The organism is Streptomyces sp. NRRL WC-3618 (assembly GCF_001280005.1).
GTDB lineage: Bacteria > Actinomycetota > Actinomycetes > Streptomycetales > Streptomycetaceae > Streptomyces.
The window spans coordinates 1-56,550 of the sequence record NZ_LGDW01000281.1; the positions used below are offsets into that span (position 1 = coordinate 1).

Consider the following 56,550-nt stretch of genomic DNA (forward strand, 5'->3'; position numbering starts at 1 on the left):
CTGGATCGGCACCATGTGGAAGGGGTCCTTGTCGTTCGAGACCCCGATGCTGTGGGCCACCGGCTTCCTGGTCACCTTCACCTTCGGTGGGCTGACCGGTGTCATCCTGGCGTCGCCGCCGCTGGACTTCCATGTCTCGGACTCCTACTTCGTGGTGGCGCACTTCCACTACGTGGTGTTCGGCACGGTCGTGTTCGCGATGTTCTCCGGTTTCCACTTCTGGTGGCCGAAGATGACCGGCAAGATGCTCGACGAGCGCCTCGGCAAGATCACGTTCTGGACGCTGTTCATCGGCTTCCACGGCACGTTCCTCGTCCAGCACTGGCTGGGCGCCGAGGGCATGCCGCGCCGGTACGCCGACTACCTCGCGGCGGACGGCTTCACCGCGCTGAACACGATCTCGACGATCAGCTCGTTCCTGCTGGGCCTGTCCGTGCTCCCGTTCCTCTACAACGTGTGGAAGACCGCGAAGTACGGCAAGAAGGACCCGTGGGGCTACGGCCGCTCGCTCGAGTGGGCCACGTCCTGCCCGCCCCCGCGCCACAACTTCCTCACCCTGCCGCGGATCCGCAGCGAATCCCCGGCTTTCGACCTGCACCACCCTGAGATCGCAGCGCTGGACCAGCTGGAGAACGCCGGGCACGGCGAGAAGGCTCTCGCCGGCGGCAAGGAGGCGGGCAAGTGAAGGTCCAGGGCAAGATGTTCATCTGGCTCGCCGTCTTCGTCCTCGCCATGGCGATCGTCTACGGCGTGTGGTCGAAGGAGCCGGCGGGTACCACGGCGCTCTTCCTCGCTTTCGGCCTGTGCATCATGGTCGGCTACTACCTGGCCTTCACGGCCCGGCGGGTCGACGTGGGAGCCCAGGACAACAAGGAGGCGGACGTCGCGGACGACGCCGGCGAGGTCGGGTTCTTCAGCCCGCACAGCTGGCAGCCGCTCTCGCTGGGCATCGGTGGCGCGCTCCTGTTCCTGAGCGTCGCGATCGGCTGGTGGCTGGCGTACTTCGCGGCCCCGATCCTGCTCATCGGTCTGTGGGGCTGGGTCTTCGAGTACTACCGCGGTGAGAACCGCACGCAGTAACACGCGCCCAGTAACACGCACGGTGCTCAGGGGAGCCCGGACACTCCGTCAGGAGGGTCCGGGCTCCCTCTTTTGCCACACCCTCGTTCCCCCGCACGGATCACCCGCCGTGCCGAGCCCGACGCACGTTCTTAGCGTGAGGGCATGAGGCACTCACCGCGTAACCGTACGGTCGCCTGCTGCACCCTCCTGGTGGCCGCCCTGGGCACGTCCGCCACCGGCTGCGGGTCGGACGGCCATCCCCTCTCGGCGAAGCCGTACGACGCGGCTGAGCGGATCTCCTTCGGCGGCTCCATCGGCGACGGCAAGAAGGCCGACCCCGACAAGCCCCTGGAGGTCACCTCCGACGACTCCGACGACCGCATCACGGACGTCACCGCCGTCGACGCCGCCGGACGCTTCGTGGCGGGCGAACTCTCCGCCGACGGCAGCCGCTGGCACAGCACCTCCCCCCTGGCCGCAGGCGCCCGCTACACGGTCCGGGTGAGCACGGAGGACGAGGACGGCGCCCCCGGCCGCGGGACGCGCACCTTCGAGACCAGCAGGCCCACCGCCAAGAAGCGGCTGAATGTCACCTTCGGCCCGAAGACGGGCACGTACGGGGTGGGTCAGCCGGTGACGGCCGAACTCAGCGAACCCGTACGGGGAAAGGCACAGCGCGCGATAGTCGAGCGCGCCCTCAAGGTGGACTCGAACCCCACCTCGGAGGGCGCGTGGCACTGGGTGGACGACAAGGAACTCCACTACCGCCCCAAGGAGTACTGGCCCACCAAGGCCACCGTCCAGGTCCGCAGCAACCTGCCCGGCATCAAGATCGGCGACCGTCTCTGGGGTGGCACGGCCAAGCCGCTGAAGTTCACCATCGGCGACCGGGTCATCGCCGTCACCGACGCGTCGTCCCACGAGATGACCGTCTACAAGAACGACAAGGTGATCAACACCATCCCGGTCACCACGGGCAAGCCCGGCTTCGAGACCCGCAACGGGGTCAAGGTCGTCCTCGGCAAGGAGTACTTCGTCAGGATGCGCGGCACCAGCATCGGCATAGCCGAGGGCAGCGCCGACTCGTACGACCTGCCCGTCTACTACGCCACCCGGGTGACCTGGAGCGGCGAGTACGTCCACGCCGCCCCCTGGTCCGTGGGCTCCCAGGGCTCCGCCAACGTCAGCCACGGCTGCACCGGCATGAGCACCAGCAACGCCGAGTGGTTCTTCGACCACGTCCGCGAGGGCGACGTCGTCAAGGTCGTCAACTCCGATGGCCACACCATGGAAACCTTCGGCAACGGCTTCGGCGACTGGAACCTGGACTGGCAGAAGTGGCAGGGCGGCAGTGCCCTCATGGCCACTTCCCCAGAGGGATCAAATCCGGCCAAGCAGGTAAGACTGACCCCGCAGAGTATCTGACAAGGGATACGGATCCCCCCTAAGGGGCGCGGGGCTGTGACATTTGCGGCTCCGCCGCGGGGCGCGACAAGCCACGAAGCACCCGCGCCCGCCGAACAACCGCGCCCCCGACCCGCTAGGCGCTGAGTGCCCGCTTCGACCGCAACAAAGAAGCCAGCGCCGAAGCGAACTCCACCGGATCCACCGGCAAGGTGACCGCCGAGTCGGCCCGACTCCACGTCGCCAGCCACGCATCCTGCGGCCGCCCGATCAGCAACAGCACCGGCGGACACCGGAAGATCTCGTCCTTGATCTGCCGGCACATCCCCATGCCGCCCATGGGCACGGCCTCGCCGTCCAGCACACAGACGTCGATCCCGCCCTTGTCGAGTTCCTTCAGCACGGCCGCAGGCGTCGCGCACTCGAGGAACTCGACGGCGGGAACGTCGGGAGCTGGCCGCCGCCCCGTCGCCAACCGCACCTGCTCGCGGGTGTTGGAGTCGTCGCTGTAGACCAGCACCGTGGCGGTCGGCTGCATTGTTCCTCCGAGACATCAGCGTCGTACGGACAGACGGACCGGGTCCGTTGGGCCGGATGCTACTCCTTCGGACCCTCCGTCTGAACACCGTTCACACGGCCGTCCGATGGGCCATACGGGCTGGACACACCCCACGGACACTCCGAACGGCACCCCCCGGGGTGAGGGCGGGATAAGCGACCGACATAATGTCGGTCGTGGCGACAGCAACGACAGTAGAAACCGGGCACGCGCACCCGTCGGTCAACCGGCCGAACCTCACCAGCGTCGGAACCATCATCTGGCTGAGTTCCGAGCTGATGTTCTTCGCGGCCCTCTTCGCGATGTACTTCACCCTGCGATCGGTGACCGGTCCGGATCACTGGAAGGAAATGGCGTCAAGCCTGAACTTCCCGTTCTCCGCGGCCAACACCACGATCCTGGTGCTCTCCTCCCTCACCTGTCAGCTCGGCGTGTTCGCCGCCGAGCGCGGTGACGTGAAGAAGCTCCGGATGTGGTTCATCGTCACCTTCGTGATGGGTGCGATCTTCATCGGCGGTCAGGTCTTCGAGTACACCGAGCTGGTCAAGAAGGATGGGCTCTCGCTCTCCTCCGACCCGTATGGCTCGGTGTTCTACCTGACCACCGGCTTCCACGGGATGCACGTGACGGGCGGTCTGATCGCGTTCCTGTTCGTCCTCGGCAGGACGTACGCGGCGCGAAGGTTCACCCATGAGCAGGCGACCGCCGCAATCGTCGTGTCCTACTACTGGCACTTCGTCGACGTCGTCTGGATCGGGCTCTTCGCCACGATCTACATGATCAAGTAGCCGGGCCCGCCCGATCCTCACATCGGGTCCGCCCGATACCTCCAGAAGACTCGACGCTGAAGATCCTGACACCGGGGTAATCCGTGAAAAAGCTCTCCGCACGACGACGCCATCCGCTGGCGGCGGTCGTCGTCCTACTCATCGCGCTGGCGGCCGTCGGGGGGCTGTACGGCACGCTCGAACCCTCGAGCAAGGCAGTGGCCGATGAGACCGCCCAGTCCCTCACCATCACCGAGGGCCAGCGGCTGTACTCCGTGGGCTGCGCCAGCTGCCACGGCACCGGCGGTAAGGGGTCCTCCGACGGTCCGAGCCTCGTGGGCGTGGGCGCCGCGGCGGTCGACTTCCAGGTGGCGACCGGGCGTATGCCGGCCGCGACCTCGCAGGGCGCGCAGATCCCGAAGAAGAAGAACATCTACTCGCAGGCCCAGATCGACCAGCTCGCGACGTACATCGCGTCGCTCGGCGCCGGTCCGTCCGTGCCGACCGACGAGCAGTACGGCCCCGACGGTGCGGACATCGCCAAGGGTGGCGAACTCTTCCGCACCAACTGCGCCCAGTGCCACAACTTCACCGGCAAGGGCGGCGCGCTCACGCACGGCAAGTTCGCGCCCGACCTTGAGGGCGTCGACCCGAAGCACATCTACGAGGCCATGCAGACCGGCCCGCAGAACATGCCGTCCTTCCCCGACACGACGCTGTCGGAGAAGAACAAGAAGGACATCATCGCGTACCTCGACGCGGTCAACGGCGAAGACACCGTGGAGCCCGGCGGCCTCGGTCTGGGCGGTCTCGGACCGGTCAGCGAAGGCCTGTTCGCCTGGATCTTCGGGCTCGGAGCGCTCATCGCGGTCGCCGTCTGGGTCGCCGCTCGGACCGCAAAGGCCAAGAAGTCATGAGTAGCCAAGACACTCCAGAAGAGAAGCTGCCCGCTGTGCAGGAAACCGAGCACGGTGCCGTCGGCGTCGCGGACGAGAAGCACCCGTTCGCGGACCCGGGGCTGCCGCCTCACGAACACCGTGTCCAGGACATCGACGAAGAGGCCGCCAAGCGGTCCGAGCGTGCGGTCGCCCTCCTGTTCACGCTGTCGATGGTGGCCACCGTCGCCTTCATCGTCTCGTACGTGGCGATCCCGGCCGACAAGTCGATCTACGTCTTCCCGATCGGACACATCAGCGCGCTGAACTTCGCGCTGGGGCTGTCCCTCGGCGTGGCGCTCTTCCTGATCGGCGCGGGCGCGGTCCACTGGGCCCGTACCCTGATGTCCGACGAGGAACTCGTCGACGAGCGGCACGCGATCTCCGCGCCGCCCGAGGTCAAGGCGAAGGTCCTGGCCGACTTCAAGCAGGGCGCCAAGGAATCCGCGATCGGCCGGCGCAAGCTGGTCCGCAACACGATGTTCGGCGCGCTGGCCCTGTTCCCGCTCTCCGGCGTCATGCTGCTGCGCGACCTCGGCCCGCTGCCCGGCACGAAGCTCCGCCACACCATGTGGTCCAAGGGCAAGCAGCTCGTGAACATGAACACGAACGAGCCGCTGCGTCCCTCGGACATCGCGGTCGGTTCGCTCACCTTCGCCAAGCCCGAGGGCCTGGAGGAGCACGACGAGGATTTCCAGACGCAGATCGCCAAGGCCGCCCTGATGATCGTCCGCATCCAGCCGGACAACATCAAGGACAAGCGCGAGCTCGACTGGTCCTACCAGGGCATCGTGGCGTACTCGAAGATCTGCACCCACGTCGGTTGCCCGATCTCCCTGTACGAGCAGCAGACGCACCACGTGCTCTGCCCCTGCCACCAGTCCACCTTCGACCTCTCCGACGGCGCCCGGGTGATCTTCGGCCCCGCCGGTCACGCCCTGCCGCAGCTGCGCATCGGCGTGAACGACGAGGGCTACCTTGAGGCGCTCGGCGACTTCTCCGAGCCCGTCGGTCCTGCCTTCTGGGAGCGCGGATGAGCACTACGCCAAACACAGACGCGCGTTCGTCGCGCGAGAAGGCACCCGCCGGTGAGCGGGTCGCCGACTGGGCTGACGGCCGCCTGGGGATCTACTCCCTGGCCAAGGCCAACATGCGCAAGATCTTCCCCGACCACTGGTCGTTCATGCTCGGCGAAGTCTGCATGTACAGCTTCATCATCATCATCCTCACGGGTGTGTATCTGACGCTGTTCTTCCACCCGTCGATGAACGAGGTGGAGTACCACGGCAGCTACATCCCGCTGCAGGGCCAGCTGATGTCCGAGGCGTTCAACTCGACCATGCACATCTCCTTCGATGTGCGCGGTGGTCTGCTGATCCGGCAGATCCACCACTGGGCGGCGCTGATCTTCCTCGCCGGCATGTTCGTGCACATGATGCGCGTGTTCTTCACGGGTGCGTTCCGCAAGCCCCGCGAGGTCAACTGGCTGTTCGGGTTCCTGCTGTTCGTCCTGGGCATGTTCACCGGGTTCACCGGCTACTCGCTCCCGGACGACCTGCTCTCCGGCACCGGTGTGCGCTTCATGGAAGGCGCGGTCCTGTCCGTGCCGGTCGTGGGCACGTACCTGTCGTTCTTCCTGTTCGGCGGCGAGTTCCCCGGCGGCGACTTCGTGGCCCGGTTCTACTCGATCCACGTACTGCTGCTGCCGGGCATCATGCTCGGCCTGATGGTGGCGCACCTGATCCTGGTCTTCTACCACAAGCACACGCAGTTCGCGGGCCCCGGAAAGACGAACAACAACGTCGTCGGCATGCCGCTGCTGCCGGTCTACATGGCCAAGGCCGGAGGCTTCTTCTTCCTCGTCTTCGGTGTCATCGCGGTCATCGCGGCCATCGCCTCGATCAACCCGATCTGGACCATGGGCCCCTACCGGCCGGACCAGGTGTCGACCGGTGCGCAGCCCGACTGGTACATGGGCTTCTCCGAAGGCCTGATCCGTGTCATGCCGGGCTGGGAGATCAACCTCTGGGGCCACACGCTCATCCTGGGCGTGTTCATCCCGCTGATCATCTTCCCGCTGGTCCTGGTCGCGATCGCGGTCTACCCGTTCATCGAGTCCTGGGTCACGGGCGACAAGAACGAGCACCACATCCTGGACCGCCCGCGCAACGCGCCGACCCGTACGGCCTTCGGCGTCGCGTGGATCACCTGGTACATGGTGCTGCTGATCGGTGGTGGAAACGACCTCTGGGCCACGCACTTCCACCTGTCGATCAACGCGATCACCTGGTTCGTACGTGTCGCGTTCTTCGTCGCCCCGGTCCTCGCGTTCGTCGCCACCAAGCGGATCTGCCTCGGCCTCCAGCGCCGGGACAAGGACAAGGTGCTGCACGGCCGCGAGTCCGGCATCATCAAGCGCCTGCCGCACGGTGAGTTCATCGAGGTGCACGAGCCGCTCAGCCAGGAGGCCCTGCACACCCTCACCGCGCACGAGCAGTACGTGCCGGCCGCGATCGGCGCGACGGTCGACGAGAACGGTGTCGAGCGCAAGGTGAAGGGCACGGAGAAGCTGCGCGCCAAGCTCAGCAAGTCCTACTACGGCGAGGACAGCCAGATCGCCAAGCCCACCGCCGAGGAGTACAAGGAGATCACGAGCGGCCACGGCCACCACTGATCACCCCGCTTCGCCACACACGGCAGAAGGGCCCCGTCCGTACATCGGACGGGGCCCTTCGTCATGGCCCCGGGCTGGATAGGGTGTGCCCATTCCCACCGACTGATCCAGGAGCGGCAAATGAGCGCTGTGAACCCCGCCGGAGGCGACACCGCGGCGGCCCGTTCCTGGCCACGCATGCTGAACGGCCTGCTCGACGGCCATGACCTGAGCGCGGCCGACACCGCCTGGGCGATGAACCTGATCATGCGCGGCGAGGCGACGGACGCGCAGATCGCCGGCTTCGTGGTGGCGCTGCGGGCCAAGGGCGAGACCGTCGAGGAGATCTCCGGGTTCGTCGACGCCATGTACGAGCACGCCAACGTGATCGAGGTGCCGGGGCCGACCGTCGACATCGTCGGCACCGGCGGCGACGGCGCCAACACGGTGAACATCTCCACCATGTCGGCGATCGTGATCGCCGGCACGGGCGCCAAGGTCGTCAAGCACGGCAACCGGGCGGCCTCCTCGGCCTCCGGGGCGTCGGACGTGCTGGGGCAGCTCGGGGTCAATCTGGAGCTGACGCCGAAGCGGGTGGCCGAGGTGGCGGAGGAGGCCGGGATCACCTTCTGCTTCGCCGCCAAGTTCCATCCGGCGATGCGTCATGTGGGCGCCGCGCGCGGCCAGTTGGGCATCCGGACCGTCTTCAACATCCTCGGGCCGCTGACCAACCCGGCCAGGGTCAGGGCGCAGGCGGTCGGCGTGGCGCACCCTCGGATGGCGCCCATCATCGCCGGTGTCTTCGCCGAGCGCGGCAACTCGTCCCTGGTGTTCCGGGGCGACGACGGCCTCGACGAACTGACGATCACCGCCACGTCCCGGGTGTGGGTCGTCCGGGACGGCAAGGTGACGGAGGAGGCCTTCGACCCGCGCGATGTCGGCATCGAACTGGTCCCGGTCCAGGCGCTGCGCGGCGGTGACGCCGCCTACAACGCGGCGGTCGCCCGGCGCCTGCTGGACGGCGAGACAGGGCCCGTACGGGACGCGGTGCTGCTCAACTCGGCGGCGGCGCTGGTGGCGCTGGACCCGGGACCGGGCTCACTGGCCGAGCAGATCGGCGCCGGGATGGCGAGAGCCGCCCAATCCATCGACTCCGGGGCGGCGAGGCGGACGCTGGAGCGGTGGGCGGCGGCCAGTAACGCCTAGCGTTTTTCTGGTGGTCGGCGTTCCGCGATCCGGACACGGGTTGCGGGACGCCGATCACCTCCGTTACGTTCTGTACCAGGTCATGAGTGACAGTCATGAGGCCCCGGCCGACTGTCCGGCAACCCTCCGTCCGTGGCGGGGTGCCCCGGGATGAAGACCAGGTCGTAGGCAGCAAGGCTTACGGCAAGCGCGGACCCCTCTCGACATCAGGGGTCCTGGTCGTTCGAGGGAGTCTTCCGTGAGCAAGCGAATGCGATAGGGCTGCCGAGCCCCGCCTCCGCGCACCCTTTTCACCTTTTTCCTGTGCTGAGCCATGCCTCTGAGTCACGTCTCTGAGCCATGTCCGCTCGCACAGCGATTCCTCTTGCCTCTCACGGGAGTTCGCCATGTCTGTCTCCACCGTTGCCGCCGACCAGGCTGTCCACTGCGACATTTCGGAGCCGCTGCCCGTTCTGGGCCGCGATGTCACCGTCCCGCTCGTCACCGGCGGCGAAGTCACCTACGCCGCGCTCGACTACGCCGCCAGCGCCCCCGCGCTTCAGCGGGTCTGGGACGACGTGGCCGCGTACGCGCCCTACTACGGCAGCGTGCACCGGGGTGCCGGCTACCTCTCCCAGCTGTCGACGGACCTCTTCGAGAACGCCCGCAGGACGGTCACCGAGTTCCTGGACTGCCGCGCCGACGACCAGCTGATCTTCACCCGGTCCACCACCGACTCCCTCAACCTGCTCGCCGCCGCCCTCCCCGACGGCTGCCAGGTCTTCGTCTTCGAGACCGAGCACCACGCCTCCCTGCTGCCCTGGCAGCACGCCCAGGTCACCTACCTCGACGCCCCGCGCACCCCGCAGCAGGCCGTCGCCACCCTGCGGGAGGCTCTCGCCGCCCGAGACCCCCAGGGCCCGGCCCTCGTCTGCGTCACCGGCGCCTCCAACGTCACCGGCGAGCTGTGGCCCGTACGGGAGCTGGCCGCCGCCGCCCACGCGCACGGTGCCCGGATCGTCCTGGACGCCGCCCAACTCGCCCCGCACCACCCCGTCTCCGTGCGGGACCTCGACGTCGACTGGGTCGCCTTCTCCGGCCACAAGCTGTACGCGCCCTTCGGCTCCGGCGTCCTGGCCGGCCGCGCCGACTGGCTGCGCGCCGCCGACCCGTACCTCGCCGGTGGGGGCGCCAGCCGCAAGGTCACGCGGCGCGCGGACGGGGGTGTGGACGTGGAGTGGCACGACAGCGCCGCCCGGCACGAGGCGGGCTCGCCGAACGTCATCGGTGCCTACTCGATCGCGGCCGCCTGCAAGGCCCTCACGGAGGCCGGGTTCGAGTCGCTGGTGGCCCGGGAGCGGTACCTGATCGACACCGTGCGGGCGGGGCTCGCGGAGGTGCCCGAGGTCAGGGTGCTCTCGCTGTTCGGCGACGACGCTCCGCGCGTCGGCGTCATCTCGTTCGTCGTCGAGGGCTGGAACAGCTCGCACTTCGCCGCGGCGTTGTCCGCGGAGTACGGGATCGGGGTGCGGGACGGGTTGTTCTGCGCGCATCCGCTGGTGCGGACGTTGCTGGGCAGTGACCCGCGGACTCAGGGGGAGTGTGGCGCCCCTGAGGCCGCGCCCGGAGAGAAGTCGCTCAACGCGATTCGGGTGAGTTTTGGGGCGGGGACGCCTGAGGAGCATGTGGAGCGGTTCGTGGGGGCGGTGAAGGAGCTCGTGCGGGAGGGGGCTCGGTGGGAGTACCGGGCCGAGGACGGGCGCTGCGTGCCGGCGGTTTGAATCGCCCCCGCCGCCCCTTCCCGTCCCGCCCCTGGGGGCGCTGCCCCCAGACCCCCGTCCGCGCCGAAAGCGCTCGTTCTCAAACGCCGGACGGGCTACAGCCTCAGCTGTCCAGGCCCAGTGCGAACGCCGCCTCCAAGTCGTGCTGGGAGTATGTTCGGAACGCCACGTGGGTGTCTGTTCCCTCTACGCCCGGGATCTTGCTGATGCTGCCGGGGATGATCTCCGCCAGGTCCTCGTGGGCCTTGACGCGGACCATCGCGATCAGGTCGTACGTACCGGTGACCGAGAAGACCTCGCTCACGCTGTCCAGTGCGGCGATCGACTCCGCGATCTCGGGGATCCGGTCCACGCTGGTCTTGATGAGCACGATCGCGGTGATCACGGCTGGTTCTCTCCCTCGGTGGCCGTCGCTGGGGCGGACCTCACTCTAGTGGTACGCCGATGACGCACCCACGCGTAGACGAAGCCCAGCCCGAAGCCCACCACGTGCGCCAGATACGCCACCCCGGGCCCGGAGGACGCCCGGCCCGCCGCCACCCACTGGAGGGAGGCCCAGAACGGCAGGGTCAGCCAGGCCGGGAAGCGCAGCGGGAGGAAGAACAGGAACGGGAAGATGCTTGTGACGCGGGCGCCGGGGAAGAGGTACAAAAACGCGCCCAGGATCGCAGAGATCGCGCCGGACGCCCCCACCAGCGTCTGCTGCGAGCCGGCGTTGGCGGCGGCGTACCCCAGCAGGGCCAGACAGCCGCAGCCCAGGTAGAAGAGGGCGAACTCCAGGTGGCCGAGGCGTTCCTCGGTCATCGCGCCGAAGACGTAGAGGAAGAGCATGTTGCCCAGCAGGTGGACCCAGCTGCCGTGCACGAACAGTGCCGTGGCGGGGGTGAGCGTGGCCCGCGGGGCGCCCGTGAAGAGGTCGGCGGGGACCACGCCCCAGCGGCGGAAGTAGGCGCGCTGGGCGGCGAGCAGGGCGTCGCCGGTGCCGTATCCGGGGTTGAGGCCCGAGGCGGGGCCGATGACGAAGAGCAGACAGCAGACGGCGATCAGCCCGTACGTCACCGGCGCCGACTGGGCGCGGACCGATCTGTGGACTGCCGTACGCCAATTCTCGAACTCGCCGATCATGGACACAGAGCATGACGTAACGGGACCGAACAGTGCAGACCGCCTCGCCGCTGTGGACGGACAGGCGGTGGGTACCCACCAGGCCTTAGGGTTACGAGCCACACGCTCCAGGGAAACTGGCGCAGCACGGATACTAGAAGGAAAGCGAACATATCCACGATGACGGTTCCTCTGCCTACCGACACGACTCGGTGGCGCTGTGCTCTGTGCGGCAACCTCACGCGGTTCGACGTGACGCGCTCCTCGAAGGTCGTCGAGTACGTGCACCTCGATCTCGCCGGAGAACCGAAGGTGGAGGACCGCGAGGTGGTCAGTGAGACCATCGAGTCGGTGCGCTGCCGTTGGTGCAACGCCGTGGATCAGGTGGAACTCGTGGACAGGCCGGGCGCCGGCTCCTGACAGGAGCGGGCCCCGCACCGGAATCGGTTGGGGTGACGGATAGTGGAGACCACAGGCGGGGGGCCGGGCGACGGCGCCGCCGAGGTGCTCGACCGCCCGCTGCCCGACAGCGTGCGCAGACGCGTCGTACAGATCGTCTCCGACGGGTTCGGCGGGCTCACCGTCGCCGAACTGCCCGCCCAGTTGCGGCAGTACGCGCGGTTCGCGCCCAACCGGCGGGCCAAGTTCGCCGGGAACGCGATGGCCGCCGCGCTGGAGAGCGACACCCTGTTCCGGCAGCGCATCGGGGAGAAGCTGAGGGAGACCCAGCCGGAGCTGGCGGGTGCTCTCGACGCCGGTTCGCCGCCCCCGGCCGCCGATCCGCTGGACGTGGCCGCCGCGGCCTATGTGCTGCGGCCCACGGGCTGGGTGAAGCTCGTCACCGCGGCCGGCGAGGAGGCGCAGCGCGCCGACGCCGAGCGCGCCGACGACGAGAGCCGGGCCGAACTGGAGCGGCTGCGCGAGGAACTGGCCACCGCCCGCGATCACACCCGTACCGAGACCGAACGGCTGCGTACGGAGCTGGAGTCGGCGAGGAAGGAAGCCGAGTCGCTGCACCGCAAGCTGCGCGCGGCACTCAGTGACGTCAAGCGGGGCGAGGCGGCCCTGCGCAAGGTGCACGCCGAGATGGAGGGCCTGCGCACCGAGGGGCACACCCAGGTCTCCGCGGCCGAGAGCGAGTCGCGGCGGCTCAAGGGGCGGCTGAGCGAGGTCGAGACCGCGCTGGAGGCCAGCAGGCGAGCCGCCCGGGAGGGGCGCAGCGTCGAGGACATGCGCGTACGGCTGCTCCTCGACACCGTGCTCGACGCGGCCCAGGGGCTGCGGCGCGAACTGGCGCTGCCACCGGTGTCCGTGCGGCCGGCCGAGACCGTGGAAGCGGTCGAACCGGGACGTATGACACCGAAAGACATCGCCACGCGCGCTTTGTCCGAGAACGACCCCGCCATCCTCGATCAGCTGCTCGCGCTGCCGCAGGCGCATCTGGTCGTCGACGGCTACAACGTGACCAAGACCGGGTATCCCCAGATGCCTCTGGAGAAGCAGCGGTTGAGGCTGCTGGGCCAGCTCTCGCAGCTTGCCGCCCAGACCGGCGCCGAGGTGACCTGCGTCTTCGACGGGGCCGAGCTGGCCGCTCCGGTGCTGCTGGCGCCGCCGCGCGGGGTGCGGGTCCTGTTCTCCAAGGCGGGGGTCACCGCCGACGAGTTGATCCGTCAGCTGGTGCGCGCGGAGCCGCCCGGCAGGCCGGTCATCGTCGTGTCGACGGACCGCGAGGTGGCCGACGGGATCGCCAAGGCGGGGGCCCGGCCGGTGGCTTCGGTGGTGCTGCTGAAGCGGTTCTCGCGCGGCTGACAACATCTGGGCGTAATGGTCGAATTGATGGAACTGCGCGGAATTGTTACGCAACGTAGCGTCAACCGAGCATCGCTGTATGTGTGTTGTATGTAAAAAATGCGGTGAGTGACAAACATTTTTCATGCCAGGATTTGAACTGATCACAGGAAGGTCACTAGGGTCATGCCTCGAACCTCCGCTCGGGTGATCACTCAATGGGAGTGACGGCGGGAGAAGAAGGAGTTCGCCTCCGTGGCGTCCCATCGTCGACCGAAGCAGCCGAGCCGGACCCGCGTGACCGTGCTCACCACCGCCGCAGCTGCCGCCGTGGCCCTCAGTGCCAATGCCGCCAACGCCGCTCCGAGCGAGAAGCCGAGCATGGACGAGGTCAAGGCGAAGGTCGACAAGCTCTACGAGCAGACCGAGCAGGCCAGCGAGAAGCTCAACGGGGCCAAGGAGAAGCAGACCCGGCTGGAGAAGGAGATCTCCACCCTCCAGGACAACGTCGCGCGCGGCCAGGGAGACCTGAACGACCTGCGTGACAGCCTCGGACTCGCCGCCGCCGCCCAGTACCGCACCGGCAGCATCGACCCCTCCGTGCAGCTCTTCCTCTCCGCCGACCCCGACGACTACCTCGACAAGGCGTCCACGATGGACCAGCTGAGCGGTCAGCAGGTCGAGACGCTCAAGAAGGTCACGGAGAAGCAGCGCGCGCTCGCCCAGCAGCGCTCGGAGGCCACCGAGAAGCTCAAGGACCTCGCGGACACCCGCAGCGAGCTGGCCGAGAAGAAGAAGGAAGTCCAGGGCAAGCTCACCGAGGCGCGCAAGCTCCTCAACTCCATGACGGCCGCGCAGAAGGCGGCCATCGCCGCCGCGGACGCCCGCGCCAGCCGCGCCAGTCAGCGCGCCGCCCTCGACGACGGCGGTGGCGGTTCGGCCGTCACGGGCCGCGCGGGTTCCGCGTACGCCGCCGCCCAGAGCATGATCGGCAGGCCGTACTCCTACGGCGCCACCGGCACTGCCACCTTCGACTGCTCGGGCCTCACCTCGTGGGCGTACGCCCAGGTCGGTGTGCACATCCCCCGGACCTCGCAGGAACAGGCCAACGCCGGTACGCGCATCTACTCGCAGAGCGACCTCCAGGTCGGTGACCTGGTCATCTTCTACGGCGACCACCACCACGTCGGCTTCTACGCCGGCAACGGCCAGGTCCTGCACGCGCCCCGCACCGGCACGGTCGTCCGCTACGAGTCGATCAACAACATGCCGTTCCAGTTCGGCGTACGGATCTGATCCTCTCTTCGCCGGATCGGATCGTCGTACTCCTTCCGGGTCTCTTCAAGATCAGGACACGTTGACGCCCGAACGGGCGAATCACGACACCGTCCGCTGACCCCACGCCCCGCCAGTGACCTGCGTCATAGGCGGGGCGTCACTGTGCGTGGCCGTCGAGGTCTTTGGCCCGCGCGTAGTCGCACGGCTACTGTCTGGCGCGCCCCCAACGCCGGGGGTACACATGCGTCCGTCAGCGGAAGGAGTGCGGCTTCTCGTGGGGTTCCATCGCCGCCTTGCACCGTCCGGGTTCAACCGGGGCTGCGCCGCGGGCGCCGCCCTGACCGTCCTGTCCGCCACCGTGGCCGCTCTCGGCGCCGCCGTCCCGTCGGCCGTCGCCGCGCCGGCCGAGAGCACCCGGGCCGAGGTCGACCGCCTCTACGCGGAGGCCGAGAAGGCCACCGAGTCCTACAACCGGGCCGACGAGCGCGCCGACGCGCTGCGCGAGCAGGTCACCCGGGCGCAGGACCGGATCGCCCGGCAGCAGCAGCGCGTCAACACCATGCGGGAGGCGCTCGGTTCGCTCGCGGGCGCCCAGTACCGGTCCGGGGGCATGGATCCTTCGCTCGCCCTGATGTTCTCCGACAACCCGGACGAATACCTCGAGAAGGCCGCCGCGCTCGACCGGATCAACGTCCACCAGGCCGGAGAACTGCGGGAACTCGAGGCGGCCGGGCGGGAGCTCGCCCAGGAGCGCTCGGAGGCCGCCGGCCGGCTCACCGAGCTCGAGCGCAGCCGCAAGGCGGTCGCCGAGCACAAGCGGACCGTCGAACGGAAGCTGGCGAAAGCGCGGGCCCTGCTCAACTCACTGCCGTCCGCCGACCGCGCCGCCTACGACCGGGCCTCCCGTTCCGACCGCGCCGACCTGCCCGACCCCGGCAACGCCGCCGCGCCGAGCGGCCGCGCGGCAGCCGCCGTCGCCGCGGCCCGGGCGGCGCTGGGCAGCCCGTACGTCTGGGGCTCCAACGGGCCCTCCGGCTTCGACTGTTCGGGCCTGATGCAGTGGTCGTACGCGAAGGCCGGGGTCTTTCTGCCGCGCACCTCGCAGGCCCAGCGGTACGCCGGGCACCAGGTCCCGCTCTCCCAGGCGCAACCCGGTGACCTGGTCACCTACCGGGCCGACGCCAGCCATGTCGGGATGTACGTGGGCAACGGCCAGGTGATCCACGCCCCCTATCCGGGCGCGCCGGTGCGCTACGACCCGGTGGGCATGATGCCGGTCTCGTCGGTCACCAGGGTCTGAGCGCCCCCTTTCTCACCTTTCTCCACTTCCTCTTGTTTTCTGGTTTTCTCGGTTTCCCGACAGTCGGCCCGTACGATCGTCGGCGTGGTTGGTCGAAGGCGTACGCGGGGTGCGTGGCGGGTCCGGGTCGTGACCCTCTGGCTGCTGGTCGGCTCGCTCGTCTCCCTCGTGGCGTGCGGCGGGTCCGCCGCCGACACCGCGTCGGCCGACGTACGAAGGCTGCTCGACCGGCAGGCCGCGGCCGTCCTCGCCGGCGACGCACCGGCGTACGCGCGGACCGGTGCGCCGGCGCAGTTCACCCGGCTGCGCGCGCTCCCGCTGGCGGCCTGGTCGTACCGTCTCACCGCCCTGCACCGCACCGGGGGCGGCGAGGCCACCGCCGACGTGGAGCTCAGCTACCGCGTCAAGGGCATCGACAAGGCACCCGTGGAGGCCGCCCGGACACTGAGCCTCACCGAGCGGGACGCCGGCCACTGGTACGTCGACGCCGACAGACCCGCGCGCAGGACCGGCCAGCAGCTGTGGGACCAGGGGACCGTGGAGGCCGTACGCGGCACTCGCGGCCTCGTGCTGGGGGTCGGGCAGCCGACGCGGACCCTGCGCCAGTACGCGGGCCTCGCCGACCGGGCCGTGCCGGCCGTGACCCAGGCGTGGGGCGCGGCGTGGACGCGGCGGGTCGTGATCCTCGTACCGAAGTCGCTGGACGGGATGGCGGGGCTGCTCGGGTCGCCGGCCTCCTCGTACCGGGGGATAGCGGCCGTCACGACCGGGGAGACGGGCGGGTCGGTGCAGGCACCCGCGGACCGGATCATCGTCAACCCGGAGGCGTACAGCGTGCTCGGCGACTTCGGCAAGCAGGTCGTGCTCACCCACGAGACCACGCACGTGGCGACCCGTACCGCCACCTCGGCGGCCACGCCCCTGTGGCTCTCCGAGGGATACGCGGACTGGGTCGGCTACCGGTCCACGGGCCGTACGGCCGTCCAGGTGGCATCCGAACTGGCCCGCGTCGTGGCCTCGGGCGAGGTGCCGGACGCGCTTCCGGAGGACGCGGACTTCGGCTTCGGCGGGGGCGGGGCGAAGCTGGCCCAGGCGTACGAGGGCGGCTGGCTGGCGTGCCGGATGATCGCCGACCGGTGGGGCGAGGCACGGCTCGGCGCGTTCTACCGGGCCGTGGGGGCACACGGGCAGCGGGCGGGGGCCGTCGAGGGGGCCGCGGCGGACGTGCTGGGGACGACACCCCGGGAGCTCACGGCGCTGTGGCGGGAGTACCTGCGCGCTCAGCTCGGCTGAGTCTCCCTGGCGCGGGTGGCCTGGTCGGGCAGCGGCGGGAGCGGCGCCCGGGGCGGGGCCGTCGAGCGCCACAGCTCCCGGGCAGCCGTGAGGGAGGCGACGACCAGGAGGCCGTTGCGGGTGAACAGGAGGGTCATGCCGTAGGCGTCGCTGGCGACCACGTGTCCGAAGCCGAGAGGGAACTCCAGGACCGTCACCAGACAGGCGACGACGACCAGGGCGGCGGGCAGGGTCATCCGGCTCGCGCGGAAACCGAGGCAGACGGCGGCGAGACCGACCAGCCACACCATGTACTGCGGGCTGATCACCCGGCTGGTCACCGTGAACAGCAGCACCGCCACGAAGGCCGCGTCCGCGAGGGTGTGCGGCAGGAAGCGGGTGGCGCGCAGCCGCCACAGCACCAGCCAGCCGAAGGCGACGACGCTCGTGAGCAGCGCCACCGTGCTCACCGTGCTCACGTACGGGCCCAGGAACTCGATGGAGCCGTAGTTCAGCGCCGCCCGGCCCGCCCAGCCGAACTGCCGGCCCACATGGAAGACCAGGGAGCCCACCGACTCCACCTCGGTGCCCCGCTCGCCCTGGAAGGTCAGGAAGGCGAAGGCGCCGGGCATGGCCACGGCGAACAGCGACGCCAGCGCGGCCACCGTGACGGCCGCCGAGGCCCACGCCCGCCGCCGTACGGCCCCCAGGAGCAGCAGCGCGGGCCAGACCTTCAGCAGCGCCCCGAAGCCCGCCAGGGCGCCCATGAGACGCGGATGCCGGGCCCCGGCGAGCAGCGCGGCCACCGCCACAGCGGTCACCATCACGTCGTACCGGGCGTACACGGTCGGGCCCAGTAGCGGGACGCCCGCCACCCACACCCAGGCGCCGCGCCTGGTCCGGCCGGGGCGCGCGCCGGCGCTGAGGAGGAGGGACAGGACGGCCAGGTCGGCGAGGAAGGCCAGGACGAAGAACGCCGTCGCGTAGTCCAGGAACGGCAGCGTGGCGGGGGAGAGGATCGCGAGGGCGGCGGCGGGCGGGTACTGCCAGGTGACGTCGGCCAGCGGGAAGACGCCGTTCCGCAGGACCTCGTACCAGCCCTGGTAGGTCACCGAGACGTCGCTCGTGACGTCCGGGCCGGGGAAGACGAACACCTTGAACACGAACAGCAGCAGGAGCAGCCGGGTGAGGCACCAGGTGCCCAGCAGTGCCACGGGGGGCCGCTTCCGCCCTCCGTCCACGATGTCCACGTGCATTCCTGTCCGTCCCTGTGGTGCCGGCGGCCGGTACGTCGTGGCCGGTATGGGGTGGCTGGTTCTCCATGGTCAACCGATGAGCGGCCATGATCTCCCGAGCGACTGTGCGAATGCCATCAAGCGGGGCCGTGCACCTGTGAGGGTTCCGGGAGGGTGTGGGGAGGGGTTCGGTAGGGTCGGCCCCGATGCGAAAGACCCTGATCGTGACGAACGACTTCCCGCCCCGTCCCGGCGGCATCCAGGCCTTCCTGCACAACATGGCGCTACGGCTCGACCCCGACCGGCTCGTCGTGTACGCCTCCACCTGGAAGCGGGGCCCCGAGGGTGCCCGGGCCACCGCCGCCTTCGACGCCGAGCAGCCCTTCACGGTCGTGCGGGACCGTACGACGATGCTGCTGCCGACGCCCGCGGTCACCGGGCGAGCCGTCTCACTGCTGCGTGAACACGGGTGCACGTCGGTGTGGTTCGGGGCGGCGGCGCCGCTCGGACTGATGGCGCCGGCCCTGCGCAAGGCGGGCGCCGAGCGGCTGGTGGCGACGACCCACGGTCACGAGGCGGGGTGGGCGCAGCTGCCGGCGGCGCGGCAACTGCTCCGCAGGATCGGCGAGTCGACGGACACGATCACCTACCTGGGCGAGTACACGCGGTCGCGGATCGCCGCCGCGCTGACCCCGGGGGCGGCCCGGCGGATGGTCCAGCTGCCGCCAGGGGTCGACGAGAAGACCTTCCACCCGGAGTCGGGGGGCGCGGCGGTCCGCGCCCGGCTCGGGCTCGCCGGCCGGCCCGTCGTCGTGTGCGTCTCACGGCTGGTCCCGCGCAAGGGGCAGGACACGCTGATCCTGGCGATGCCGCGCATCCTCGCGGCCGAGCCGGAGACGGTCCTGCTGATCGTCGGCGGCGGACCCTACGCCCGGGAGCTGCGCAAGCTCGCGCACGAGACCGGCGTCGTCGACTCGGTCCGCTTCACCGGTCCGGTGCCCTGGGCCGAGCTGCCCGCCCACTACGGGGCCGGCGACGTCTTCGCGATGCCGTGCCGGACCCGTCGGGGCGGTCTGGACGTCGAGGGGCTCGGGATCGTGTACCTGGAGGCGTCCGCGACGGGGCTGCCGGTGGTCGCCGGTGACTCGGGGGGCGCGCCGGACGCGGTCCTCGACGGTGAGACCGGCTGGGTGGTGTCCGGCCGTTCCGTGGAGGAGACCGCCGACCGGATCACCGTGCTGCTCGGCGACGCCGAACTGCGCGCCCGGATGGGGGAGCGGGGGCGCGCCTGGGTCGAGGAGAAGTGGCGCTGGGATCTGCTGGCGGAGGAGCTGAAGGCGCTGCTGTGACGGCGGGCGTCCGCACTTTTTGACTTGTGCTGGTACGCACCTACTAGGCGGAACCCGAAATTCCGCCGATGCTGCGCCCATGACAGAAAAGCTGATACACCGTCAGCTGATGCAGCATCAGCTGACGAGACGTCACATACTGGGCATGGCCGCCTTCCAGACGGCCGCCGCCCTCGGTTTCACCCGCGTCGGCCTCCAGTCCGCCCAGGCCGTCGAACCCGCCGCCGTCGAGTTCGCCCCCGCGATCGTCATCGGTTCGGGGTACGGCGGTGCCGTCGCCGCCCTCCGCCTCGGCCAGGCCGGCATCCGCACCCTCGTCATCGAGATGGGCCGCCTCTGGAACACGGCGGGCCCGGACGGCAAGATCTTCTGCTCCGCCGCCGCCCCCGACAAGCGCTCCATGTGGTTCAAGACCCGCACCGAGGCGCCGCTGGCCAGCTTCCTGTGGCTGGACGTCGTCAACCGGGACATCAGCCTCTATCCCGGCGCCCTGGACCGCGTGCACTACGACGACATGTCCGTGTACCTCGGACGCGGCGTCGGCGGCGGTTCGCTGATCAACGGCAGTATGGCGGTCACCCCGCTCCAGTCCTACTTCGCCGAGCAGTTCCCCGGCGTCAACACCGCGGAGATGTACGGCACTTACTTCCCGCGGGCCCGCGCGATGCTCGGCGTCAACAGCGTCGACCCCGCCTGGTTCGAGTCCACGGAGTGGTACCGCTTCACGCGGATCTCCCGCAAGCACGCCGAGAAGACAGGCCTGAAGACCACCTTCGTACCGAGCGTCTACGACTTCGACTACATGAAGCGCGAGGCGGCCGGTACGGCGACCAAGTCCGCGCTCGGCCAGGAGGTCATCTACGGCAACAACAACGGCAAGCGCAGCCTCGACAAGACGTACCTCGCGGCCGCGCTGGGCACCGGCAACGTCACCATCACCACCATGGAACGGGTCAGGGCGATCACCCGGGCCGCCGACGGGACGTACGTCCTGACCGTCGACCGGATCGACGACACCGGTGCGGTCGTCCAGACGAAGCAGTACGGGTGCACCTATCTGTTCCTCGGCGGCGGCAGCGTCGGGACCACCGAACTCCTCGTCCGGGCCCGGGAGACGGGCACGCTCCCCGCCCTCAACGCCGATGTGGGCACCGGGTGGGGGACCAACGGCAACGTGATGCTGGGGCGCGCCAACCACCTGTGGGACACCGTAGGGGCGAACCAGTCGACGATGCCGGTCATGGGCATCGACGACTGGGCCAACGCCGACAACCCCGTCTTCGCCGAAATCGCCCCGCTGCCCATGGGGTTGGAGCACTGGGTGAGCCTCTATCTGGCGATCACCAAGAACCCGCAGCGGGCCTCGTTCACCTACGACGCGGCGACCGACTCGGCGCGGCTCGGCTGGAGCGCCGCCCAGAGCGCGGTGTCCGTCGCCATGGCCAAGAAGCTGTTCGACCGGATCAACGCGGCCAACTCCACCATCTACCGGTACGACCTGTTCGGCTCCGGCAACAAGATCTTCGCCGACGACTTCACCTACCACCCGCTGGGCGGCTGCGTGTTGGGCAGGGCGACCGACAACTACGGGCGAGTGAAGGGGTATTCGAAGCTGTACATCACCGACGGTTCGCTGGTGCCCGGCTCGATCGGGGTGAACCCGTTCGTGACGATCACCGCGCTCGCGGAACGGACGATGGCGCGGGTCCTCGCCGAGGACACCGCGCCATGAGCCGATCCCGATCGCGGAATCGACTGGGGCACCAACTCCCGTACTAGCTCTGGTAGATCGCCTCGATCTGGTCCGCGTAGTCCTTCGCCACCACATTGCGCTTGAGCTTCAGGGACGGCGTCAGGTGGCCCGACTCCTCGGAGAACTGGGAGGCCAGAATGCGGAACTTCCGCACCGATTCCGCCTTCGACACCGCGGCGTTGCCGTCGTCGACCGCGCCCTGGACCGCCGCGAGCAGATCCGGGTCCTGGGCGAGCGACGCCGCGGTGGACCCGGCCGGCTTGCCGTGCTCGTCGGCCCAACGGCCCAGGAACTCCTCGTCGATGGTGACGAGCGCGCCCACGAACGGTCGCCCGTCGCCGACCACCATGCACTCCGCCACCAGCGCGTGCGCGCGGATACGGTCCTCGATCACGGCCGGCGCGACGTTCTTGCCGCCCGCGGTGACGATGATCTCCTTCTTGCGGCCGGTGATGCTCAGATAGCCGTCCTCGTCGAGGGTCCCGATGTCACCGGTGTGGAACCAGCCGTCGGCCAGCGCCTCCTCGGTCGCGCCCGGGTTGTTCCAGTACTCCTTGAACAGGTGCTCGCCGTGCAGCAGGACCTCGCCGTCGTCGGCGATGCGCACGACCGAGCCGGGCAGCGGCTGGCCGACCGAGCCGATCTTCTGCCGGTCCCACGGGTTGAACGCGGTGGCGGCACAGGACTCGGTGAGCCCGTAGCCCTCGAGGACCGTGAAGCCGATGCCCCGGAAGAAGTGCCCGAGCCGCTCACCGAGCGGGGCGCCGCCGGAGATGGCGTACTCGCCCTTGCCGCCGAGGACCGCGCGCAGCTTGCTGTAGACCAGCTTGTCGAAGGTCCGGTACTTGATCTTCAGACCGAGGGACGGGCCCGACGGGGTGTCCAGCGCCCGGCTGTACGCGATCGCCGTGTCGGCGGCCTTGTCGAAGATCTTGCCCTTGCCGTCCGCCTGCGCCTTGGCCCGTGCCGAGTTGTAGACCTTCTCGAAGACGCGCGGCACACCGAGGATCAACGTCGGCCGGAACGAGACCAGTTCGTCGGTGAGGTTCTTGATGTCCGGGACCATGCCCAGCCTGATCGGCGCCATCATCGGCGCGATCTGCACCAGCCGCCCGAAGACGTGCGCGAGCGGCAGGAAGAGCAGCACCGAGCACTCGCCGGTCCGGAACAGGGGCCGCAGCCGCTCGACGACGTTGCCGCACTCGGCGAAGAAACTGCGGTGCGTGAGCACGCAGCCCTTGGGCCGGCCGGTCGTCCCGCTCGTGTACACGATGGTCGCCGGGTCGTCGGCCTTCGCCCGCGCACCGCGCTCCTCGACGGTCGCGTCGGAGACGCCCTGACCGGCCCGCCCCAGCTCCTCCACCGCGCCGGCGTCGATCTGCCAGACGTGCTCGAGCCCGGGCAGACGGTCGCGCACCGACTCCACGGTGGCGGCGTGGCCGTCCAGTTCCACGATGATCGCGGTGGCCCCCGAGTCGCTGAGGATCCACTGCACCTGCTCGGCGGAACTGGTCTCGTACACGGGCACGGTCACCGCGCCGGCGCACCAGATCGCGAAGTCGAACAGGGTCCACTCGTACCGCGTACGGGACATCAGGGCGACCCGGTCGCCGGGTGCGACCCCGGAGGCGATGAGGCCCTTCGCGGCGGCGTTCACCTCGGCGAGGAACGTCGTGGCCGTGACGTCCTGCCAGGCGCCGTCCACCTTGCGGGCGATGACGGCGACATCCGGATGCTGCACGGCGTTTCGGCGGACGATGTCGGTCAGATTTCCGTCCGCGGGGACCTCGTACAAAGCCGGAAGGCTGAACTCGCGCAAGACTGCTGCTCCTCATAGGGCGCCGGCGCCACGACTTTGTGCGATGCGACGGTGCGGTCCATGGCTTGGGCAAGTACTCACGGATCCCGTGGTCGACATCCTGAGTACGACTGGACTGCCCGGACGTTACCCGCCGGTATGGCTTCTACGACAGGGGGGTCCGGCGAGATGTTCGCGGCATCACACGGGTTGGTGTCCTTTACGCACAGTAGTGCACGGTTTTCCTGACTGACCAGTAACCGCCGGCGACCCCCCAGTTCTGTTCACCCGAGCCCCACACGCCTACCCTTGATCGCCATGGCACCCTCACCGCGGGGCAACCCACAGTTGAAGAAGACGCGTGTTCATGTGGTCAGCGACGTGCACGGCAACGTGCGGGATCTGGCCGTCGCCGGTGCGGGCGCGGACGCCCTGATCTGTCTGGGCGACCTGGTCCTCTTCCTCGACTACGCCGACCACTCGCGCGGCATCTTCCCCGACCTCTTCGGCGCCGAGAACGCGAGCCGCCTCGTGGCGCTGCGCACGGCCCGCCGCTTCGAGGAGGCCGGCGAGCTCGGCGCCCAACTGTGGGCCGGTGTCGGCGCGGACCGGGCGACGGTGATCGAGAAAGCGGTGCGCAAGCAGTACGCCGAACTGTTCGCCGCCTTCCCCACACCGACGTACGCCACCTACGGCAACGTCGACATGCCGACCCTGTGGGCGGAGTACGCCGGACCGGGTACCCGCGTCCTGGACGGGGAGCGGGTGGAGATCGGGGGCCGGACCTTCGGCTTCGTCGGCGGTGGCCTCCGGACGCGGATGCGCACGCCGTACGAGCTCAGCGACGAGGAGTACGCGGCGAAGATCGAGGCGGTCGGCGAGGTCGACGTGCTGTGCACACACATTCCGCCGGAAGTGCCGGAACTGGTGTACGACACGGTCGCGCGCCGCTTCGAACGCGGCAGTCGTGCGCTGCTGGACGCGATCCGGCGAACGCGCCCCCGGTACGCGCTGTTCGGTCACGTCCACCAGCCGTTGGCCCAGCGGATGCGGATCGGCGCCACGGAGTGCGTGAACGTGGGGCACTTCGCGGGGAGCGGGAAGCCGTGGGCGCTCGAATGGTGACCCGGCCGCCGACCCCCGGTCCGGGTGACAACGGCCTGCCCCGCGCGGGGTAGCCTTCACGCTGCACATACGTGCGCACCCACCTCCCTCACCGGACCGCATCTGGAGGAGCCACGGCGATGGCGGAATTCACCAGTTCGAGCATCACGATCGAGGCGGCACCGAACGAGGTGATGGCGGTGATCGCCGACTTCGCCCGTTACCCGGACTGGACCGGCGAGGTGAAGGAGGCGGAGATCCTCAAGACCGACGCCCAGGGCCGCGCCGAGCAGGTCCGCCTCGTCATGGACGCCGGCGCGATCAAGGACGATCAGACCCTCGGCTACACCTGGACCGGCGAGCACGAAGTCTCGTGGACCCTGGTCAAGTCGCAGATGCTGCGGGCGGTTGACGGCTCGTACATCCTGAAGCCGGCGGGGGGTGGGGCGACCGAGGTCACCTACCAGCTGACGGTGGACGTCAAGATCCCGATGCTCGGCATGATCAAGCGCAAGGCGGAGAAGGTCATCATCGACCGCGCGCTGGCGGGCCTGAAGAAGCGCGTCGAGGAGCCGAAGTAACTCGGGGGCGCTGCCCCCGAACCCCCGCTCCTCAAACGCCGGAGGGGCTGATTTTCAGCCCGTCTGGGGGTCCCCCCTCTGGGGGAGTTTGAGGACGAGGCCCCTTCAGGGCCGAAGCGGGGGTCTGGGGGCGCAGCCCCCAGGGGGTGCGTGCCAACACCGGTACCGTTCACCCCCATGCGCACCATCCTCGTAACCGGCCCCGGCGGCTCGGGCCGCACCACCCTCGCCGCGGCCACCGCCCTGACCGCGGCGCGCGACGGCACCCCCACCCTCGTCCTCAGCACCGACCGCACCGACACCCTCGGCGCCGCCCTCGGCACCCGCACCGGCCCCACCCCCGTCCCCGTCCCGGGCACCCCCCACCTCACCGCCTGGCGCCCCGACGCAGCGGAACGCTTCCGCGCCGACCTCACCGCCTTCCAGGACCGCGGCGCCAACGTCCTCGACTTCCTCGGCGCCTCCCGGCTCGACCCCGAGGAACTCACACCGCTGCCCGGCGCCGAGGAACTCGCCCTCCTGCGCGCCCTGCGCGACGCCGCGCTCTCGGAGGCGTACGACCTCCTCGTCGTCGACCTCCCGCCCACCCCGCAGGCCCTCGCCCTGCTCGCCCTCCCCGACGAACTGCGCCGCTACCTGCGCCGCCTCCTGCCCGCCGAGCGCCAGGCCGCCCGCGCCCTGCGTCCCGTACTCGGCCGTCTCGCCGGCGTCCCGATGCCCTCGGAGTGGCTGTACGAGGCCGCCGCCCGCTGGGACGTGGAACTGGCCGCCGTCACCGCGGTCGTCGAGGACCGGGACACCGTCGTACGACTGGTCGCCGAACCCGGGCCGGCCGGCGCCGACGCCGTACGCGCCGCCACCACCGGACTCGCCCTGCGCGGCCTGCGCGCGGACGTGCTGCTCGCCAACCGCGTCCTGCCTGAGCCCTCGACCGACCCCTGGCTCGCCTCCGTCACCGCGCAGCAGCGCAAGACCCTGGAGGACTGGCAGGAGGCGCACGCCCTCCACCAGGTCCCGCATCTCGGACACGACCCGCACGGCACCGACGACCTGGCCGCCCTGCGCGCACCCGGCGTCAACCCGACCCCCGCCCCCATCGAGTGGCCTGTCACCGATCACCTGGCCGACGACGGTGTGCTCCTGTGGCACATCCCGCTGCCCGGCGCGATACGCGACGAGCTCGACCTGGTCAGGCGCGGCGACGAACTCGTCCTCACCGTCGGCCCGTTCCGCCGTATCGTTGCGCTGCCCTCGGCGCTGCGCCGCTGCACCGTGGCCGGCGCCGCCCTGCGCGACGGGGAGCTGAGGATCCGGTTCACGCCGGACCCGGACCTGTGGCCGCAGACACGGTGAACCGCGTACGTCCATTCGGGTACCGTCGAAGAGACGAACCGTAGTCAGGAGCCCGCCATGAGCGAAGAGCGCCCCACGTCCGACACCGCTCGCGGGGAGGCCGCCGGCGAGGCGCCGTACGAGACGCCCGCCACCGACTCCGACGCGTGGGCGAAGGCCTGCGCCGAGGACCTCGAAGCCGAGAAGGCGCGCCGCCGGGCCCAGCACGGGCCGCCGCCCGGCTCCGCCGCCGAGGAGCTGCGCAAGCTCGTCGACGCCGTCTCGGACAAGCTGTCGTCCCTCCAGTCACCGCTGCTCGGCGCGGTCGCCCAGGGCACCGCCCAGCAGGTGGTGCGGCAGGTCGTCCAGCAGGCCAAGGCCGCCGTCGAACCAGTGATCGAACGCAACCCGGACGTCTTCGACCACCTGGCGGCCGCGGGCAACGAACTGTTCGCCGCCTACCGCTCGGCCGTCGAGTCCCAGGAACGCCGCTGGACGACCCGCGAGGCGGATCGCGGCCGGAAGCACGGCGACGACCGGGGCGAGGGCACCGGCTCCGGCTCCGGCGAGCGCATCGACCTGGACTGACTGGCCTTCGTCACTGACAGTCCTCAATTGCTGACAGTCGCCTCAATTCGGGTCCCGCGAGGCCGCCCCGCCGTGCGGACGACGAAACCCCGGCCACAGGGCCTCGGGTACCGTTGTCCGTAGCGGGGCTCGACCGAAACTGAGGGATTCATGGGACTCACCATCGGCGTCGACATCGGCGGCACGAAGATCGCGGCCGGCGTGGTCGACGAGGAAGGCAACATCCTCTCGACCCACAAGGTGCCGACCCCGGGCACGCCTGAGGGCATCGTGGACGCCATCGCCGCCGCCGTCGAGGGCGCCCGCGCCGGGCACGAGATCGTGGGCGTCGGCATCGGCGCGGCCGGATACGTGAACCGTCAGCGTTCCACGGTCTACTTCGCACCCAACATCGACTGGCGCGAGGAACCGCTGAAGGACAAGGTCGAGGCACGCGTGGGCCTGCCGGTCGTCGTCGAGAACGACGCGAACGCGGCGGCGTGGGGCGAGTACAAGTTCGGCGCCGGCAAGGGCCACCGCAACGTCATCTGCATCACCCTCGGCACCGGCCTCGGCGGCGGCATCATCATCGGCAACAAGCTGCGCCGCGGCCACTTCGGCGTCGCCGCCGAGTTCGGCCACATCCGCGTGGTCCCGGACGGGCTGCTGTGCGGCTGCGGCAGCCAGGGCTGCTGGGAGCAGTACGCGTCGGGACGCGCCCTCGTCCGGTACGCGAAGCAGCGCGCCAACGCGACCCCCGAGAACGCGGAACTGCTCCTCTCGCTGGGCGACGGCACGCCCGAGGGCATCGAGGGCAAGCACATCTCGATGGCGGCGCGACAGGGCGACCCCGTCGCCGTCGACTCGTACCGTGAACTGGCCCGCTGGGCCGGCTCGGGCCTCGCCGACCTGGCCTCCCTCTTCGACCCCTCCGCCTTCATCGTCGGCGGCGGCCTCTCGGACGAGGGCGAACTGGTCCTCGACCCCATCCGCAGGTCCTACAAGCGCTGGCTGGTGGGCGGCAACTGGCGCCCGGTGGCCGACGTCATCGCCGCCCAACTGGGCAACAAGGCAGGCCTGGTAGGCGCGGCAGACCTGGCAAGAGAACCCGACCCGATCATGTAAAACCCCCCCTCACCCCCGCAGGCCCGCCGTACCTCAAGGAAGAGGAACGGCGGGCTTTGTCACGAGGGAAGAGACAGCGCGCCCTGAAGGGGCGCGGGGCTGTGTCAGTTGTGCGGCTTCGCCGCGCGGGCGCGACAAGCCCCCACCGACCGTCCCCGCGGCCAACTACCGCACCCCCCACGGCGAGTTCCCGCCATCCCCCACCCCCCCTCCGTATCTTGACCACCATGGCGACGACCTCCCCGCTCCCCAACTCCCACACGAACCCCGACGGTTCCGCCGTCATCCGCGTCCTCAGCTACAACATCCGCTCGATGCGCGACGACACCACCGCCCTCGCCCGAGTCATCACCGCCTGCGCCCCCGACCTGGTCCTCATCCAGGAAGCCCCCCGCTTCTTCCGCTGGCGCAAGAAACTCGCCCACCTCGCGGCCGCCTCCGGCCAGGTACTCCTCTCCGGTGGCGCCCCCGCCGCCGGCCCCGCCCTCCTCTGCTCCCTCCGCGCGACGGTCGAACGCACCGAGGACGTCCTCCTCCCCCTCACCCCCGGACAGCACCGACGGGGCTTCGCGACGGCGGTCGTCCGCTTCGGGGGCGCCCGGCTCGGCGTACTGAGCTGTCATCTGAGCCTGCACGAGGAGGAGCGGTACGAGCAGTCGGGGCTGCTCCTCGACCGGCTCGCCGCGCTGGACGTACCGCACGCGGTCGCTGGCGGCGACCTCAACGAGCACCCCACGGGCCGCGGCTTCCGGCGACTGGCCACCGACCTCCAGGACTGCTGGGCCACCGCCCCCTGGGGCACGGAGTACACCTCGACACCCACCGACCCCCACCAGCGCATCGACGCGATCCTGGCCACCCCGGGTGTCGAGGTCCTCGGCTGCGGTGTGCCGGTGGGACACCCCGGAGTGTCGACCTCGGACCTGAGGGCGGCGACGGATCACCTGCCCGTGCTGGCGGCGTTGCGCGTGCCGGCCTCCTGAGCCCGGTCCGCCGGAACTGACTGAGGGCAGCCACGGACCGTCTTCCGGTCCGGGCCGCCCTCGGAGTGCCGCTGCGTGAGCGTGGTCGTCAGACCACCGCCCCCCGCCCCGGATCCTCCTCGTCCTCGTCGTCCTTCATACGCATCACCAGCGTCGCGAACCCGCCGAGGAACCCGCCGATGCCCAGCGTCGCCAGCCACCAGGTCATGTCCCAGCCCAGCAGTACGGCGAGCAGGAGCAGGACCGGACCGCCGAGCACGCCCAGCCAGGCGAACCGGGCGGTCGTGTCCGCGGCGGGCAGCGGAGGCGGCTCCGGCGGCACGAAGTGGCCCTCGTCGTCATCGTCGAAGTCGTCCTCCGACGCGTCCGGCGTCGTGTAGTCGCGCGGGCCGCCGACGCCCGGGGCGAAGGCGACGGAGCTGCCCAGCGGCTTCACGGGCTGCCCGTCGCCCTTGGCGACCTTGTCGGCGTTGCCCTTGGGGTCGGGGTCGACGGAGGCGTCGGTGTCGTCGTTCGTGTCCGGTTCGAGCAGTGCCAGGTCCTCGACGGACTTGAACGGCTTCGCGCCCGGCGGGTCCGGCGGCTCGTCGCCGTACGCCTCCACGATCGCGGCCCACGCGGCCGCCTCGTCGAAGGGCACACCCTTCTCCTCCGGCTCGCGGTCGGAGTCGTGCTCAGCCACCCGTGGCCGTCCCTTCCTGCTGCCCCACTTGGTCTGCCTGCCGGCTCTGGTGCGGCCCCCGCACCTCACTGGCATCCGGCCCGACCGAGTCCTTGGACTCCTCGGACCGCTCACCGGCCGCGGGTGCGAGCCGGAGGACGAACGCGTGGCTCTCCTCGAAGATCCGGTCCGCATCATGGTCCAACGTCGCGACGTGGTAACTCTGTTCCAGCACGATCTCGGTCACGTCCGTGGACGACACCCGGCTCAGCACCCGGGCCGAGTCGGCCGGCGGCACGACATGGTCGGCTCGGCTGCGCAGCAGCAGCAGCGGCTGGGTGACCTGCGGCAGCTCGCCGTCGACCAGCCGGTAGAACGTCCGCATCGAGTGCGCCGCGTGCAGCGGAACCCTGGGGTAGCCGACCTCCGCGCCGCCCTCCTTCTTGATGTCGCTCACGATGCCGGCCACCGACGGCACGAGATGACGCACCACCGGAAGGGCGTACGCGGCAAGACCGTGCACCTTGTTCGCCGGGTTGACGACCACGATGCCGCTGATCCGGTCGCCGTACCGCGCGGCCAGCCGCAGGGTCAGCGCGCCGCCCATCGACAGGCCGAAGACGAAGACCTGGGTGCAGCGCTCCAGCAGGGCACGCAGCTCCCGGTCCACCTCCGCGTACCAGTCCTGCCAGCCGGTGAGCTGCATGTCCTCCCAGCGCGTGCCGTGCCCGGGCAGCAGCGGCAGCGAAACGGTCAGTCCGCGCTCGGCGAGGTACTCCGCCCAGGGGCGCAGCGACTGCGGGGAACCGGTGAAACCGTGACAGAGGAGGACTCCGACCTCCCCGCCCTCATGGCGGTACGGCTCGGCTCCAGGAAGGACCGGCACCATCGGTCTCCTGTTCATGGGAAGGGTGACTGGGGTGAGTGGGGTGAATGACTGGGGTGGGTGATCAAGCATGGAAGCCTCGAGACTTCGAGGCGTACTTCACCGTACGCGACCGCACTGACACCGACCAGGGCCGTCGGACTCTTTGGCAGTGCCGCGGGTTAAGGTCTGATCTACAGACTATGGAGGCACTCGGTTGTTGTACGGCGCGATGAAGGTTTCCGTCGGGGTACCGCTGAAGGTCGCCTTCAGGCCCTGGGTGGAAGGCCTGGAGAACGTCCCGGCCGACGGGCCGGCGATCCTGGCGAGCAACCACCTGTCCTTCTCCGACTCCTTCTTCCTGCCCGCGGTCCTCGACCGCAAGGTCACCTTCATCGCGAAGGCCGAGTACTTCACGACGCCCGGTCTCAAGGGCCGGATGACCGCCGCCTTCTTCAAGGGCGTCGGCCAGCTCCCGGTGGACCGCTCCGGGGCGCGCGGCGCGGGCGAGGCCGCGATCAAAAGCGGTGTCGACGTCCTCGAGCGCGGTGAGCTGTTCGGTATCTATCCGGAGGGCACCCGTTCGCCCGACGGCCGCCTCTACCGGGGCAAGCCCGGCGGCCTCGCGCGCGTGGCGCTCGCCACCGGGGCGCCGGTCATCCCGGTCGCGATGATCGACACCGAGAAGATCCAGCCGCCGGGCAAGGTGATGCCCAAGCTGATGCGCCCGGGCATCCGCATCGGCAAGCCGCTCGACTTCAGCCGGTACCAGGGCATGGAACACGACCGCTTCGTGCTCCGGGCCCTGACCGACGAGGTCATGTACGAGATCATGAAGCTCTCCGGCCAGGAGTACGTCGACATCTACGCGTCGGCCGCCAAACGCCGGATCGCCGAAGAGGCGAAGGCGGAGAAACAAGCCGAGAAGCAGGCGCAGAAGGCCCAGGAGAAGGCCCTGGAGAAGGGCCGGTCGGGCACCAAGTAGCAGTACCCGGGGGCGGGTTCGGGGGAGGCGGGGGACATGGCCGTACACGAGAAGGCCGTACGCGAGAAGGTCGTGGGCGACGGAGCCGGGCGCAGACAGACCGGGCGTCCGAAAGTCATGCGGATGTCGGTCGAGCAGCCGCTGTGGCGCGCGCTCAGCGGGTACCGCGTCCTGACGATGCTGTACGCGATCGGGTTCTTCGCCAACGCGTACGACGGCTTCGTCCGTCCCTGGGTGGCCGTCGGCTACTTCGTCGTGCTGTTCGTCTGGACCCTCGCGACCCTGCCCAGGGTGGCCAACGCGGCCAGCTGCACGAAGCGTTTCCTCGCCGCCGACCTCACCATCGCGCTGGCCGGCATCCTCCTCACGCCCGTCGCCGACGCCCACGAGAGGGTCGCCTCGGGCGGTCCCACGCTGCCGTCGATATGGACGGCCGGTTCCGTGCTGGCCTTCGCGATCAAGGGCGGCTGGCGCTGGGCGGCCTTCGCCTCGACGCTGGTCGCCGCCGTGAACCTGGTCGAGCGCGGCACCCCGGCCCGTGACACCGTCCACAACGTGGTCCTGGTGTGGGTCGCCTCCATCGCCATCGGATACGTCGTCGAGGTCGCCCGCGCCTCCGAGCGCACCCTCGCCCGCGCCCTGGAGATCGAGGCCGCGACCCGCGAACGGGAGCGGCTCGCCCGGGACATCCACGACAGCGTCCTCCAGGTACTGGCGATGGTGCAGCGGCGTGGTGCCGTACTCGGCGGCGAGGCGGCGGAACTGGGCCGGATGGCCGGCGAACAGGAGGTCGCGCTGCGCGCCCTGGTCTCCGGCGGCCTCGTACCGGCGTCAGTGGCGCCGGACATCGCCGTACACAGGGTGGGGGAGTCCCAGCCGGACATGCCGGACTCGCCGGACCCGGTGGATCTGCGCGCCCTGCTCGTCCCGTACGCCACCTCGACGATCACTTTCTCCGAGCCCGGCGCCCCCGTGCCGCTCGCCCGGGCCGCCGCGAAGGAGCTGGCCGCGGCGGTCGGCGCCGCCCTGGACAACGTGCGCAGGCACGCGGGGGAGGGGGCCCGGACCTGGATCCTGGTCGAGGACGAGCCGGACTCCGTCGTCGTGACCGTGCGGGACGACGGGCCGGGCATCCCGGAGGGGCGGCTCGCGCAGGCCGAGGGCGAGGGACGGCTCGGCGTGGCCCAGTCGATCCGCGGCCGGCTGCGCGACCTCGGCGGCGACGCCCAGCTGATCTCGGTGCCGGGGCAGGGCACGGAGGTCGAACTGACGGTACCGAAGGACACCGGAACGGCACGGGGGAAGACGGAGCGACGATGACGGACACCGGGAACGAGAGCGGCAGGGACATGAACGGGACCGGGGAAGGGCCTCAGGGTCCCCTCAGGGTCATGGTGGTCGACGACCATCCCATGTGGCGGGACGCGGTCGCCCGGGACCTCGCCGAGTCCGGGTTCGACGTGGTCGCCACGGCGGGCGACGGCGAGCAGGCCGTACGCCGCGCCCGGGCCGTCACACCGGACGTCCTCGTGCTCGACCTCAACCTGCCCGCCAAACCCGGCGTCCAGGTCTGCAAGGAGGTCGTCGGGGCCAACCCCGCCCTGCGCGTCCTGGTCCTCTCGGCGAGCGGCGAGCACGCCGACGTCCTGGAGGCGGTGAAGTCGGGCGCGACCGGCTACCTGCTGAAGTCGGCCTCGACCGAGGAACTGATCGACGCCGTACGCCGTACTGCGGTCGGCGACCCGGTGTTCACCCCGGGCCTGGCCGGTCTGGTCCTCGGCGAGTACCGCCGCCTGGCCTCCGAGCCGGCCCCGGCGGCGGGCGCCGACGAGCCCAAGGCCCCGCAGCTCACCGACCGCGAGACGGAGGTCCTGCGGCTGGTGGCCAAGGGCCTCAGCTACAAGCAGATCGCCGAACGCCTGGTCATCTCGCACCGCACGGTCCAGAACCACGTTCAGAACACCCTGGGCAAGCTGCAACTGCACAACAGGGTGGAACTGGTGCGGTACGCGATCCAGCGCGGCCTGGACGACGAGTGACGACGAGTCACGACGGGCGATAAGGGGCGACGAAGGGCGAGAACCCTTGAGAACACGTGAGGAGCCTCGACGCCGAGTGAGACGCGCGTCACACTGATCCTTCGTCAGGAACCCGCGGCGAAGGGACATATCCATGCGCGTCGGAGTACTGACCGGAGGCGGCGACTGCCCCGGGCTCAACGCCGTCATCCGGGCCGTCGTCCGCAAGGGCGTACAGGAGTACGGGTACGACTTCGTCGGCTTCCGGGACGGCTGGCGAGGTCCGCTGGAGGGCGTGAGCGTGCGCCTCGACATCCCCGCCGTACGCGGCATCCTCCCGCGCGGCGGCACCATCCTCGGCTCCTCGCGGACCAATCCGCTCAAGCAGGAGAACGGCATCGCCCGTATCCGGGAGAACCTCGCCGCGCAGGAGGTCGACGCGCTCATCGCGATCGGCGGCGAGGACACCCTCGGAGTCGCGGCCCGGCTGACCGGCGAGCACGGGATTCCGGTCGTCGGCGTACCGAAGACGATCGACAACGACCTGTCCGCCACCGACTACACCTTCGGCTTCGACACCGCCGTCGGCATCGCGACGGAGGCGATCGACCGACTGCACACCACCGCCGAGTCGCACATGCGCGTCCTCGTCTGCGAGGTGATGGGCCGCCACGCCGGCTGGATCGCCATCCACTCCGGCCTCGCGGGCGGCGCCAACGTCATCCTCATACCCGAACAGCGCTTCGACACGGAACAGGTGTGCACCTGGGTGACCTCGCGCTTCAGCGCCTCGTACGCCCCGATCGTGGTCGTCGCGGAGGGCGCCATGCCCAAGGACGGCGACATGGTGCTCAAGGACCAGTCCCTCGACTCCTTCGGACACGTGCGCCTGTCCGGCGTCGGCGAATGGCTGGCCAAGGAGATCGAGAAACGGACCGGCAAGGAGGCGCGCACCACGGTGCTCGGCCACGTCCAGCGCGGCGGCACCCCCAGTGCCTTCGACCGCTGGCTCGCCACCCGCTTCGGCCTGCACGCCATCGAGGCGGTCCGCGACGGCGACTTCGGCAAGATGGTCGCCCTGCGCGGCACGGACATCGTCCGCGTCCCGATCGAGGAGGCCACAGCGAAGCTGAAGACGGTCGACCCGAAGCTGTACGACGAGGTCGGCGTGTTCTTCGGCTGAGGGCGGTGGGTGGTTGCGCGCGCCCACGCGGCGGAGCCGCAATTCGACACAGCCCCGCGCCCCTGAGAAGCACGGGCCGCGCCCGGCGCTTCTCAGGGGCGCGAACCTACCGCGTCCGCAGGGACTGCACCCCCGCCACCAACTCCCGTACGACAGCGGGCCCGTTCAGCGTCAGCACCGACTCCGGGTGGAACTGGACGCCCGCGAAACCGGGGCCCCGCACCGCGTGCACCTCACCGCTCGCACTCCGGCTGACCTCGACCTCGTGCGCCGCCAGTTCCCTGGCGGCCTCGTCGTCGCAGCGCGCCACGAAGCTGTTGTAGAAGCCGACGGTCTCCGTCCGCCCGAACAGATCGATCTCCGTCTGCGCGCCCTGGTAGGGCACTTCCTTCCGTACGATCTCCAGCCCCAGTTCCGCCGCGATCAGCTCGTGCCCGAGGCAGACCCCGAGGACGCCGTGCCGGTGGTCCCGGACGGCCTCGGCGGTCAGTTCGCGCAGGAACCGCATCTTCGGGTCGGCCAGGTCGCCCGGATCACCCGGGCCGGGCCCCAGAACCAACGGCCCCTCGTGGCCCGGGACCGCCTCCCGCAGCCCCGGTTCGTCGTAGCGCCGCACGGTCACCTCCAGGCCCGACGAGCGCAGGACGTGCGCGAGCATCGCCGTGAAGGTGTCCTCGGCGTCGACGACCAGCGCGTGTCCGGTCAGCTCCTGGGTCCGCTCCCGCATCCGCAGCCAGAACGGCGCCAGCGAGCCCCGCCGACCGTCCAGGGCCGCACGCACCCGTGGATCGTCCATGAGCCGCGCCCGTACGCCCGTCTCCCGGGGCCTTCCCGGTACGACACCCAGCGCCGCCAGCACCCCGGCCGCCTTGGCGTGGGTCTCGGCGACCTCGCCCGCCGGGTCCGAGCCACGGACGAGCGTGGCGCCGACCGGCACCCGCAGCCGTCCGTCCGGCGCGATGTCGGCGGTCCGGATGAGGATCGGCGAGTCGAGGGTCTGGGCACCGCCCGCGTCCCGCCCGACCAGCGCCAACGCCCCCGCGTAATAGCCGCGCCCACCGACCTCGTGCCGCTCGATCACCCGGCACGCGTTCTGCACGGGCGACCCCGTGACGGTCGCGGCGAACATGGTCTCCTTCAGCACCTCCCGCACATCCAGCGAGGAGCGTCCCCGCAACTCGTACTCGGTGTGCGCGAGGTGGGCCATCTCCTTCAGCCGGGGCCCGACCACGACCCCGCCCATGTCGCCGACGGTGCACATCATCTTGAGCTCCTCGTCGACGACCATCGACAGCTCCTCGATCTCCTTGCCGTCGGCGAGGAAGGAGAGCAGGTGCTCGGGGGTCGGCCCCCCGGCCGGATAGCGGTACGTCCCGCTGATCGGGTTCATGACCACGGTCCCGCCGGACATCCGCACGTGCACCTCGGGACTGGCCCCGACGAGGGTCCGCCCACCCGTCGCCCGCCCCCGCCCTTCCAAGGAAGGCGCTTCGGGCCCTTGCTGATTTCCGGTGTGCACGACGAACGTCCAGTACGCACCTCGCTCCCCGACCAGCAGCCGCCGGAACAGAGCGAGGGCGTCGGCGCGCCCGAACCCCGGGATCTCCCCCTCGTACGTCCGCCGGATGACGAAGTTCGCCCCCTCGCCCCGCCCGATCTCCTCCCGCAGCACCCGCCCCACGATGTCCGCGTACTCCTCGTCCCCGACGTCGAAGCCACCGCCCTCGACCCGCACGTCATGCGCGGGAAGCTGGGCCAGCGCCTCCGCCAGCGGGAGCGCGTACGTCTCCTCGGGCGTGAGCACCGATAGGGGGGTGCCGTCGTCGCGCACGTCGAAGCCGCGCTCGCGGATCTGGCGGAAGGGGATGAGGGCGAGGCCCTCGTCGGGGATGTCGGCGAGCCGCTCGTACGTCGTCACCGGGCCGATCAGCAGTTCGACCACGGAGTGGTCGTGGCCGGGCGTGCGGCGGCTGAGCAGGGCGAACGGTCGATTGTCGTGCAGGAGCTGGTCGAGTCGCATCGTGTTCCTCTTCCATCGATCGATGACTTGATCAGTGATCGGGAGGAACGGCCGGGCGAGGAGGTCCGCGGAAGTCCGCGAAAACACCGAAGGCCGCCCCTCGGGCGGCCTTCGCGAAGTCTTGCGTACGCGCAGTCAGTGGGCCGCCGAGTGAGCGGGCCACCACCAGTTCTGGGTCGAGTGCGCGAACATGCGACGGACCCTACACCACGGGCCACGGGCGGATCGTGAACCGACGCGCGGACCGGCCATTCCGCTCACCGGACCCGAACGAGCGATCCCCGTCTCACTTGATGAGCAGGCGGCTGGATGCCCTGCGTGACCCCGTAATGTGGGGCTGTGACCGTGAACGCTAAGACCAGCGCGAGCGCTGGCAACACCTGGCGAGACCTGCCCGCGGCGCAGCAGCCCGAGTACCCCGACACCGAGGCTCTGCGCGCAGTCGTTGCGGAGCTCGAGTCGTATCCCCCGCTGGTCTTCGCGGGCGAGTGCGACCAGCTGCGCGCCCGGATGGCGGCTGTCGCCAAGGGAGAGGCGTTCCTCCTCCAGGGCGGCGACTGCGCCGAGTCCTTCGACGCCGTCGGCGCCGAGGACATCCGAGCCAAGCTGAAGACCCTCCTCCAGATGGGCGCCGTCCTCACGTACGCGGCCTCCGTGCCGGTCGTGAAGGTCGGCCGGATCGCCGGTCAGTACTCGAAGCCGCGTTCCAAGGGCACCGAGACCCGCGACGGCGTGACCCTGCCGACGTACCGCGGTGACTCGGTCAACGGCTTCGACTTCGACGAGAAGTCCCGGATCCCGGACCCCGAGCGCCTGAAGCGGATGTACAACGCGTCCGCCTCCACGCTCAACCTGGTCCGCGCCTTCACCACCGGCGGCTACGCGGACCTGCGCCAGGTGCACGCCTGGAACCAGGACTTCGTGAAGTCGTCCCCGTCCGGCCAGCGGTACGAGCAGCTGGCCCGCGAGATCGACAACGCGCTGAACTTCATGCGCGCCTGCGGGACGGACCCGGCCGAGTTCCAGACGGTCGAGTTCTACTCCTCGCACGAGGCACTGCTGCTGGACTACGAGTCGGCGCTCACCCGCGTCGACTCCCGCACCGGGCGGCTGTACGACGTCTCAGGCCACATGGTGTGGATCGGTGAGCGCACCCGGCAGCTGGACGGGGCGCACATCGAGTTCGCCTCCCAGGTCCGCAACCCGATCGGCATCAAGCTCGGCCCGACGACGACGGCCGAGGAGGCGCTGCAGTACATCGAGCGCCTCGACCCGGACCGTGAGCCGGGCCGGCTGACCTTCATCGTCCGCATGGGCGCCGACAAGGTCCGCGACAAGCTGCCCGAGCTGGTCGAGAAGGTCACGGCGTCGGGTGCGACGGTGGCCTGGGTGACCGACCCGATGCACGGCAACACCTTCGAGGCGGCCTCCGGTCACAAGACCCGACGCTTCGACGACGTGCTCGACGAGGTCAAGGGCTTCTTCGAGGTCCACAAGGAGCTGGGTACGCACCCCGGCGGTATCCATGTGGAGCTGACGGGCGACGACGTCACCGAGTGCGTGGGCGGCGGCGACGAGATCTTCGTCGACGACCTGCACCACCGCTACGAGACGGCCTGCGACCCCCGTCTCAACCGCAGCCAGTCGCTCGACCTGGCGTTCCTCGTCGCGGAGATGTACCGGGACCAGTAACGACCAGGAGCAGGATCGCCTGTTACGACAGCATGCGATGGGGCGCGGATCACAACGATCCGCGCCCCACACCACTTTTCGGGCACCGGCGAGCCGGGGTAAGGTTAGGTTAGCCTCACCGATCTTGGGGATGGCTGGACCACTGCAATCCCGTCGGGAGGTGACCCGCGTGTACGTCTGCAACTGCTTCGGAGTGACCGAGGCGCAGGTGAAGGGCCATGCGGCGAACGGCGCCTGTACCCCCCGCCAGATCGCGTCAGCCTGCAAGGCGGGCACGGACTGCGGCTCGTGTGTACGGCGCATCCAGGCGCTGCTCGGCAGGGGCGCCTACCCGACCCGCGGGCTCGCCGACGAGGGTCGACGGGTCCTGGCCGAACAGCTGGACGAAGCCGCCTGAGTCCTGGCGGCGGCTCTCAGCTCTCCGGCTGCTCGATGAGCTGCGCGATGTAGAGCGCCTCGCCGAGCTTCTCCACCAGTTCCAGCTGGGTGTCCAGATAGTCGATGTGGTGCTCCTCGTCCGCGAGGATCGACTCGAAGATGTTCGCGGACGTGATGTCGCCCTTGGCGCGCATGACCTCGACACCGCGCTTGAGGCGGTCGATCGCCTCGACCTCGACCTGCCGGTCCGCCTGGAACATCTCGGTCAGGGTCTGGCCCACCCGCACATGGAACAGCCGCTGGTAGTTCGGCAGACCGTCCAGGAACAGGATCCGGTCGGTGAGGATCTCCGCGTGCTTCATCTCGTCGATCGACTCGTGTCGCGTGTACTTCGCGAGCTTCGTCCAGCCGAAGTTCTCCTGCATCTTCGCGTGCAGGAAGTACTGGTTGATCGCCGTGAGTTCGGCGGTCAGCTGCTCGTTGAGGAATTCGATGACCTCGGGGTCGCCCTGCATCGCAGAGGCTCCTTCCAAGCGGGGGACTGGGGAGGTTGCCGCCGCATGATTTCATCGCCGTCGAAGATCGTCCAGTAAGTGCGTGCTTAGTAAGTAAGGGCATGCTTAGTCCAAATTATCCGGGCTTGATCGAATCTGGTCGGGCCTGGTCATGCGCACTCTTCCTGGTCTGTCAGGATGGAGTCATGGGGCAGCCGGTGGAAGGTGAATCGGGACAGCGCGATTCAGGAGCGGTGGCGCAGCCCGAATTGCCGCCGGGGCAGCGTATTCAGCGCGGCTGGCCGGTCACTCATTACGGGCCGGTGCCCAAATTCCGCCCCGAGCGCTGGGAGTTCAGGGTTTTCGGCGCCACCGCCGACAGTGAGAAGCACTGCTGGAATCACGAGGAGTTCACCGCCCTCCCGTACACCTCTGTCGTGGCCGACCTGCACTGCGTCACGAAGTTCAGCATGCTGGGCGCCGAGTGGGGCGGAATTCCGGCGCGGACGATCCTGGCCGCCGCGCCGCCCGCGCCCGAGGTCACCCATGTCATGGTCTGGGCGGAATACGGCTTCAGTTCGAATCTCCGACTGGCCGATTTCGCGTCGGAGGGCACGATCTTCGCCACCCACAAGGACGGCGAACTCCTCACCGCGGAACACGGTTTCCCGCTCCGGCTGGTGGTGCCCCATCTGTACGCCTGGAAGGGCCCCAAATGGGTGCGCGGCGTGGAGTACATGACCGCCGACCGCCGCGGCTTCTGGGAGGAACGCGGCTACCACAACGTCGGCGACCCCTGGCGCGAACAGCGCTACTCGTACCAGGAGGAGCCTGGGGACGGCCCCGAGCTCTGAGGTCCTGAGCTCTGAGGTCCTGAGCTCTGAGGTCCTGAGGTCAGTGGTGGTATTGGTGCACCACCGCGTGGCCCTTTCCGCGGCCGATCATCCACTTGTTGACGGGCGTCGTCACGACGAAGGCGATCACGAGCGAGATCGCGAGCGAGCCCCAGAACAGCAGGTCGGCCAGTTCGGCGTCCATCGCGTCCGGCCACAGTACGATCACGCCGTTGTCGATGAGCTCCATCACCGCGATGGACAGGGTGTCGGCGGCCAGTGCCACACGGATCGCCGCGCGGAGGCCGACGCCGGCCCGCAGCACGCCGCGCAGCGTGAACGAGTAGCCGAAGAAGAACGCGAGGACGATCGCCAGGACCGTCGTCGACAGGTTCCCCCAGCCCAGCGCGGTACCGACGACCATGCCGAGCACCTCGCCGATGGCGCAGCCGGTGAGGCAGTGCAAGGTGGCCTGGGCGGCCATGGCCCAGGTGGCGGCCGGTGTGTGCTGGTGCGCGTGTGTCTCGTGCTCCATGGGTACCCCCGGTGTCAGGCGGTCACGGCTGGTCTCTGCACTCACCAGCAAGATACCCCCCAGGGGTATTCCCTGGTATTCCCCGGCGTTTCCGATGTCCGTTTCCGTGCCGCTACCCGTCCCGGAGTTTCTTCAGCCGTTCCACGTCCGCCGCGTGCCCCTCCTTCCCGCCGGGCGTCTCGATGATCAGCGGTACGCCCTCGGTCGCGGGGTGCGTCATCAGCGCGCGGAACGGGTCCTCGCCGATATGGCCGGCGCCGATGTTCTCGTGGCGGTCCTTGTGCGCGCCGACCACGTCCTTGGAGTCATTGGCGTGGATCAGCTTCAGCCGTCCCTCGCCGACCGTGTCGACGAGCAGATCGAGGGTCTGGTGCATACCGCTGGGCCCGGTCAGATCGTGTCCGGCCGCGAAGATGTGACAGGTGTCCAGGCAGACGCCGAGCTTCGGATGGGCGTCGAGCGCCTCGAAGTACGGCCCGAAGTCCCAGGTGCGCGAACAGAGGGAGGAGCCCTGTCCAGCGGTCGACTCGAGGAGCAGACACGGGTCGTCGTCGTGGGTGAGCTCGTCGAGCAGCGGCAGCAGATGTTCCCGTACCTGCTTGAGGGCCACGGCCCGCTCCCGCCCGCCGGTCGCGCTCCCCGTGTGCACCACCACCCCCAGCGCGCCGATCTCGCGCCCGCGCCGCAGCGAGTGCCGCAGCGACTCCACCGACTGCTCGACGGTCGCCTCGGTGTGCGAGCCGAAGTTGATCAGGTACGGGGCATGGACGTATGCGGGGATCGAGGCGTCGGCGCAGGCCGCGCGGAACGCCTCGTCCTGGCGGGGATTGCCGACGGGCGTCGCCCAGCCGCGCGGATTGGCGACGAAGACCTGCACGGTCTCGGCCAGAAGGTCGCGGGCGTAGGACAGGCCGACGGAGTGGAGACCGCCGGCCACGGGAACATGGCCGCCGACGGGGTTGCGGAGCTGCGTGCTGGTCACCCGTTCAGGGTGTCACGCGGCGCTCCGCGTCCCGTCAGCGGATCGTGATGGTGATCTTCGACCCCTTGGGCGCGGTCTCGCCTCCGTCCACGGACTGCTTCTTCACCGTGTCGCCGAAGAGCCCGAGCAGTCCCCGGTCCTCCTCAACCGTGAACCCGGCCCCCTCCAGCGCCTCCTTGGCTTCGTCGACGCTGTCGCCCACGACATCCGGGACCTTGATCATCTCCGGACCCTTGGAGACCGTCAGCGTGACGGTGTCGCCCTGCTCGGCCTCGCTGCCGCCCTCCGGTGACTGGACGGCGACCTGCCCCTGCTCGAACTCGTCCGAAGTGACGGTCTTGGCGGCGACCTTGACCTTCAGCCCCGCCTGCCCCAGCTCGGCCCGCGCGTCGGCGAGGTCGGAGCCGGTGACGTCGGAGACCTCCACCGGGCTGCCCTTGCTGATGACGAGGGCGACCGCGGAACCCGCGCGCCGCTCGGTGCCGGCGTCCGGGCTGGTGCTGATCACGGAACCCCGGGGCACCTCGTCGCTGAACTCCCGGGTGACCATCCCCGGCTCCAGACCGTTCCGCTTCAGCAGCGCTCTGGCCTTGTCGAGACGGTAGCCCCCGAGCTGGGGCACCGGCACGGTCTCCGGGCCCCTGGAGATGGTGAGCGTCACGGTGTCGTGGTCCCGGATGCGCTCGCCGACCTCGGGGTCCGTGCTGATGACGGCGCCGCGCGCCACCGTGTCGCTGTAGTCCTTCTCGATCCTGACCTCGAGCCCGGCGGCCGTCAGCCGGTCCGTGGCCTGTGCCTCGGTCTTTGACAGCACCCCCGGGACCTGCGTGAACTGCCCGGAGTTGATGTACCAGACGCCCGCCCCGACACCGAGGACGAGCAGCACGGCGACGAGGACGGCGAGCGGCGCACGCCGCCCCCGCGCCCGCGCGGAGCGCCGGGAGGGCGGGGCGGGCGCCGGGGGAGCGCCGACCGCGCCCAGCAGACTGGTGCGGTTGGTCGGGTTGGTCCGGGTGAGCTGCCGGTCGCCGGCCGGGGACTCGTCCTCGTTGACGGGCAGGAGGGGCGGCACGGCCAGCGCGCGCGGGATGACGCTCGTCAGGTCCTCGGCGTTGTCGTGTGCCGAGGCGACGGCCTGCGGCGGTACGGCGTCCAGTTGTTCGGCGTCGAGCGAGCCACGCGTCTCCAGTACCTGCGACAGCAGCGCCACGGCGTCGTACGGCCGGATGTCGGCGTTGCGCGCGGTGGCCGAGGCGACCAGCGCGTCCAGTTCGAGGGCCAGCCCCGGTACGAGGGCCGACGGCGGCGGCACGTCCTCGTGCAGGTGCTTGTAGAGCACCAGCGCGGGGGAGTCGCCGTAGTGCGGCTGGTCGCCGGTCAGCATCTCGTAGAGGACGATGCCGCAGGCGTACACATCGACCCGGGGGTCGGCGGTGCCGCTCTCGATCTGCTCGGGCGCGAGGTAGGAGACGGTGCCGAGGACGGCGCCGGTCGTGTTGGTGACCGTGTCCACGGCCCGTACGAGCCCGAAGTCGGCGACCTTCACCCGGCCGTCGTCCCCTATCAGCACGTTCTCGGGCTTCATGTCGCGGTGCACGAACCCGGCCCGGTGCGCGGCGCCGAGCGCGGCGAGCACGGGCTCCAGGATGTCGAGGGCGGCCCTCGGCTGGAGCGCGCCGCGCTCACGGAGCACGTCACGCAGGGTGCAGCCGGCGATGTACTCCATGGCGAGATAGACGTACGACCCGTCGGCGCCCTGGTCGAAGACCTGTACGACGTTGGGGTGCGCGAGCCGGGCCACGGACTTCGCTTCCCGGATGAATCGCTCGACGAAGGTCGCGTCGGCCGCGAGCGTCGGATGCATCACCTTGAGGGCGAGCACGCGGTCGAGGCGGGTGTCCACGGCCCGGTAGACCGTGGCCATCCCGCCGACCGCGATCCGCGCGTCGACGCGATAGCGGCCGTCGAGCACCTGCCCGACGAGAGGGTCCTGAAGGGTCGTATCCACGCAGGTGAGTGTACGAGCCGTCGCTGACAAGGCCGCGGTTTCGGCCAGGAAAGCACAGGAAAGCAGCGGGACTGAAGCCGACCTGTGACGGAGATCGCGGGGGACGGCCGCCAATGGCGAGTAAGCGCCACAGGAGAGGCCCACTTGCAAAAAGGCTGGACACAGGCGGTGCGTGGGTGGGAGATCGAGGGCAGGGCAACGCAGGGCACCTAGAAAGCAGGCCGCTCAGGATCCAGCGCGGCCAGCCCGGCAACAGGCGACGACGCCGTGGCGAAGTGACGCCGGGGTATCCGCCCGGCCCGGTGGGCCAACCGCCCCGCCGAAACCCCGTACCGCATCGCCTCCGCCATCAGCACGGGCTCCTGGGCCCGGGTGACAGCCGACGCCAGCATCACCCCCGCACACCCCAACTCCATCGCCAAGGTCACATCGGACGCCGTCCCCGCGCCCGCGTCGAGAATCACCGGCACGCGCGCGTGCTCCACGATCAGCTGGAAGTTGTGCGGGTTGCGAATCCCCAGCCCCGACCCGATCGGCGACCCGAGCGGCATGATCGCGGCGCACCCGACGTCCTCCAGCTTGCGCGCCAGCACGGGATCGTCGTTCGTGTACGGCAACACCGTGAACCCGTCCTCCACCAGCACCTCCGCCGCGTCCAGCAGTTCGACCGGATCCGGCAGCAGCGTCCGCTCGTCGGCGATGACCTCCAGCTTCACCACGTCCGTACCGAGCGCCTCCCGGGCCAGCCGGGCCGTCAGCACGGCCTCTCCGGCGGTGAAGCACCCGGCGGTGTTGGGCAGCACCTGGATGCCGAGCCGTTCCAGCACCGAGAGCACCGACCCGTGCACCGAGGGATCGACGCGCCGCATCGCGACCGTCGTCAGCTCCGTGCCGGAGGCCACCAGCGCCCGCTCCAGCACGTCGAGGCTGGGCGCACCCCCCGTACCCATGATCAGCCGGGACGTGAACGTCGTACCGCCGAGGACAAAGGGATCGTCGGCCATGGCTCAGCCTCCCTGAACGGCGGTGAGGACTTCGACGCGGTCGCCCTCGGAGAGGGGGGTCGCCGACCACCGCGCGCGCGGGACGACGGTTTCGTTGAGCGCGGCGGCCACACCGGAGGACGCCGGGGTGAGGGTCCTCACCAGAGCGTCGAGCGCGGTACCGGGGGAGATCTCCCGCCGCGAGCCGTTCACCAGGATGTTCATACGAGCTGCTCCATGCGTACGGTGTCGAACCGGCGGGGCGTGAACGCCCTGGCCTCGTCGGGCAGTTCACCGGTGGTCAGCGTGTGCGCCAGCGCGTCACCGGTGACCGGCGTCAGCAGCACCCCGTTGCGGTAGTGGCCCGTGGCCAGCAGGAGGCCCTCCAGCGCGGTCGGGCCGAGCAGCGGCGCGTTGTCGGGGGACCCGGGACGCAGTCCCGCGCGGGTCTCCGTCAACGGCAGCTCGGTGATCCCGGGGACGAGTTCATGGGCGTCGCGCAGCAACTCGTACACGCCGCCCGCCGTGACGGTCGTGTCCCAGCCCAGCTCCTCGCTGGTCGCCCCGACGACCAGCTCACCGTTCTCGCGCGGCACCAGATAGATCTGGCTGCCGCGCACCACGGCCCGCACGGTCCGGCTCAGGAAGGGCGCGTACCGCTGCGGCACGCTCACCCGAACCACCTGCCCCTTCACGGGCCGTACGGGCGGCAGCACGGCCTCGGGGACCCCCGCGAGCCGCCCGCTGAGGCTGCCCCCGGCCAGCACGACCGACCCGGCGGCCAGCTCGTCGCCGTCCGAGTCCGTGACCGCCACGGCCCGCTCCCGCCGTACCTCGAGCCGCTCGGCCCAGGTCCGGCGCAGCACCACCCCGGCCCGCTCGCACGCGGCCACCAGCGCCCCGGCCAGCCGCCGCGGATCGATCTGGTGGTCGCCGTCCACCCGCAACCCCCCGCGCACGCCCGGCGCGAGCATCGGCTCCAGGCGTCGGCACTCACGCCCCGAGAGCCACTCCGACTCCAGGCCCGAGCGCTGTTGCAGGGCGTGCAGTTCGCGCAGCTCGGCGCGGTCGTCGGCGTCGAGTGCGACGGCGAGGGTGCCGCAGCGGCGGTAGCCGAGGTCGTGGCCGGTCAGCTCGGTGAGCTCGGCCACGAAGTCCGGATAGCGGCGGGCCGACTCCAGGTTCAGCCCGAGCAGGGTCTGCTCACCGTGGTGCAGTTCGGTGACGGCGGCCAGCATCCCGGCCGCCACCTGCGCGGCCCCGCCGCCCGGCACGGGATCCACGACCGTCGTGGCGAGCCCGCGCTGCGCGGCGCGCCAGGCCGTCACCAGCCCGATGATCCCGCCTCCGACGACAACGACGTCCGAAGTGTGCGTACGCGACATGGGCGTCCAGCCCCTCCCTTCGCCGGCATGACCCGGATCAGGTTCGTACGGTCGGAGGCCGCCCAGCCTCCCTCTCAGCCCGGTGCGTCCGGGCTCCCGCGAGTGCTTACGCTGGTCAGCCTAGCCCGCGCCGCGACGCCCACGTAAGGGAGCCTCCGCCCATGCCCCGCTCACTCGACGGCCTCGTCCTCGCCCCGGTCGAGGATCAGGCCCCAGGTCAGGTGGGGACGCGCACCCGGTTCACCTACCACGAGCGGGACGGCGAGATCTGGGCCGAGTACAGGGGCGGGGATGTCGTACGCGGCCGTCTCGTGGGTACGCGGGAAGGTGACCGTCTCGACTTCCGGTACGTGCAGCTCAAGCACGACGGGACGACGTCCTCGGGCCACTGTGTGTCCGAGGTGACCGAACTGCCCGACGGGCGGCTGCGGTTGGCGGAGACCTGGGAATGGGAGTCGCAGCCGGGCAGTGGGACGAGCGTGGTGGAGCAGGTCGAAGACGTGGGTGTGCAGCAGGTCACTGATCGCGCCCACTGACTGACAATTTGTCAGTTGTCTATGGTGATCGGGTGAGTGAGCTGACGCAGGCACAGGGCACACCGGGCGGATCGCAGCCGCGGCGCGTGGTCGTCGTGGGGGCGGGCATGGCCGGGGTGCAGACCGCGGTCGCCCTGCGGGAACAGGGTTTCACGGGCACGGTGACGCTGCTGGGCGCGGAACCCCATCAGCCCTACGACCGGCCGCCGCTGTCCAAGGCCGTCCTGCTGGGCAAGGCGGAGGGTTCCGCCTTCGACATCGACTTCGAGGCCCTCGGCATCGAACTGCTGCTCGGGCGCGAGGTGCTGGGCGTCCGGGGCGCCGCACACGAGCTGGACACCGCCGACGGGCCCGTCCCGTACGACGTCCTGGTCCTCGCGACCGGCGCCGAACCGATCCGGCTGCCGGGCACCGAGGGCGTACCCGGGGTGCATCTGCTGCGCACCCTCGACGACGCCGAGCGGCTGCGGCCAGTCCTCGCACGCCAGCACGACATCGTGGTCGTCGGAGCGGGCTGGATCGGCGCCGAGTTCGCCACCGCCGCCCGCGAGGCCGGCTGCGCCGTCACCGTCGTCGAGGCCGCCGACCGGCCGCTCGCGGGGGCCCTGCCCGCCGAGGTGGCCGCGCCGATGGCCGCCTGGTACGCGGACAGTGGCGCCTCGCTGCGCACCCACGCGCGCGTGGCACGCGTCGAGCCCGGCGCGGTGCTGCTCGACGACGGCTCGCGGCTGCCCGCGGACGCCGTCGTCGTGGGCATCGGGGCCCGCCCGGCCACGGCCTGGCTGGCGGGCTCGGGGATCACCCTGGGCGACCACCGGGAGGTCGTCGCCGACGACCACCTGCGCACCTCCGCGCCGGACGTCTACGCGGTCGGCGACTGCGCCTCCTTCCCTTCGGGAAGGTACGGCCGGCGCCTTCTGGTCCATCACTGGGACAACGCCCTCCAGGGACCCCGTACGGTCGCCGCGAACATCATCGGGGAGTCCCCGGCGGTCTACGACCCGGTTCCGTACTTCTGGTCGGAGCAGTTCGGCCGCTTCGTCCAGTACGTCGGCCACCACCAGTCGGCCGACACCACCCTGTGGCGCGGCGACCCGTCCGGCCCCGCCTGGACGGTCTGCTGGCTGCGGGAGGGCCGGCTGGTGGCCCTGCTGGCCGTGGGCCGCCCCCGGGACCTGGCCCAGGGCCGCCGCCTGGTCGAGGCGGGCACCCGGATGGACGCCGGGGCCCTGACGGACCCCTCCCGGCCGCTGAAGGCGGCCGCGGCGTAGTCCGAAGGGGCTCCACGCGGCCCCGACGCCACCGCATCGGCGCAGGTCACAGGGGCCCGGCTTCCGACTGTCAGTGCGGGATGGCAGGCTTGTCCCGTGACCGAGATTGACGCAAAGATCGATGCTCTCGTCCCTGCCTGGCTCACGCTGCCCGACATCGCGGAAATCCTCGATATCGAGGTGACACGCGTCCGGCAGTTGGTCAAGGAGGGCCAAGTGATCGCCGTACGCCGTGGTGAGAACCGCGCGCTGCACGTCCCCGCCGCATTCATCGACGGGGTCGAGCAGAAAGTCGTCAAGGGCCTCACCGGCACCCTGACGCTCCTGAGGGACGACGGCTTCTCCGACGAAGAGATGCTGGAGTGGCTCTTCACTCCCGACGAGAGCCTGCCCGGCACCCCCGCGCAGGCCCTCAGCGAGAATCGCGGCACGGAGGTGAAGCGCCGGGCCCAGGCGCTCGCCGTCTGATCCGACCAGCCGTTGGTGTGCGGGCCGAGGCCCGCACACCGCCACGACAGGGGCGCTCCCGGGGAGAACTTCCCTGGGGCGCGCCCATGGGGGGACACCTATGCCCGAGACGACCGACACCGTGCCCATGGCGACCGCCGACCCCGGCAGCGCCCGGCTCGCCGACGCCCGGGTCTACCTCTGCACGGACGCCCGCAGACGGCAGGGCGACCTCGCCGAGTTCCTGGACACGGTCCTGGCAGGCGGGGTCGACATCGTGCAGCTGCGCGACAAGGGCATGGAGGCGGCCGAGGAACTGGACCACCTCCAGGTCTTCGCCGACGCCTGCGCCCGGCACGGCAAGCTCCTCGCGGTCAACGACCGCGCGGATGTCGCCCACGCGGCCGGCGCCGGCGTGCTGCATCTGGGCCAGGGCGACCTTCCTGTTCCGGCGGCCCGGGCGATCCTCGGCCCCGACGTCCTCATCGGCCGCTCCACACACGCCGAGTCCGAGGCCGCGTCAGCCGCCGTCCAGGAGGGCGTCGACTACTTCTGCACGGGCCCCTGCTGGCCGACCCCCACCAAGCCCGGCCGCCACGCACCCGGCCTCGACCTGGTCCGGTACACGGCCGCGCTCGCCGCCGAGCGCCCCTGGTTCGCCATCGGCGGCATCGACCTGGGCAATCTGGACGAGGTGCTGGCCGCGGGCGCCACCCGGGTGGTCGTCGTACGGGCGATCACCGAGGCGGACGACCCGGGCGCGGCGGCGGGGGAGTTCGCCGAGCGGCTGCGTTCGCGGTAACCGTCAGGTGTCCGAAGCGTGGACAACAAGGCGACAATCCGGGCAAATTTCCGCCATCTGGTTGGGAGACCGCCGCCCCCTGACTAACCTGCCGGTATGGCCTTCGGAACCGCGTCCACCAGAACCGACCGCGCACGCACCGTGCGGGACATGCTCGCGTCCGGAAAGACCACGTACTCCTTCGAGTTCTCGGCGCCCAAGACTCCCAAGGGCGAGCGGAACCTGTGGAACGCGCTCCGGAGGATCGAGGCGGTCGCGCCGGACTTCGTGTCCGTGACGTACGGCGCCGGCGGGTCGACGCGCGCGGGCACGGTCAAGGAGACCCAGCAGATCGTCTCCGACACCACACTCACCCCGGTCGCCCACCTCACCGCGGTCAACCACTCCGTCGCAGAACTGCGCAACATCATCGGCCAGTACGCCGACGCGGGCATCCGCAACATCCTTGCCGTGCGCGGCGACCCGCCCGGCGATCCGATGGCCGACTGGGTACCGCACCCGAGCGGTCTGACGTACGCCGCCGAACTCGTCCGCCTCATCAAGGAGTCGGGCGACTTCTGTGTGGGCGTCGCCGCCTTCCCCGAGACCCACCCGCGCTCGGCCGACGCGGAGACGGACGTCACGCACTTCGTCGACAAGTGCCGGGCCGGCGCGGACTACGCGATCACCCAGATGTTCTTCCACCCGGAGTCGTATCTGAGGATGCGGGACGCGGTCGCGGCGGCGGGCTGCCCGACCCCGGTCATCCCCGAGGTCATGCCCGTGACCAGCGTGCGGATGCTGGAGCGCCTGCCGCAGCTCAGTAACGCGGCCATCCCCGCAACCCTGAAAGAGCGGATCCTCACAGCCAAAGACGACGCGGCGGCTGTACGCTCCATTGGCATCGAGTTCGCCACGGAGTTCTGCGCGCGGCTGCTGGCCGAGGGAATCCCCGGACTGCACTTCATCACGCTGAACAACTCCACGGCATCGCTGGAAATCTACGAGAACCTGGGTCTGCACCACCCACAGCGGGCCTAGACCGGCCGCGCGGGCGTACGACACACTGCGTAGCGGCCACTGGGAGAGGGGCGTACATGGGCTGGACGGTCCTCTACATCGCGTTTGGCGTCGTCGCGCTGTGGCTACTCGGCGAGGTTCTGCTGCAGTACAAGGCGCGGCTGCGCTGGCGCCTGCTGGCTTTCGTCGGCTTCCTCGGTGTGGTCCTCGGTGTGCTCATCGCGCAGGTCGTCGTCATCGGCCTGGGCGCCGCGGCCTTCGCCGTCGGGCAGACCTACGTGACGCTGTCGTTCCGCAGCGGCTTCTCGGCCGGCTGGGCCGTCGCGGGCTCGGGCCTCCTCGCGCGGTTCAGCAAGAAGGGCCGGCGCGGCGAAGGGGAGCACCAGGAACCGACGTTGGAGGTCTCCGACCTGGAGGCCGCCGACAACGCCTACGAGCAGGGCAAGAGCGCGGACCCGGACTTTGGTGACTTCGGTCACAGCCCTGCGGGCGACGTCGGTGACGCCGCTTCCGGCACCGGTGCCGGAACGTACCGGCAGGGCGAGGACTTCGACAACGACTTCGACCGGGACGACGTCTTCACGCCGGCGCGCCCCGTCCGGTCCACGGAGGGCGGGAGCGCGGGTGTCTACGAACCGCAGCCCATCCCCGACGACACCGGCACGTACGGCATATACAGCGATGCCGCGTACGCGGCGGCGGCCGGCCAGGACCAGTCCTACGCGGGCGCGGGCCAGGACCAGTCGTACGCGGCGGCGGCCCAGAACGGCGACCAGACCTACGGGTACGACGGCTACACCGGTTACGACCAGCAGCAGTACGGCTACGACGCCTCGGGCCAGCAGCAGTACGCCGCCTACTCCGACCCGTACATCGGCCAGGGCTACGGCGGCACCTCGTACGACTCCGGTTACGACCAGCAGCAGTACGGCTCGCAGGGCTACGGCCAGGACCAGTACGGCGCAGGCGGCTACGGCGAGACCCCGGCGAGCGGTGTCTGGGTCCCGCAGCAGCGCAACACCGACGACCCGTTCTTCGGCGGTGAACTCCCGCCGGAGCAGCAGTACCCCTACGACAACAGCAACGGCAATGGCAACGGCCAGAGCGGCAACGGGCAGACGCAGGGGAACGGCTTCGACGAGCAGTACCGCTTCTGAGGTCCGCTGCCCCGACCGGGCACCCCGGGACTCACTGCGAGCCCCGGAAGCCCGGCCCCTCCACGATCAGCCCGGCGACCAACGCACCCGACATGCCCGCGTGCGCGAGCCCGCCCCCGGGATGCGACCAGCCGCCCACCCGATACAGCCCCGGCAGTCGGGTGCTGTTGGCGGGACGCAGGAAGTCCCCGTTCCCGCCCGCGAGGGAAGGCGCCGACACGCCCCCGAGGAACGCGCCCGTCTCGTGACCGGAGTGTCCGGGCGTCCGTATCTCCCGCCACAGGACCCGCTCGCGCAGCCCCGGAACCGCGGCCTCGGCCGCGCCGACCATCAGTTCCGCGAACCGTTCCACCGGGCCGTCCGCCGCCCAGTCGCCCAGGGCCGGTGCCGACGCGCCGAGGACCACGGACTCGTGCTCCTCGTCGGGCCGCAGCGCGGGATCGTCCGGCCGCAGCACGGTCACCGTGGGCCGTGCCGGGCCGTCTCCCTGCCCGCTCACCCAGTTCAACTCGGCCTCGCGGTCCGGCGCGTGCACGACCGTGCGATGCGCGGCACCCTCGGCACGGGCCCCGCGCAGGGCCAGCAGCACGGTGAACCGGCCCGGCGACGGCGTAAACGCATCGGGAACAACGTCACCGTCCCCGTCGAGCGGATGCTCCGTCAGCTCCTTCAGCCGCACCGGATCCACGCCCGCCACGACATGGTCGGCCTCCGCGACCGTCCCGTCGCTCAGCTGGAGCCCTGCCGCCCGGCCGTCCTTCTCGACGATCCCCGTGACCTCGGCGCCGAAGACGAACTCGACCCGCCGGGCCACGCACCGCTCGTACACCGCTCGCGCCAACTCCCGGATGCCGCCCCGGACATACCAGGTGCCGAAGGCGTGCTCCATGTACGGCAGCACGGCCGCGCTCGCGGGAACGTCCCGGGGATCGAGGCCGTAGGCCAGGGCGTGAGCGTCCAGGAGGGCGGTCAGGCGTGGGTCGCGCAGCTCCCAGGCGGCGACCTCGGCGAGGGTGCCGGCGCGGCGGGTGCGCAGCAGCCGCTTGTGGGGGACCGCCGGATAGGGCTCCCGCTCGGCCAGCACCTGCCAGTCGGTCCACAGCGGCTCCTCCAGGAGCGGTCTGCGGGTGCGGTCCCAGGCCTCGCGCGCCCTGACCAGGAAGTCGCCCCAGCGGTCACCGGCCCCGGCCCCGAGAGCCGCCTCCAGAGCCTGGACGACGCCCGCGCGGGACGCGTTCGGCAGGGCGACCTCCGTGCCGTCCGCGAAGACGTGCCGTGAGGAGGGGTCGACCTGGACCAGCTCGACGCACTCCTCCAGGGGCTGCTTGCCGGTCTTGACGAACAGATCGCGGTAGACCGCGGGCAGGGTGAGCAGCCCGGGTCCGGTGTCGAAGGAGAAGCCGTCGCGCTCGAAGCGGCGCACCGCTCCGCCGTAGGTCTCCCCACGCTCGTACACCGCCACCCGGTGGCCCGCGACGGCCAGCCGGGCAGCGGCCCCCATCGCGCCCATGCCGGCGCCGATCACCGCAATCCGTGCCATGCCAGGGACTTTATCGGCCCCCACTGACAATCCCGCTACGGGCCTGTGACCACGGAGTTCGCGGGAACGTGGGCGGCCTGGCTCAGTCCGGTGCCCAGCCGGTGCGGGCCACGAGCCGTTTCTCCTCGCGCCGGTCGGCCCGGCGGCGCAGGAACCGTCTGATCCGGGAGACGAGGAAGTACAGCACGACCAGGCCGGTGAGCAGCAGCGCGCCCGCGACGATCGCCGCCGCCTGCGGGTGGAACATCGCGAACGTCACGATGCCGGCGACCCCGAGATCCTCGGCGAGGCTCACGGCGACGTTGCTGAACGGCTCCGGCGACGTGTTGACCGCCATCCGCGTCCCGGCCTTGACCGCGTGGCTGGCCAGCGCCGTCGAACCGCCGATCGCGCCGGCCGCCAGATCGGACAGCGAACCGCTCTGCCCGGCGAGCAGCGCCCCGACGACGGCCCCGGAGACGGGCCGGATCACCGTGTGCACCGCGTCCCACACCGAGTCCACGTACGGGATCTTGTCGGCGACCGCCTCGCACAGGAACAGCGCGCCCGCCGCGATGAGCACCTCCGGGCGCTGCAGCGACTCGGGGACGTCGTCGCTCAGCCCGGTCGCGCCGAATATGCCGAGGAGGAGCACCACCGCGTAGGCGTTGATGCCGCTGGCCCAGCCGCTGGTGAAGACCAAAGGGAGTACTGACACGCCCGCGATGGTAACCAGTCGGCAACGGCGTGTCGTGGGGGTGAGCGCGCAGGGCTGAGTACGCGTACCTAGGGGGAGAGATGAGTAGGCGCACGGATGGGCTGCGACCTGCGCGAACGAGAGAGTGGTGACACGGAAAAGGGCACGGCTCCGGTACCGCCGACACGGGGCGGCGGAACGGTGCCGACGCCCTGGACCGCTCCTTCCGCCGATCCGTCGGCGGGAGCGAGACACCGGGGGGACCCGGGGAACGACCGCACGGGGGTACGGGGGAAACAAAGGAGGGGGAACGGGGGAAACGGGGGAGCAGGAAGGAAGCGCCGGTTCGAGATGGCCCGCGGGGGACGCGGCCACCTTCGGACCGGCGCTTTCCCGTGCGCCCGGACCCCGCTCGCTCAGCGGTTGCCGCCCACCCGCCCCTGGAGCAGCCGGGACAGCGCCGAGTGGACGTCGTCCAGGGAGCGTTCCGGCTGGAACGACTGCCAGTCCAGGGCGGCGACCAGAACCATGCCGACCAGGGCCGCCGCGGTCAGCGGGATGTCGATCTCGTCGCTGAGCTCGCCGCCCGCCACGGCCTCGCGCAGGACGTCCTCGATGACCGCCACCGCCTGCTGCCTGACCACCATCAGGGTGGACTGCCAAGCCCGGTTGGTGCGCCACAGTTCGGCCACGTACAGCTGGGTGAAGGCCGGGTAGCGGCTGATGAAGACGAGCCCGGCCCGGACCATCGCGTCCAGGGCGTCGATCCTGCTGCCGCCGTCCCGGGCGGTCTTCTCGGCCGCCTCCCGAAGGGAGGCGGTGAGGAGTTCCACGCCGTGCCGCAGCAACTCCTCGAAGAGGACGGACTTGCTCGCGAAGTTGTAGTAGACCGTGCCCTTGGCGACGCCGGCCCGCTCGGCGATCTCGTCCACCGTGGTGGCGGAGAACCCCTGTTCGGCGATGAGCGTGACTGCCGCCTCGTAGAGCTTCTGCCGGGTGGCCTCGCGCCGCGTACCGCCGCCCGACGTGGTCCTGCTGTGTTCCATGGCCCCGATTCTCACAGGAACACCGGGTACCCGCTGACGAGACGTCACAGGCTCAGCTCCGGGTGCAGCCGGTCCAGGGTCCACACCTGCTTGCGGCGGGCCGACACGGCGGTCAGCGCCAGGGCGCCGGCCATGAACGCGGCCAGCACGGCACACGCCTGCCACACCGGGCCGAGCCCACCGCCCGTGATGAGCCTGCGCAGGGCCTCGACGACGTAGCTCATCGGCATGAAGGGGTGGATCGCGTTGAAGAAGCCGGGGCTGGTCTGCACGGGATAGGTGCCGCCCGCGGACGTCAACTGGAGCATCAGGAAGGCGAGTACGAGGATCCGGCCCGCCGCTCCGAAGCGTGCGTTCAGCCACTGGACGATCGCCGCGAAGCACGCCGTGACCAGGAACAGGAAGCCCACCGTCCCCGCCGCCCGCACCATCTGCAGGCCGATCGCCCAGTGCAGTACGGACATCAGGGCCACGGTCTGGAGCACGCCCAGTACGGCCACGGGGAGCCAGCCCGCCAGGGTGATGCGCCACGCGGAGGAACCCGCGGCGAGCGCACGCCGGTTGAGCGGCGGGATCAGCATGTAGGCGACCATCGAGCCCACCCACAGGGACAGCGGGATGAAGTACGGGGCGAATCCGGTGCCGTAGTTGGCGGCCTTGTGCAGGTCCCTGGAGGCGAGTTGGACCGGGTCGGACATCACCTGGGTGCGCGCGTCCCGGTCCTGCCGGTCGTAGTCGGGGATCTGGCCGGCGCCGTCGTGCAGTCCGCCGGCGAGTTTCCCGGAACCGTCGGCGAGCTTGAACATGCCTCCGGAGAGGTCGTCGGCGCCCGTCCTGAGGTCCTGGACGCCCGTGTGCAGGGCGGTCGCGCCGGTCTTGGCGGTGGAGAGCCCGCTGTGCAGTTTCCGCGCCCCCGCGGCGACCTGGGCCGCCCCCGCGTTGAGCCTGTCGACCTTCCGGACGGCGTCGTCGAGGTCCTCGGTCAGGCGCGGTGCGCGGTCGGCGAGCGCCTGGGCCTGCTTCTGGAGCGTGGCGAGGTGCTGGTCGAGCCGCTCCAGGTCGCCGTTCTGGTCGGCGACCAGGGTGCTGACGTCGTCGGCGACCGTCGACACGTCCGCCGCCGCGTTCCTGGCCTTCTTCAGATCGGCGCACGCGGCGTCGGGCAGTACCGCGGTCTCGCAGCGTGCCCGGTAGACGCCGTTCAGGGTGGCGGAGGCCGTGTGGGCGCCCTTGGCGGCGGCCGGGGCGGCCTTCGCCAGGGTGCCGAGGTTGTGGCGGACCGTACCGGCCGAGTCTGCGACGAGCCGGGCGGCGTCCCCGATCGTCTTCTCGTTGTCCTTGAGGAAGGGCCTCAACCTGTCCGATACGCCGTCGACCTTGTCGGCGAGCTTCTGGGTGCCCGCCGCGACCTGCCGCGAACCGTCGGCCAGATCGCCCGCACCCGTGTCGAGTTTCCGCAGCCCCCGGACCAGCTTGCCGCTGCCCCCCTCGGCGTCCTTCAGCCCGTCGGCGAGGGCCTTGGACCCTCGCTCGGCCTTGCCGATGCCGCCCGTGAGCGTGTCGGCGCCCTTGGCGGCCTTCACGGTCTGCCCGTGGATGTCGGAGAACGAGACGAAGATCCGGTCCAGGAACGACCGTGACGCCTTGGTGGAGGCCGCCGTACGCACCTCGCCGAACACCGTCCGGGAGATCTGCCCGACGATGTAGTTGTTGGCGTCGTTCGTCCGCACCTGCAGCGCGCCCGTCTCCGGAGAGTCGCCCGAACTGGACGCGATCCGCTCACTGAAGTCGGCCGGCATGGTCAGCGACAGGTAGTAGGTGCCGTCCTCGACGCCTTCCCGCGCCTCGGCCGCGCTCACCTCGTGCCACTCGAAGGTGTCGCTGTCCCGCAGCCCCTTGACGATGTCGGCACCGGCGGTGAGCTTCTTCCCGGAGACGCTCGCCCCGTGGTCGTCGTTCACGAGCGCCACGGGAAGGCGGTCGAGCCTGCCGTACGGGTCCCAGAAGGACCACAGGTACAGGGCGCCGTACAGCAGCGGCAGCAGAAGGAGCGAGGCCAGGGCGGCCCGCGGGAGCCTGCCCCGGCCGAAGCGCCTGAGCTCAAGCGCGGCCAGTCTCGGGGAGCGCATCCACCGTCTC

Annotated in this window: 56 protein-coding genes and 2 riboswitches (1 of these 58 only partly in view); of the genes, 35 read left to right on the forward strand and 21 right to left on the reverse strand. The window is 70.4% G+C overall.

Annotated features, from left to right (window positions below; genetic code table 11):
- The 3 genes from ADL01_RS22695 to ADL01_RS22705 all read left to right on the forward strand — a co-directional run.
- Nucleotides 1-685: cytochrome c oxidase subunit I (locus ADL01_RS22695; protein WP_199834902.1), on the forward strand; the 685-nt coding region annotated here is incomplete at its 5' end.
- On the forward strand, nt 682-1,080 hold the full coding sequence (locus ADL01_RS22700) for a cytochrome c oxidase subunit 4 (RefSeq protein WP_053743865.1): 399 nt from the start codon (nt 682-684) through the stop codon (nt 1,078-1,080). The genes ADL01_RS22695 and ADL01_RS22700, both read left to right, overlap by 4 nt.
- Before the next feature lie 144 nt (nt 1,081-1,224).
- A complete protein-coding gene (locus ADL01_RS22705; protein WP_053743866.1) occupies nt 1,225-2,487 on the forward strand; it encodes a L,D-transpeptidase in 1,263 nt (420 codons plus the stop codon).
- 115 nt (nt 2,488-2,602) lie between these two features.
- On the opposite strand, the gene ADL01_RS22710 is transcribed toward ADL01_RS22705, so the two are convergent.
- A complete protein-coding gene (locus tag ADL01_RS22710; protein ID WP_053743867.1) occupies nt 2,603-3,004 on the reverse strand; it encodes a hypothetical protein in 402 nt (133 codons plus the stop codon).
- A 188-nt stretch (nt 3,005-3,192) separates the two neighbouring features.
- Here ADL01_RS22710 and ADL01_RS22715 point away from each other — a divergent pair, with 188 nt between their 5' ends.
- From ADL01_RS22715 to ADL01_RS22740, 6 genes are all read left to right on the forward strand, one after another.
- The gene (locus tag ADL01_RS22715) at nt 3,193-3,813 is read left to right on the forward strand and encodes a cytochrome c oxidase subunit 3 (RefSeq protein ID WP_053743868.1); all 621 of its coding nucleotides are present in this window, start codon (nt 3,193-3,195) and stop codon (nt 3,811-3,813) included.
- 83 nt (nt 3,814-3,896) lie between these two features.
- Nucleotides 3,897-4,709 (forward strand): c-type cytochrome, encoded by an 813-nt coding sequence (locus ADL01_RS22720; protein ID WP_053743869.1) that lies wholly within the window; start codon nt 3,897-3,899, stop codon nt 4,707-4,709.
- Entirely contained in the window at nt 4,706-5,764 is a 1,059-nt protein-coding gene (locus tag ADL01_RS22725) for a ubiquinol-cytochrome c reductase iron-sulfur subunit (protein ID WP_053743870.1), read from the forward strand. Before ADL01_RS22720 ends, ADL01_RS22725 begins: the two co-directional genes overlap by 4 nt.
- Nucleotides 5,761-7,401 (forward strand): cytochrome b, encoded by a 1,641-nt coding sequence (locus ADL01_RS22730; protein WP_053743871.1) that lies wholly within the window; start codon nt 5,761-5,763, stop codon nt 7,399-7,401. The genes ADL01_RS22725 and ADL01_RS22730 overlap by 4 nt, the downstream gene beginning before the upstream one ends.
- A gap of 120 nt (nt 7,402-7,521) precedes the next feature.
- Nucleotides 7,522-8,586 carry an anthranilate phosphoribosyltransferase gene (gene trpD / locus ADL01_RS22735; RefSeq protein ID WP_053743872.1) on the forward strand — a complete coding sequence of 355 codons (1,065 nt, stop codon included), beginning with the start codon at nt 7,522-7,524 and terminating at the stop codon, nt 8,584-8,586.
- A gap of 78 nt (nt 8,587-8,664) precedes the next feature.
- Nucleotides 8,665-8,782, forward strand: a riboswitch (SAM riboswitch).
- Nucleotides 8,783-8,972: 190 nt separating this feature from the next.
- Complete coding sequence (locus tag ADL01_RS22740; protein WP_053743873.1) at nt 8,973-10,346, forward strand: aminotransferase class V-fold PLP-dependent enzyme; 1,374 nt, start codon at nt 8,973-8,975, stop codon at nt 10,344-10,346.
- A gap of 103 nt (nt 10,347-10,449) precedes the next feature.
- Here ADL01_RS22740 and ADL01_RS22745 read toward each other — a convergent pair whose 3' ends face one another.
- A complete protein-coding gene (locus ADL01_RS22745; protein ID WP_053743874.1) occupies nt 10,450-10,731 on the reverse strand; it encodes an Lrp/AsnC family transcriptional regulator in 282 nt (93 codons plus the stop codon).
- Nucleotides 10,728-11,471, reverse strand: coding sequence for a rhomboid family intramembrane serine protease (locus ADL01_RS22750; protein ID WP_053743875.1), 744 nt, complete (start codon nt 11,469-11,471; stop codon nt 10,728-10,730). The genes ADL01_RS22745 and ADL01_RS22750 overlap by 4 nt, the downstream gene beginning before the upstream one ends.
- A gap of 159 nt (nt 11,472-11,630) precedes the next feature.
- Between ADL01_RS22750 and ADL01_RS22755 the strand changes: the two genes are divergently transcribed.
- From ADL01_RS22755 to ADL01_RS22775, 5 genes are all read left to right on the forward strand, one after another.
- Entirely contained in the window at nt 11,631-11,870 is a 240-nt protein-coding gene (locus ADL01_RS22755) for a hypothetical protein (RefSeq protein WP_053743876.1), read from the forward strand.
- A 39-nt stretch (nt 11,871-11,909) separates the two neighbouring features.
- Nucleotides 11,910-13,259, forward strand: a complete 1,350-nt coding sequence (locus ADL01_RS22760) for an NYN domain-containing protein (protein WP_053743877.1) — start codon at nt 11,910-11,912, stop codon at nt 13,257-13,259.
- A gap of 234 nt (nt 13,260-13,493) precedes the next feature.
- Complete coding sequence (locus ADL01_RS22765; protein ID WP_053743878.1) at nt 13,494-14,534, forward strand: C40 family peptidase; 1,041 nt, start codon at nt 13,494-13,496, stop codon at nt 14,532-14,534.
- A 256-nt stretch (nt 14,535-14,790) separates the two neighbouring features.
- Nucleotides 14,791-15,816 (forward strand): NlpC/P60 family protein, encoded by a 1,026-nt coding sequence (locus ADL01_RS22770; protein WP_053743879.1) that lies wholly within the window; start codon nt 14,791-14,793, stop codon nt 15,814-15,816.
- A gap of 84 nt (nt 15,817-15,900) precedes the next feature.
- Complete coding sequence (locus tag ADL01_RS22775; protein WP_234354755.1) at nt 15,901-17,109, forward strand: hypothetical protein; 1,209 nt, start codon at nt 15,901-15,903, stop codon at nt 17,107-17,109.
- Here ADL01_RS22775 and ADL01_RS22780 read toward each other — a convergent pair.
- Nucleotides 17,097-18,338, reverse strand: a complete 1,242-nt coding sequence (locus tag ADL01_RS22780; RefSeq protein ID WP_234354756.1) for a glycosyltransferase family 87 protein — start codon at nt 18,336-18,338, stop codon at nt 17,097-17,099. The genes ADL01_RS22775 and ADL01_RS22780 overlap by 13 nt on opposite strands.
- Before the next feature lie 191 nt (nt 18,339-18,529).
- Between ADL01_RS22780 and ADL01_RS22785 the strand changes: the two genes are divergently transcribed.
- Nucleotides 18,530-19,672, forward strand: coding sequence for a glycosyltransferase family 4 protein (locus ADL01_RS22785; protein ID WP_053743881.1), 1,143 nt, complete (start codon nt 18,530-18,532; stop codon nt 19,670-19,672).
- 145 nt (nt 19,673-19,817) lie between these two features.
- Nucleotides 19,818-21,404 (forward strand): GMC oxidoreductase, encoded by a 1,587-nt coding sequence (locus tag ADL01_RS22790; protein ID WP_053743920.1) that lies wholly within the window; start codon nt 19,818-19,820, stop codon nt 21,402-21,404.
- Nucleotides 21,405-21,447: 43 nt separating this feature from the next.
- On the opposite strand, the gene ADL01_RS22795 is transcribed toward ADL01_RS22790, so the two are convergent.
- The gene (locus tag ADL01_RS22795; RefSeq protein WP_053743882.1) at nt 21,448-23,244 is read right to left on the reverse strand and encodes an AMP-dependent synthetase/ligase; all 1,797 of its coding nucleotides are present in this window, start codon (nt 23,242-23,244) and stop codon (nt 21,448-21,450) included.
- Between the two features lie 348 nt (nt 23,245-23,592).
- Between ADL01_RS22795 and ADL01_RS22800 the strand changes: the two genes are divergently transcribed.
- From ADL01_RS22800 to ADL01_RS22825, 6 genes are all read left to right on the forward strand, one after another.
- On the forward strand, nt 23,593-24,348 hold the full coding sequence (locus tag ADL01_RS22800; RefSeq protein WP_053743883.1) for a metallophosphoesterase family protein: 756 nt from the start codon (nt 23,593-23,595) through the stop codon (nt 24,346-24,348).
- 119 nt (nt 24,349-24,467) lie between these two features.
- A complete protein-coding gene (locus tag ADL01_RS22805) occupies nt 24,468-24,908 on the forward strand; it encodes an SRPBCC family protein (protein WP_053743884.1) in 441 nt (146 codons plus the stop codon).
- 177 nt (nt 24,909-25,085) lie between these two features.
- On the forward strand, nt 25,086-26,261 hold the full coding sequence (locus tag ADL01_RS22810) for an ArsA family ATPase (protein ID WP_053743885.1): 1,176 nt from the start codon (nt 25,086-25,088) through the stop codon (nt 26,259-26,261).
- Nucleotides 26,262-26,318: 57 nt separating this feature from the next.
- A complete protein-coding gene (locus tag ADL01_RS22815; protein WP_053743886.1) occupies nt 26,319-26,828 on the forward strand; it encodes a DUF5304 domain-containing protein in 510 nt (169 codons plus the stop codon).
- Nucleotides 26,829-26,978: 150 nt separating this feature from the next.
- Nucleotides 26,979-27,932, forward strand: a complete 954-nt coding sequence (locus ADL01_RS22820; RefSeq protein WP_053743887.1) for an ROK family glucokinase — start codon at nt 26,979-26,981, stop codon at nt 27,930-27,932.
- Between the two features lie 227 nt (nt 27,933-28,159).
- Complete coding sequence (locus tag ADL01_RS22825) at nt 28,160-28,915, forward strand: endonuclease/exonuclease/phosphatase family protein (protein WP_053743888.1); 756 nt, start codon at nt 28,160-28,162, stop codon at nt 28,913-28,915.
- Nucleotides 28,916-29,003: 88 nt separating this feature from the next.
- Here the strand turns inward: ADL01_RS22825 and ADL01_RS22830 are convergent, their stop codons facing one another.
- Both ADL01_RS22830 and ADL01_RS22835 read right to left on the reverse strand, forming a co-directional pair.
- On the reverse strand, nt 29,004-29,597 hold the full coding sequence (locus tag ADL01_RS22830) for a hypothetical protein (RefSeq protein ID WP_053743889.1): 594 nt from the start codon (nt 29,595-29,597) through the stop codon (nt 29,004-29,006).
- The gene (locus ADL01_RS22835; protein ID WP_078960696.1) at nt 29,590-30,462 is read right to left on the reverse strand and encodes an alpha/beta hydrolase; all 873 of its coding nucleotides are present in this window, start codon (nt 30,460-30,462) and stop codon (nt 29,590-29,592) included. The genes ADL01_RS22830 and ADL01_RS22835 overlap by 8 nt, the downstream gene beginning before the upstream one ends.
- 211 nt (nt 30,463-30,673) lie before the next feature.
- Here ADL01_RS22835 and ADL01_RS22840 point away from each other — a divergent pair, with 211 nt between their 5' ends.
- From ADL01_RS22840 to ADL01_RS22855, 4 genes are all read left to right on the forward strand, one after another.
- A complete protein-coding gene (locus ADL01_RS22840) occupies nt 30,674-31,426 on the forward strand; it encodes a lysophospholipid acyltransferase family protein (protein WP_234354757.1) in 753 nt (250 codons plus the stop codon).
- A gap of 117 nt (nt 31,427-31,543) precedes the next feature.
- On the forward strand, nt 31,544-32,746 hold the full coding sequence (gene macS, locus ADL01_RS22845; protein WP_053743922.1) for a MacS family sensor histidine kinase: 1,203 nt from the start codon (nt 31,544-31,546) through the stop codon (nt 32,744-32,746).
- A gap of 71 nt (nt 32,747-32,817) precedes the next feature.
- Nucleotides 32,818-33,465: a response regulator gene (locus ADL01_RS22850; protein WP_053743923.1), complete on the forward strand. Its 648-nt coding sequence runs from the start codon at nt 32,818-32,820 to the stop codon at nt 33,463-33,465.
- A 133-nt stretch (nt 33,466-33,598) separates the two neighbouring features.
- Nucleotides 33,599-34,627: a 6-phosphofructokinase gene (locus tag ADL01_RS22855; RefSeq protein WP_053743891.1), complete on the forward strand. Its 1,029-nt coding sequence runs from the start codon at nt 33,599-33,601 to the stop codon at nt 34,625-34,627.
- Between the two features lie 106 nt (nt 34,628-34,733).
- Here ADL01_RS22855 and ADL01_RS22860 read toward each other — a convergent pair whose 3' ends face one another.
- Nucleotides 34,734-36,647: an anthranilate synthase family protein gene (locus ADL01_RS22860; RefSeq protein ID WP_053743892.1), complete on the reverse strand. Its 1,914-nt coding sequence runs from the start codon at nt 36,645-36,647 to the stop codon at nt 34,734-34,736.
- A 135-nt stretch (nt 36,648-36,782) separates the two neighbouring features.
- Nucleotides 36,783-36,899, reverse strand: coding sequence for a trp operon leader peptide (locus ADL01_RS47860; protein ID WP_107090966.1), 117 nt, complete (start codon nt 36,897-36,899; stop codon nt 36,783-36,785).
- An 87-nt stretch (nt 36,900-36,986) separates the two neighbouring features.
- Between ADL01_RS47860 and ADL01_RS22865 the strand changes: the two genes are divergently transcribed.
- Nucleotides 36,987-38,339 (forward strand): class II 3-deoxy-7-phosphoheptulonate synthase, encoded by a 1,353-nt coding sequence (locus tag ADL01_RS22865; protein ID WP_053743893.1) that lies wholly within the window; start codon nt 36,987-36,989, stop codon nt 38,337-38,339.
- Nucleotides 38,340-38,508: 169 nt separating this feature from the next.
- Complete coding sequence (locus ADL01_RS22870) at nt 38,509-38,736, forward strand: (2Fe-2S)-binding protein (RefSeq protein WP_234354759.1); 228 nt, start codon at nt 38,509-38,511, stop codon at nt 38,734-38,736.
- Between the two features lie 16 nt (nt 38,737-38,752).
- Here ADL01_RS22870 and bfr read toward each other — a convergent pair whose 3' ends face one another.
- Nucleotides 38,753-39,232 (reverse strand): bacterioferritin, encoded by a 480-nt coding sequence (bfr, locus tag ADL01_RS22875; protein WP_053743895.1) that lies wholly within the window; start codon nt 39,230-39,232, stop codon nt 38,753-38,755.
- Between the two features lie 185 nt (nt 39,233-39,417).
- Here bfr and ADL01_RS22880 point away from each other — a divergent pair, with 185 nt between their 5' ends.
- A complete protein-coding gene (locus ADL01_RS22880; protein ID WP_053743896.1) occupies nt 39,418-40,065 on the forward strand; it encodes a sulfite oxidase-like oxidoreductase in 648 nt (215 codons plus the stop codon).
- Nucleotides 40,066-40,105: 40 nt separating this feature from the next.
- On the opposite strand, the gene ADL01_RS22885 is transcribed toward ADL01_RS22880, so the two are convergent.
- The 6 genes from ADL01_RS22885 to thiO all read right to left on the reverse strand — a co-directional run bounded on the left by ADL01_RS22885 (nt 40,106) and on the right by thiO (nt 45,937).
- The gene (locus ADL01_RS22885) at nt 40,106-40,579 is read right to left on the reverse strand and encodes a DUF4396 domain-containing protein (protein ID WP_053743897.1); all 474 of its coding nucleotides are present in this window, start codon (nt 40,577-40,579) and stop codon (nt 40,106-40,108) included.
- A gap of 112 nt (nt 40,580-40,691) precedes the next feature.
- Nucleotides 40,692-41,561 (reverse strand): deoxyribonuclease IV, encoded by an 870-nt coding sequence (locus tag ADL01_RS22890; RefSeq protein WP_053743898.1) that lies wholly within the window; start codon nt 41,559-41,561, stop codon nt 40,692-40,694.
- Nucleotides 41,562-41,595: 34 nt separating this feature from the next.
- Nucleotides 41,596-43,569: a Stk1 family PASTA domain-containing Ser/Thr kinase gene (gene pknB / locus ADL01_RS22895; protein WP_053743899.1), complete on the reverse strand. Its 1,974-nt coding sequence runs from the start codon at nt 43,567-43,569 to the stop codon at nt 41,596-41,598.
- Between the two features lie 209 nt (nt 43,570-43,778).
- On the reverse strand, nt 43,779-44,573 hold the full coding sequence (locus ADL01_RS22900; protein ID WP_053743900.1) for a thiazole synthase: 795 nt from the start codon (nt 44,571-44,573) through the stop codon (nt 43,779-43,781).
- Between the two features lie 3 nt (nt 44,574-44,576).
- On the reverse strand, nt 44,577-44,777 hold the full coding sequence (gene thiS / locus ADL01_RS22905) for a sulfur carrier protein ThiS (RefSeq protein WP_053743901.1): 201 nt from the start codon (nt 44,775-44,777) through the stop codon (nt 44,577-44,579).
- A complete protein-coding gene (gene thiO, locus ADL01_RS22910; protein WP_053743902.1) occupies nt 44,774-45,937 on the reverse strand; it encodes a glycine oxidase ThiO in 1,164 nt (387 codons plus the stop codon). The genes thiS and thiO overlap by 4 nt, the downstream gene beginning before the upstream one ends.
- Nucleotides 45,935-46,047: riboswitch (TPP riboswitch) on the reverse strand. Its footprint overlaps the gene before it by 3 nt.
- Before the next feature lie 51 nt (nt 46,048-46,098).
- On the opposite strand from thiO, the gene ADL01_RS22915 reads away from it, so the two are divergent.
- From ADL01_RS22915 to ADL01_RS22940, 6 genes are all read left to right on the forward strand, one after another.
- Nucleotides 46,099-46,473 (forward strand): hypothetical protein, encoded by a 375-nt coding sequence (locus ADL01_RS22915; RefSeq protein WP_053743903.1) that lies wholly within the window; start codon nt 46,099-46,101, stop codon nt 46,471-46,473.
- 86 nt (nt 46,474-46,559) lie between these two features.
- Nucleotides 46,560-47,744, forward strand: coding sequence for an NAD(P)/FAD-dependent oxidoreductase (locus ADL01_RS22920; RefSeq protein ID WP_053743924.1), 1,185 nt, complete (start codon nt 46,560-46,562; stop codon nt 47,742-47,744).
- Between the two features lie 96 nt (nt 47,745-47,840).
- The gene (locus ADL01_RS22925; protein WP_053743904.1) at nt 47,841-48,212 is read left to right on the forward strand and encodes an Rv2175c family DNA-binding protein; all 372 of its coding nucleotides are present in this window, start codon (nt 47,841-47,843) and stop codon (nt 48,210-48,212) included.
- Between the two features lie 100 nt (nt 48,213-48,312).
- Nucleotides 48,313-48,993, forward strand: coding sequence for a thiamine phosphate synthase (gene thiE, locus ADL01_RS22930; protein WP_199834905.1), 681 nt, complete (start codon nt 48,313-48,315; stop codon nt 48,991-48,993).
- Between the two features lie 96 nt (nt 48,994-49,089).
- The gene (gene metF / locus ADL01_RS22935; protein WP_053743905.1) at nt 49,090-50,013 is read left to right on the forward strand and encodes a methylenetetrahydrofolate reductase [NAD(P)H]; all 924 of its coding nucleotides are present in this window, start codon (nt 49,090-49,092) and stop codon (nt 50,011-50,013) included.
- A gap of 56 nt (nt 50,014-50,069) precedes the next feature.
- Nucleotides 50,070-51,149 carry a hypothetical protein gene (locus ADL01_RS22940; protein ID WP_053743906.1) on the forward strand — a complete coding sequence of 360 codons (1,080 nt, stop codon included), beginning with the start codon at nt 50,070-50,072 and terminating at the stop codon, nt 51,147-51,149.
- Between the two features lie 31 nt (nt 51,150-51,180).
- On the opposite strand, the gene ADL01_RS22945 is transcribed toward ADL01_RS22940, so the two are convergent.
- From ADL01_RS22945 to ADL01_RS22965, 5 genes are all read right to left on the reverse strand, one after another.
- Nucleotides 51,181-52,689, reverse strand: a complete 1,509-nt coding sequence (locus ADL01_RS22945) for a phytoene desaturase family protein (RefSeq protein ID WP_078960694.1) — start codon at nt 52,687-52,689, stop codon at nt 51,181-51,183.
- Between the two features lie 82 nt (nt 52,690-52,771).
- Nucleotides 52,772-53,386: a DUF4126 domain-containing protein gene (locus tag ADL01_RS22950; RefSeq protein ID WP_053743908.1), complete on the reverse strand. Its 615-nt coding sequence runs from the start codon at nt 53,384-53,386 to the stop codon at nt 52,772-52,774.
- 395 nt (nt 53,387-53,781) lie between these two features.
- The gene (locus ADL01_RS22955; protein WP_053743909.1) at nt 53,782-54,411 is read right to left on the reverse strand and encodes a TetR/AcrR family transcriptional regulator; all 630 of its coding nucleotides are present in this window, start codon (nt 54,409-54,411) and stop codon (nt 53,782-53,784) included.
- A gap of 44 nt (nt 54,412-54,455) precedes the next feature.
- On the reverse strand, nt 54,456-56,540 hold the full coding sequence (locus tag ADL01_RS22960) for a YhgE/Pip family protein (RefSeq protein ID WP_053743910.1): 2,085 nt from the start codon (nt 56,538-56,540) through the stop codon (nt 54,456-54,458).
- Nucleotides 56,512-56,550, reverse strand: partial view of an ATP-binding cassette domain-containing protein gene (locus tag ADL01_RS22965; protein ID WP_053743911.1) — the 3' end only. It continues 744 nt past the right edge of the window; the window shows 39 of its 783 coding nt (coding positions 745-783); its start codon lies beyond the right edge, outside the window; the stop codon is at nt 56,512-56,514. Before ADL01_RS22965 ends, ADL01_RS22960 begins: the two co-directional genes overlap by 29 nt.

Excerpts from the sequence above, each read along its gene's own strand:
- ADL01_RS22705 (WP_053743866.1), top strand. The coding sequence starts at position 1,225 with ATGAGGCACTCACCGCGTAACCGTACGGTCGCCTGCTGCACCCTCCTG.
- ADL01_RS22710 (WP_053743867.1), bottom strand. The coding sequence starts at position 3,004 with ATGCAGCCGACCGCCACGGTGCTGGTCTACAGCGACGACTCCAACACC.
- ADL01_RS22715 (WP_053743868.1), top strand. The coding sequence starts at position 3,193 with ATGTCGGTCGTGGCGACAGCAACGACAGTAGAAACCGGGCACGCGCAC.
- ADL01_RS22725 (WP_053743870.1), top strand. The coding sequence starts at position 4,706 with ATGAGTAGCCAAGACACTCCAGAAGAGAAGCTGCCCGCTGTGCAGGAA.
- ADL01_RS22730 (WP_053743871.1), top strand. The coding sequence starts at position 5,761 with ATGAGCACTACGCCAAACACAGACGCGCGTTCGTCGCGCGAGAAGGCA.
- trpD (WP_053743872.1), top strand. The coding sequence starts at position 7,522 with ATGAGCGCTGTGAACCCCGCCGGAGGCGACACCGCGGCGGCCCGTTCC.
- ADL01_RS22740 (WP_053743873.1), top strand. The coding sequence starts at position 8,973 with ATGTCTGTCTCCACCGTTGCCGCCGACCAGGCTGTCCACTGCGACATT.
- ADL01_RS22750 (WP_053743875.1), bottom strand. The coding sequence starts at position 11,471 with ATGATCGGCGAGTTCGAGAATTGGCGTACGGCAGTCCACAGATCGGTC.
- ADL01_RS22755 (WP_053743876.1), top strand. The coding sequence starts at position 11,631 with ATGACGGTTCCTCTGCCTACCGACACGACTCGGTGGCGCTGTGCTCTG.
- ADL01_RS22785 (WP_053743881.1), top strand. The coding sequence starts at position 18,530 with ATGCGAAAGACCCTGATCGTGACGAACGACTTCCCGCCCCGTCCCGGC.
- ADL01_RS22790 (WP_053743920.1), top strand. The coding sequence starts at position 19,818 with ATGGCCGCCTTCCAGACGGCCGCCGCCCTCGGTTTCACCCGCGTCGGC.
- ADL01_RS22805 (WP_053743884.1), top strand. The coding sequence starts at position 24,468 with ATGGCGGAATTCACCAGTTCGAGCATCACGATCGAGGCGGCACCGAAC.
- ADL01_RS22810 (WP_053743885.1), top strand. The coding sequence starts at position 25,086 with ATGCGCACCATCCTCGTAACCGGCCCCGGCGGCTCGGGCCGCACCACC.
- ADL01_RS22815 (WP_053743886.1), top strand. The coding sequence starts at position 26,319 with ATGAGCGAAGAGCGCCCCACGTCCGACACCGCTCGCGGGGAGGCCGCC.
- ADL01_RS22820 (WP_053743887.1), top strand. The coding sequence starts at position 26,979 with ATGGGACTCACCATCGGCGTCGACATCGGCGGCACGAAGATCGCGGCC.
- ADL01_RS22825 (WP_053743888.1), top strand. The coding sequence starts at position 28,160 with ATGGCGACGACCTCCCCGCTCCCCAACTCCCACACGAACCCCGACGGT.
- ADL01_RS22840 (WP_234354757.1), top strand. The coding sequence starts at position 30,674 with ATGAAGGTTTCCGTCGGGGTACCGCTGAAGGTCGCCTTCAGGCCCTGG.
- macS (WP_053743922.1), top strand. The coding sequence starts at position 31,544 with ATGCGGATGTCGGTCGAGCAGCCGCTGTGGCGCGCGCTCAGCGGGTAC.
- ADL01_RS22850 (WP_053743923.1), top strand. The coding sequence starts at position 32,818 with ATGGTGGTCGACGACCATCCCATGTGGCGGGACGCGGTCGCCCGGGAC.
- ADL01_RS22855 (WP_053743891.1), top strand. The coding sequence starts at position 33,599 with ATGCGCGTCGGAGTACTGACCGGAGGCGGCGACTGCCCCGGGCTCAAC.
- ADL01_RS22860 (WP_053743892.1), bottom strand. The coding sequence starts at position 36,647 with ATGCGACTCGACCAGCTCCTGCACGACAATCGACCGTTCGCCCTGCTC.
- ADL01_RS47860 (WP_107090966.1), bottom strand. The coding sequence starts at position 36,899 with ATGGCCGGTCCGCGCGTCGGTTCACGATCCGCCCGTGGCCCGTGGTGT.
- bfr (WP_053743895.1), bottom strand. The coding sequence starts at position 39,232 with ATGCAGGGCGACCCCGAGGTCATCGAATTCCTCAACGAGCAGCTGACC.
- ADL01_RS22880 (WP_053743896.1), top strand. The coding sequence starts at position 39,418 with ATGGGGCAGCCGGTGGAAGGTGAATCGGGACAGCGCGATTCAGGAGCG.
- ADL01_RS22885 (WP_053743897.1), bottom strand. The coding sequence starts at position 40,579 with ATGGAGCACGAGACACACGCGCACCAGCACACACCGGCCGCCACCTGG.
- ADL01_RS22900 (WP_053743900.1), bottom strand. The coding sequence starts at position 44,573 with ATGGCCGACGATCCCTTTGTCCTCGGCGGTACGACGTTCACGTCCCGG.
- thiS (WP_053743901.1), bottom strand. The coding sequence starts at position 44,777 with ATGAACATCCTGGTGAACGGCTCGCGGCGGGAGATCTCCCCCGGTACC.
- thiO (WP_053743902.1), bottom strand. The coding sequence starts at position 45,937 with ATGTCGCGTACGCACACTTCGGACGTCGTTGTCGTCGGAGGCGGGATC.
- ADL01_RS22915 (WP_053743903.1), top strand. The coding sequence starts at position 46,099 with ATGCCCCGCTCACTCGACGGCCTCGTCCTCGCCCCGGTCGAGGATCAG.
- thiE (WP_199834905.1), top strand. The coding sequence starts at position 48,313 with ATGCCCGAGACGACCGACACCGTGCCCATGGCGACCGCCGACCCCGGC.
- metF (WP_053743905.1), top strand. The coding sequence starts at position 49,090 with ATGGCCTTCGGAACCGCGTCCACCAGAACCGACCGCGCACGCACCGTG.
- ADL01_RS22940 (WP_053743906.1), top strand. The coding sequence starts at position 50,070 with ATGGGCTGGACGGTCCTCTACATCGCGTTTGGCGTCGTCGCGCTGTGG.
- ADL01_RS22945 (WP_078960694.1), bottom strand. The coding sequence starts at position 52,689 with ATGGCACGGATTGCGGTGATCGGCGCCGGCATGGGCGCGATGGGGGCC.
- ADL01_RS22955 (WP_053743909.1), bottom strand. The coding sequence starts at position 54,411 with ATGGAACACAGCAGGACCACGTCGGGCGGCGGTACGCGGCGCGAGGCC.
- ADL01_RS22960 (WP_053743910.1), bottom strand. The coding sequence starts at position 56,540 with ATGCGCTCCCCGAGACTGGCCGCGCTTGAGCTCAGGCGCTTCGGCCGG.